This window comes from Roseisolibacter agri (assembly GCF_030159095.1).
GTDB classification, from domain to species: Bacteria; Gemmatimonadota; Gemmatimonadetes; order Gemmatimonadales; family Gemmatimonadaceae; genus Roseisolibacter; species Roseisolibacter agri.
Genome location: NZ_BRXS01000004.1, coordinates 632,645 through 689,675 on the forward strand (window position 1 = coordinate 632,645; position 57,031 = coordinate 689,675).

General features: G+C 73.9%; 53 protein-coding genes and 1 riboswitch (2 of these 54 cut by a window edge). Of the genes, 45 read left to right on the forward strand and 8 right to left on the reverse strand.

Going from position 1 to position 57,031, the window contains the following annotated elements:
* Positions 1-439 carry the end of an ATP-dependent DNA helicase RecG gene (recG, locus tag rosag_RS14945; protein ID WP_284350945.1) on the forward strand. 1,661 nt of this gene lie to the left of the window's left edge, so the window shows 439 of its 2,100 coding nt (coding positions 1,662-2,100); the start codon falls outside the window, past its left edge; the stop codon is at positions 437-439.
* Between the two features lie 210 nt (positions 440-649).
* On the opposite strand, the gene rosag_RS14950 is transcribed toward recG, so the two are convergent.
* From rosag_RS14950 to rosag_RS14960, 3 genes are read right to left on the reverse strand one after another with little or no spacing between them, the layout of a single operon-like run.
* Complete coding sequence (locus rosag_RS14950) at positions 650-1,573, reverse strand: diacylglycerol/lipid kinase family protein (RefSeq protein ID WP_284350946.1); 924 nt, start codon at positions 1,571-1,573, stop codon at positions 650-652.
* Positions 1,573-2,160, reverse strand: coding sequence for a hypothetical protein (locus rosag_RS14955; protein ID WP_284350947.1), 588 nt, complete (start codon positions 2,158-2,160; stop codon positions 1,573-1,575). Before rosag_RS14955 ends, rosag_RS14950 begins: the two co-directional genes overlap by 1 nt.
* Positions 2,157-3,704: a sensor histidine kinase gene (locus rosag_RS14960; RefSeq protein WP_284350948.1), complete on the reverse strand. Its 1,548-nt coding sequence runs from the start codon at positions 3,702-3,704 to the stop codon at positions 2,157-2,159. Before rosag_RS14960 ends, rosag_RS14955 begins: the two co-directional genes overlap by 4 nt.
* Positions 3,705-4,060: 356 nt before the next feature.
* On the opposite strand from rosag_RS14960, the gene asnS reads away from it, so the two are divergent.
* Positions 4,061-5,362 carry an asparagine--tRNA ligase gene (gene asnS / locus rosag_RS14965; protein WP_284350949.1) on the forward strand — a complete coding sequence of 434 codons (1,302 nt, stop codon included), beginning with the start codon at positions 4,061-4,063 and terminating at the stop codon, positions 5,360-5,362.
* Positions 5,363-5,525: 163 nt separating this feature from the next.
* Here the strand turns inward: asnS and mazG are convergent, their stop codons facing one another.
* Positions 5,526-6,365, reverse strand: a complete 840-nt coding sequence (mazG, locus tag rosag_RS14970; protein WP_284350950.1) for a nucleoside triphosphate pyrophosphohydrolase — start codon at positions 6,363-6,365, stop codon at positions 5,526-5,528.
* Positions 6,366-6,439: 74 nt separating this feature from the next.
* On the opposite strand from mazG, the gene alr reads away from it, so the two are divergent.
* Genes alr through rosag_RS15005 form a run of 7 tightly spaced genes read left to right on the forward strand, consistent with a single transcriptional unit; the run spans position 6,440 to position 14,160 of the window.
* Positions 6,440-7,588 carry an alanine racemase gene (gene alr, locus rosag_RS14975; RefSeq protein WP_284350951.1) on the forward strand — a complete coding sequence of 383 codons (1,149 nt, stop codon included), beginning with the start codon at positions 6,440-6,442 and terminating at the stop codon, positions 7,586-7,588.
* Complete coding sequence (locus rosag_RS14980; RefSeq protein ID WP_284350952.1) at positions 7,585-8,778, forward strand: phosphopentomutase; 1,194 nt, start codon at positions 7,585-7,587, stop codon at positions 8,776-8,778. The genes alr and rosag_RS14980 overlap by 4 nt, the downstream gene beginning before the upstream one ends.
* Complete coding sequence (gene cdd / locus rosag_RS14985; RefSeq protein ID WP_284350953.1) at positions 8,775-9,197, forward strand: cytidine deaminase; 423 nt, start codon at positions 8,775-8,777, stop codon at positions 9,195-9,197. The genes rosag_RS14980 and cdd overlap by 4 nt, the downstream gene beginning before the upstream one ends.
* Positions 9,198-9,246: 49 nt before the next feature.
* Positions 9,247-10,539: a hypothetical protein gene (locus rosag_RS14990; RefSeq protein WP_284350954.1), complete on the forward strand. Its 1,293-nt coding sequence runs from the start codon at positions 9,247-9,249 to the stop codon at positions 10,537-10,539.
* Positions 10,539-11,714: a hypothetical protein gene (locus rosag_RS14995; RefSeq protein WP_284350955.1), complete on the forward strand. Its 1,176-nt coding sequence runs from the start codon at positions 10,539-10,541 to the stop codon at positions 11,712-11,714. Before rosag_RS14990 ends, rosag_RS14995 begins: the two co-directional genes overlap by 1 nt.
* A gap of 16 nt (positions 11,715-11,730) precedes the next feature.
* Positions 11,731-12,897, forward strand: coding sequence for an ATP-binding response regulator (locus rosag_RS15000; RefSeq protein WP_284350956.1), 1,167 nt, complete (start codon positions 11,731-11,733; stop codon positions 12,895-12,897).
* A gap of 12 nt (positions 12,898-12,909) precedes the next feature.
* Positions 12,910-14,160: a MiaB/RimO family radical SAM methylthiotransferase gene (locus rosag_RS15005; RefSeq protein WP_284350957.1), complete on the forward strand. Its 1,251-nt coding sequence runs from the start codon at positions 12,910-12,912 to the stop codon at positions 14,158-14,160.
* A gap of 3 nt (positions 14,161-14,163) precedes the next feature.
* On the opposite strand, the gene rosag_RS15010 is transcribed toward rosag_RS15005, so the two are convergent.
* A complete protein-coding gene (locus rosag_RS15010) occupies positions 14,164-14,712 on the reverse strand; it encodes a cysteine peptidase family C39 domain-containing protein (protein ID WP_284350958.1) in 549 nt (182 codons plus the stop codon).
* Between the two features lie 87 nt (positions 14,713-14,799).
* The gene (locus rosag_RS15015; RefSeq protein ID WP_284350959.1) at positions 14,800-16,302 is read right to left on the reverse strand and encodes a S41 family peptidase; all 1,503 of its coding nucleotides are present in this window, start codon (positions 16,300-16,302) and stop codon (positions 14,800-14,802) included.
* A 182-nt stretch (positions 16,303-16,484) separates the two neighbouring features.
* Here rosag_RS15015 and miaB point away from each other — a divergent pair, with 182 nt between their 5' ends.
* Both miaB and rosag_RS15025 read left to right on the forward strand, forming a co-directional pair.
* Complete coding sequence (gene miaB / locus rosag_RS15020) at positions 16,485-17,849, forward strand: tRNA (N6-isopentenyl adenosine(37)-C2)-methylthiotransferase MiaB (protein ID WP_284350960.1); 1,365 nt, start codon at positions 16,485-16,487, stop codon at positions 17,847-17,849.
* Positions 17,788-19,590: a glutamine--tRNA ligase/YqeY domain fusion protein gene (locus rosag_RS15025; RefSeq protein WP_425607508.1), complete on the forward strand. Its 1,803-nt coding sequence runs from the start codon at positions 17,788-17,790 to the stop codon at positions 19,588-19,590. The genes miaB and rosag_RS15025 overlap by 62 nt, the downstream gene beginning before the upstream one ends.
* A gap of 79 nt (positions 19,591-19,669) precedes the next feature.
* On the opposite strand, the gene rosag_RS15030 is transcribed toward rosag_RS15025, so the two are convergent.
* Positions 19,670-19,936, reverse strand: a complete 267-nt coding sequence (locus rosag_RS15030; protein WP_284350962.1) for a hypothetical protein — start codon at positions 19,934-19,936, stop codon at positions 19,670-19,672.
* A 143-nt stretch (positions 19,937-20,079) separates the two neighbouring features.
* Here rosag_RS15030 and rosag_RS15035 point away from each other — a divergent pair, with 143 nt between their 5' ends.
* The 24 genes from rosag_RS15035 (at position 20,080) to ptsP (ending at position 43,972) form a co-directional block, all read left to right on the forward strand.
* Complete coding sequence (locus rosag_RS15035) at positions 20,080-22,401, forward strand: DNA internalization-related competence protein ComEC/Rec2 (RefSeq protein WP_284350963.1); 2,322 nt, start codon at positions 20,080-20,082, stop codon at positions 22,399-22,401.
* 7 nt (positions 22,402-22,408) lie between these two features.
* Complete coding sequence (locus rosag_RS15040) at positions 22,409-22,837, forward strand: hypothetical protein (RefSeq protein ID WP_284350964.1); 429 nt, start codon at positions 22,409-22,411, stop codon at positions 22,835-22,837.
* Between the two features lie 9 nt (positions 22,838-22,846).
* Positions 22,847-23,875 (forward strand): class 1 fructose-bisphosphatase, encoded by a 1,029-nt coding sequence (fbp, locus tag rosag_RS15045; RefSeq protein WP_284350965.1) that lies wholly within the window; start codon positions 22,847-22,849, stop codon positions 23,873-23,875.
* Between the two features lie 100 nt (positions 23,876-23,975).
* Positions 23,976-25,595, forward strand: coding sequence for an acyl-CoA mutase large subunit family protein (locus tag rosag_RS15050; protein ID WP_284350966.1), 1,620 nt, complete (start codon positions 23,976-23,978; stop codon positions 25,593-25,595).
* Positions 25,592-27,337, forward strand: coding sequence for an Ig-like domain-containing protein (locus rosag_RS15055; RefSeq protein WP_284350967.1), 1,746 nt, complete (start codon positions 25,592-25,594; stop codon positions 27,335-27,337). The genes rosag_RS15050 and rosag_RS15055 overlap by 4 nt, the downstream gene beginning before the upstream one ends.
* A gap of 75 nt (positions 27,338-27,412) precedes the next feature.
* A complete protein-coding gene (locus tag rosag_RS15060) occupies positions 27,413-27,760 on the forward strand; it encodes an FmdB family zinc ribbon protein (protein WP_284350968.1) in 348 nt (115 codons plus the stop codon).
* Positions 27,757-29,511: an arginine--tRNA ligase gene (gene argS, locus rosag_RS15065; protein ID WP_284350969.1), complete on the forward strand. Its 1,755-nt coding sequence runs from the start codon at positions 27,757-27,759 to the stop codon at positions 29,509-29,511. Before rosag_RS15060 ends, argS begins: the two co-directional genes overlap by 4 nt.
* A gap of 189 nt (positions 29,512-29,700) precedes the next feature.
* A complete protein-coding gene (locus tag rosag_RS15070; protein WP_284350970.1) occupies positions 29,701-30,657 on the forward strand; it encodes a PfkB family carbohydrate kinase in 957 nt (318 codons plus the stop codon).
* Positions 30,654-31,682, forward strand: a complete 1,029-nt coding sequence (gene purM / locus rosag_RS15075; protein ID WP_284350971.1) for a phosphoribosylformylglycinamidine cyclo-ligase — start codon at positions 30,654-30,656, stop codon at positions 31,680-31,682. The genes rosag_RS15070 and purM overlap by 4 nt, the downstream gene beginning before the upstream one ends.
* A gap of 16 nt (positions 31,683-31,698) precedes the next feature.
* Entirely contained in the window at positions 31,699-32,751 is a 1,053-nt protein-coding gene (locus rosag_RS15080) for a hypothetical protein (RefSeq protein WP_284350972.1), read from the forward strand.
* A 30-nt stretch (positions 32,752-32,781) separates the two neighbouring features.
* A complete protein-coding gene (ribD, locus tag rosag_RS15085; protein WP_284350973.1) occupies positions 32,782-33,933 on the forward strand; it encodes a bifunctional diaminohydroxyphosphoribosylaminopyrimidine deaminase/5-amino-6-(5-phosphoribosylamino)uracil reductase RibD in 1,152 nt (383 codons plus the stop codon).
* Positions 33,934-33,949: 16 nt separating this feature from the next.
* On the forward strand, positions 33,950-34,570 hold the full coding sequence (locus rosag_RS15090) for a riboflavin synthase (RefSeq protein ID WP_284350974.1): 621 nt from the start codon (positions 33,950-33,952) through the stop codon (positions 34,568-34,570).
* 11 nt (positions 34,571-34,581) lie between these two features.
* Entirely contained in the window at positions 34,582-35,784 is a 1,203-nt protein-coding gene (locus rosag_RS15095) for a bifunctional 3,4-dihydroxy-2-butanone-4-phosphate synthase/GTP cyclohydrolase II (protein ID WP_284350975.1), read from the forward strand.
* A gap of 50 nt (positions 35,785-35,834) precedes the next feature.
* On the forward strand, positions 35,835-36,350 hold the full coding sequence (gene ribH / locus rosag_RS15100; RefSeq protein WP_284350976.1) for a 6,7-dimethyl-8-ribityllumazine synthase: 516 nt from the start codon (positions 35,835-35,837) through the stop codon (positions 36,348-36,350).
* Positions 36,350-36,763: a transcription antitermination factor NusB gene (gene nusB, locus rosag_RS15105; protein WP_284350977.1), complete on the forward strand. Its 414-nt coding sequence runs from the start codon at positions 36,350-36,352 to the stop codon at positions 36,761-36,763. The genes ribH and nusB overlap by 1 nt, the downstream gene beginning before the upstream one ends.
* Positions 36,760-37,860 (forward strand): glycosyltransferase family 4 protein, encoded by a 1,101-nt coding sequence (locus tag rosag_RS15110; protein WP_284350978.1) that lies wholly within the window; start codon positions 36,760-36,762, stop codon positions 37,858-37,860. The genes nusB and rosag_RS15110 overlap by 4 nt, the downstream gene beginning before the upstream one ends.
* Entirely contained in the window at positions 37,857-38,351 is a 495-nt protein-coding gene (locus tag rosag_RS15115) for an HPF/RaiA family ribosome-associated protein (protein ID WP_284350979.1), read from the forward strand. Before rosag_RS15110 ends, rosag_RS15115 begins: the two co-directional genes overlap by 4 nt.
* A gap of 2 nt (positions 38,352-38,353) precedes the next feature.
* Complete coding sequence (gene hprK / locus rosag_RS15120) at positions 38,354-39,379, forward strand: HPr(Ser) kinase/phosphatase (RefSeq protein ID WP_284350980.1); 1,026 nt, start codon at positions 38,354-38,356, stop codon at positions 39,377-39,379.
* Positions 39,369-39,917, forward strand: a complete 549-nt coding sequence (locus rosag_RS15125; RefSeq protein WP_284350981.1) for a PTS sugar transporter subunit IIA — start codon at positions 39,369-39,371, stop codon at positions 39,915-39,917. The genes hprK and rosag_RS15125 overlap by 11 nt, the downstream gene beginning before the upstream one ends.
* Positions 39,907-40,416 carry a PTS sugar transporter subunit IIB gene (locus tag rosag_RS15130; RefSeq protein ID WP_284350982.1) on the forward strand — a complete coding sequence of 170 codons (510 nt, stop codon included), beginning with the start codon at positions 39,907-39,909 and terminating at the stop codon, positions 40,414-40,416. The genes rosag_RS15125 and rosag_RS15130 overlap by 11 nt, the downstream gene beginning before the upstream one ends.
* A 25-nt stretch (positions 40,417-40,441) precedes the next feature.
* A complete protein-coding gene (locus rosag_RS15135) occupies positions 40,442-41,128 on the forward strand; it encodes a PTS sugar transporter subunit IIC (RefSeq protein ID WP_284350983.1) in 687 nt (228 codons plus the stop codon).
* Complete coding sequence (locus rosag_RS15140; RefSeq protein ID WP_284350984.1) at positions 41,125-41,949, forward strand: PTS system mannose/fructose/sorbose family transporter subunit IID; 825 nt, start codon at positions 41,125-41,127, stop codon at positions 41,947-41,949. The genes rosag_RS15135 and rosag_RS15140 overlap by 4 nt, the downstream gene beginning before the upstream one ends.
* A complete protein-coding gene (locus rosag_RS15145; protein WP_284350985.1) occupies positions 41,946-42,233 on the forward strand; it encodes an HPr family phosphocarrier protein in 288 nt (95 codons plus the stop codon). The genes rosag_RS15140 and rosag_RS15145 overlap by 4 nt, the downstream gene beginning before the upstream one ends.
* Positions 42,233-43,972, forward strand: a complete 1,740-nt coding sequence (gene ptsP / locus rosag_RS15150) for a phosphoenolpyruvate--protein phosphotransferase (protein ID WP_284350986.1) — start codon at positions 42,233-42,235, stop codon at positions 43,970-43,972. The genes rosag_RS15145 and ptsP overlap by 1 nt, the downstream gene beginning before the upstream one ends.
* A gap of 21 nt (positions 43,973-43,993) precedes the next feature.
* On the opposite strand, the gene rosag_RS15155 is transcribed toward ptsP, so the two are convergent.
* The gene (locus rosag_RS15155) at positions 43,994-44,809 is read right to left on the reverse strand and encodes a carboxypeptidase-like regulatory domain-containing protein (protein ID WP_284350987.1); all 816 of its coding nucleotides are present in this window, start codon (positions 44,807-44,809) and stop codon (positions 43,994-43,996) included.
* 185 nt (positions 44,810-44,994) lie between these two features.
* Between rosag_RS15155 and rosag_RS15160 the strand changes: the two genes are divergently transcribed.
* The 10 genes from rosag_RS15160 to rosag_RS15205 form a co-directional block, all read left to right on the forward strand.
* The gene (locus rosag_RS15160; RefSeq protein WP_284350988.1) at positions 44,995-46,062 is read left to right on the forward strand and encodes an ArsR/SmtB family transcription factor; all 1,068 of its coding nucleotides are present in this window, start codon (positions 44,995-44,997) and stop codon (positions 46,060-46,062) included.
* A gap of 16 nt (positions 46,063-46,078) precedes the next feature.
* Complete coding sequence (ahcY, locus tag rosag_RS15165; RefSeq protein WP_284350989.1) at positions 46,079-47,560, forward strand: adenosylhomocysteinase; 1,482 nt, start codon at positions 46,079-46,081, stop codon at positions 47,558-47,560.
* Between the two features lie 52 nt (positions 47,561-47,612).
* A complete protein-coding gene (gene metK, locus rosag_RS15170) occupies positions 47,613-48,839 on the forward strand; it encodes a methionine adenosyltransferase (RefSeq protein ID WP_284350990.1) in 1,227 nt (408 codons plus the stop codon).
* A 115-nt stretch (positions 48,840-48,954) separates the two neighbouring features.
* A complete protein-coding gene (locus rosag_RS15175; protein WP_284350991.1) occupies positions 48,955-49,497 on the forward strand; it encodes a bifunctional nuclease family protein in 543 nt (180 codons plus the stop codon).
* A 26-nt stretch (positions 49,498-49,523) separates the two neighbouring features.
* The gene (locus tag rosag_RS15180) at positions 49,524-50,804 is read left to right on the forward strand and encodes a hypothetical protein (RefSeq protein ID WP_284350992.1); all 1,281 of its coding nucleotides are present in this window, start codon (positions 49,524-49,526) and stop codon (positions 50,802-50,804) included.
* Between the two features lie 42 nt (positions 50,805-50,846).
* Positions 50,847-51,034, forward strand: a riboswitch (cobalamin riboswitch).
* Positions 51,035-51,171: 137 nt separating this feature from the next.
* Positions 51,172-52,152, forward strand: coding sequence for an ABC transporter substrate-binding protein (locus rosag_RS15185; protein ID WP_284350993.1), 981 nt, complete (start codon positions 51,172-51,174; stop codon positions 52,150-52,152).
* Positions 52,152-53,129 carry a FecCD family ABC transporter permease gene (locus rosag_RS15190; protein ID WP_284350994.1) on the forward strand — a complete coding sequence of 326 codons (978 nt, stop codon included), beginning with the start codon at positions 52,152-52,154 and terminating at the stop codon, positions 53,127-53,129. The genes rosag_RS15185 and rosag_RS15190 overlap by 1 nt, the downstream gene beginning before the upstream one ends.
* Positions 53,126-53,929: an ABC transporter ATP-binding protein gene (locus rosag_RS15195; protein ID WP_284350995.1), complete on the forward strand. Its 804-nt coding sequence runs from the start codon at positions 53,126-53,128 to the stop codon at positions 53,927-53,929. The genes rosag_RS15190 and rosag_RS15195 overlap by 4 nt, the downstream gene beginning before the upstream one ends.
* A gap of 41 nt (positions 53,930-53,970) precedes the next feature.
* Entirely contained in the window at positions 53,971-55,998 is a 2,028-nt protein-coding gene (locus rosag_RS15200) for a TonB-dependent receptor plug domain-containing protein (protein WP_284350996.1), read from the forward strand.
* 146 nt (positions 55,999-56,144) lie between these two features.
* Positions 56,145-57,031, forward strand: the beginning of a protein-coding gene (locus rosag_RS15205; RefSeq protein WP_284350997.1) for a glycosyltransferase family 117 protein. Its footprint extends 1,465 nt past the window's final position; only the first 887 of its 2,352 coding nucleotides appear in the window; the start codon lies at positions 56,145-56,147; the stop codon falls past the right edge of the window.

A 57,031-nucleotide genomic window follows, 5' to 3' on the forward strand; every position in this document is an offset into this window, starting at 1 on the left:
GGTCGGCATCGACGTCGGCAACGCGACGATGATGCTGATCGAACATCCCGAGCGCTTCGGGCTGTCGCAGCTGCACCAGCTCCGCGGCCGCGTCGGCCGCGGCGGCGAGCAGTCGTACTGCATCCTGCTCGGCGACGTCGGGCAGGAGGCGGCGGAGCGGCTGCAGACCTTCGTCGGCACGGAGGACGGCTTCGAGATCGCGCGGGCGGACCTGCGGCTGCGCGGGATGGGCGACCTGTTCGGCGAGCGGCAGAGCGGGGAGCCCACGTTCCGCGTCGCCGACCCGCTGCGCGACGAGGAGCTGAACCTGCGCGCCCGCGAGGCGGCCGACCGCCTGCTCACGCGCGATCCGGAGCTCACGGCGCCGGAGTCGCAGGGGCTCAGGAACGTGCTGTCGACGCGTTATGCGCGCGCTCTCGATCTCTTCCGGGTTGGGTGAGCGCGCAACGGCGGAGGACGGAACGGCGGAGGACGGAGGGGCGGAGAACGGTGAAGCGGAGGACGAAAGGGCGTGAAACGATGGGGCGGACCGCTCGGCCTGACGCTTCGAGCTCGAAGGGTCCGCTCTGCCGTCTCACGGTTTTCCGTCCTCCGCCGTTCCGTTCTCCGCCGTTCCGTTCTCCGCCGTATCGTCCTCCGCTTTCCGCGTTCACACGATGACACGGAGCGCACGCTGTCGTGCGCGCAGCGTGAACAGCCGCCCGCTCGCCAAGCACTCGCCATCACCGAGCAGCGCGTCCTCGTCGCCGAGCGCGAGGTGCGCTTCCGTCGCGGGAATCACGCGCAGCACGCCGTCCGGGATCGGGAGGCCGAGCGAGAGGCGCGTGAAGGCGTCGAGCAGGCGCGGGCGCGACGTCGCGGGGACGAGGAGCAGCTCGAACACGCCGTCGTCGTCCGCCCCGACGTGCGGCAGCGAGAGCCCGCCGCCCAGGTAGCGCTGCGTGGCGACGAACGCGCCGTGGATGCGCAGCGTCTCGTCGTGGCGGACGCCCTGCGGCGTGAGCCAGCTGGCCTGCAGCGTGCGCGTGTCGCCGCCGTGCCGCAGCAGCGCCGCGCTCGCCGTCAGCTTGTAGATCGCGCTCCCCGCGGCCGATGCCGCCGCGCGCACGGTGCCGCCGCGCGCCTTGAGCGCGTTGACCATGAACGCGCTGTGCGCGACGATCCCGAGCCCGCCCACCGTGCAGAACACCGCGCCGCCCGCCTCGACGACGTCGATGGCGCGCGCGTCACCCGTCGTCGCCCGCGCGGCCGCCGCGACCACGTTCCGCGGCAGGCCGAGCGCGCGCGCGAGGTCGTTGGCCGTGCCCGCGGGCAGCAGCGCGAGCGGCACGCCGGTGCCGACGAGGCCCTGCGCGACCGCGCGCGCGGTTCCATCGCCCCCGGCCGCCACGACGAGCGATGCCCCGTCGCGTGCCGCACTCGCCGCCGCGCAGGTGACGCCGGCCGCGTCGTCGGGCGTGACGACGGTGACGTCGTAGCGCGCGCCGAGCGTGCGGAGCACGTCGGGGTGGAGGGCGTCGGCGGCGCGGCGCGCGCGCGGGTTGCGTACGACGACTGCCGGCGGCAGGGCCACTACGGGCGGCGGCGCGGCGCGAGGCGGCGGCGCACGCGATCCAGCTCGGCGCGCGTCTGCTCCAGCTCCGCGCGCAGCTTCACGACCTCATCGTCGCGCGGCTTCAGGCTGTCGCGCGGCACCAGCACCGCCGCCGAGATCCGCTCGGCCGCGATGGCGACGCGCAGCGAGTCGTTCTGCAGCAGCAGGCGACGGATGACGCCCGACGCCGCGTGGTGCGGCTGCAGCTCGCCACCCGCCTCGTAGGCGTCGAGGTCGGAGACCGCCGCGCGTGGCGCGCTCGCGCGGCTCGTCGGGTCGGCGCGCAGCAGCGCGCGCTGGAACAGCGCCTCGGTGGCGGCGGGGGTGCCCGGGAAGCGCGTGCGGAACTCCGTCAGCAGGCTGTCCGCCTGCGCGGGCTCGCCGCGGCGCTGCAGCTCGGCCGCGGCCTCGCGCGTCGTGCTCCACGTACGCGCGGCGATCGCCGGGAACGGCTCGACCACCGCGGGCACGGCGGCGGGAGCGGGCGGCCGGCAGGCCTGCGCCGCCAGCACGAGTGCCGCGATGCGGATCCGCCGGCCGCCGCCGGCGCGCGCGGCGGCGATCACGCGCGCCCCGCGCCCACGGGCAGTGCGCGTCCTCCCGACGGTCCGCCGTCGCGGATGGCGACGGCGGGCTCGATCGCGGGCGTCGGCTGGCCCGACACCAGCGGCAGCACGAGCCAGAACACCGTGCCGACGCCGCGCGTGCTCTCGACGCCGATGCTGCCGCCGTGCGCCTCGACGATCTCGCGCGCGATCGCGAGTCCGAGCCCGCTCCCCTTGTGCGCCGAGGCGCTCTGGTTGTCGGCCTGGAAGAACTTGTCGAAGATGTGCGGGAGCTGCTCGGCCGGGATGCCGGCGCCCGAGTCGCGCACGGTGATGCGCACCACGTCGCCGCCCGCGGCCGGCGCGGCGGTCAGCTCGACGCGGCCGCCGGCGTCCGTGAACTTGAAGGCGTTCGACAGCAGGTTGGCGAGCACCTCGTTCATCCGGTCGCGGTCCCACGTCACGACCTCGGGCAGGTCGCGCGCGGCGCTGACCGTGAACGTGACGCGGCCCTGCATCGCGAGCACGTCGAACGTCTGCTCCAGCTCCGTGAGGAAGCCGCGCAGCGACATCGGCCGCGGCTCCAGCCGCGCGGCGCCCGCCTGGAAGCGGCTCACGTCCAGCAGGTGCTGCACGAGGCGCGACAGCGTCTGCGCCTGGTTCTCCACCGTGGCGAGCACCTCGAGCTGCTTGTCGGTCACGGGGCCGTAGAGGCGGTCCTCGAGCAGCGTGAGGTAGCCGAGGATCACGTTGATGGGCGTCTTGAGCTCGTGCGACGCGACCGACACGAACTCCGCCTTCAGCTTGTCGAGCTCCGCGAGCTGCGACGCCATCGACTGGAAGCTGGCCGCCAGCCGTCCGAACTCGTCCTCCCGCGACGGCGCGATGCGCAGCTCGTGCTCGAAGTCGCCATTGGCGACGGCGCTCATGCCCAGCTCCAGGTCGCGCACCGGACGGCTGATGGTCCGCGTGATCCAGATCGCCACGATGAGGGCGCCCGCCAGCGCGGCGGCCAGCAGCGTCGCGGCGAGCTGCAACGCCTCGCGCGACTGCCCGCTCGTCCGCACCACGCGCTCCTGCGCGCGCACGGCGAGCGAGTTCTCCGCCTCCGCCGCCGATCGCTCCACGGCCTCGATGGCGGGGAGGATGTGCTGCGTGGAGACGCGGTCGGCGAGCGCGGGATTGCTGTCGGACGCCGCCGCCCACTCGATCTGCCCGTAGGTCTGGATGGTGTGGCCCGAGTGCCGCAGCCGCGCCGCGAGCGTGTGCAGGCCGTACGGCCGCACCGAGTCGGCGAGCGTGGTGAGGCGCTGCGCACTCTCCAGCATCCAGCGCTCGCTCTCGCCGGAGTCCGGGACGAAGAGCACCGCCTTGTCGGCGTCGCGCAGCTCCATCGCCGTCGCGCGCACCTGCCCGATCAGCCGCGAGGCGGCCATCTCCTGGGTCCGCAGGTCGTCGACGGCCAGCGCAGACGTCTGCAGCGCGCGGAGCGCCAGCACGAGCGGCACCCCGAGCAGCAGAGCGATGAGCGAGAAGCCGAGGGCGAGGCGAGAGCGGAGCGTCATGCCGCGGATCGGACGGATGGGTGCGGTGTCACGAAGTTAGCCGAACGCGGATTGGGGCGCGAACGGCCGTGCGTCTCCTCACGTGCCCGTCGCGTGCCCCGGCGTGCACGGCGTCCCGAATAGGACGCAAGCTCGTCGCCGCCCGCCACCGCGCGTGCGGCCGCGCTCGTGACGGCGGTCACGTGCAGGACGCTACGGCGGTGCGAGGGCGCCACAGGGCGCGCCTCGGGCCGCGCGGCGCACGGCGTGACGACGCGCGCCCGACCGATGCCCGCGCACCGTTCCGTTGACGTCGGCCGAAGGGCTCGGTTAGGTTGCCGGGCCACGCGAAAGCGCGCGTAACTGCCGATCCGACAATGACATTCCCGTTCGCTCGCATCTCCGAACTGGGCCGCCACGCCGGCCAGACCGTCACCGTGCGCGGCTGGGTCACGCACCTGCGCTCCTCCGGCAAGGTCGCGTTCGTGGTGATGCGCGACGGCAGCGGCCAGCTGCAGGGCGTGGTGGTGAAGAACGCCGTGGCGCCGGAGACGTGGGAGACCTTCGGCCAGCTGACGCACGAGGCGTCGCTCGCGGTGACGGGCGAGGTGCGCGCCGACGCCCGCGCGCCCGGCGGCTACGAGCTCGGGATCAGCGCGATCACGCTCGTCGGCGCGAGCCCGCTCGACTACCCGATCCAGCCGAAGGAGCACGGCGTCGACTTCCTGCTCGACCGCCGCCACTTCTGGCTGCGCTCCCCGCGCCAGGTCGCGATCCTGCGCATCCGCCACGAGGTGGAGCAGGCGATCCACGACTTCTTCTACGAGCGCGACTTCGTGCGCGCCGACACGCCGATCCTGACGGCGGCCATCGGCGAGCGCGCGGGCCTCTTCTCGACCGAGTACTTCGACGAGGGGACGGCGTACCTCGCGCAGACGGGCCAGCTCTACGGCGAGGCGCTCGCGGCGTCGCTCGGCCGCATCTACACGTTCGGCCCGACCTTCCGCGCCGAGAAGTCGAAGACGCGCCGCCATCTCACCGAGTTCTGGATGATCGAGCCGGAGATGGCGTGGTACGACCAGACGGACAACATGGACCTGCAGGAGGAGTTCGTCCGCTTCCTCGTGCAGCGCGTGCTGGAGCGCCGGCAGGACGAGCTCAAGGTGCTGGAGCGCGACACGTCCAAGCTGGCGTGCGTGATGGAGCCGTTCGTGCGCCTGGACTACGGCGACGCGGTGAAGCTCTGCCAGTCGAAGGGGAGCGACATCCAGTGGGGCGAGGACCTCGGCGCGCCGGACGAGGCGCTGATCGTCGCGGAGTACGAGCGCCCCGTGTTCGTGATGAACTACCCGAAGGAGGCGAAGGCCTTCTACATGAAGGAGAACCCGGCCGATCCGCGCACGGTGCTCTGCGCCGACCTGCTGGCGCCGGAGGGCCGCGGGGAGATCATCGGTGGGTCGCAGCGCGAGGACGACCACGACAAGCTGCTGCACCGCCTGCGCGAGGAAGGGCTGCCGGAGGAGGCGTACGACTGGTACCTCGACCTGCGCCGCTACGGCACCTTCGTGCACTCGGGCTTCGGGCTCGGGCTGGAGCGGACCGTCGCGTGGATCGCCGGCGTGGAGCACATTCGCGAGGTCATTCCGTTTCCGCGGCTGATGGACCGGCTTCGCCCGTAAACGGCGGAGGACGGAGAAGCGGAGGACGGAACGGCGGAAGACGGTAAGGCGTGAGACGATGAGGCGGACCCTTTGGCTCGAAGCTTCGAGCCTGAAAGGTCCGCCTTTCCGTCTCACGCGTCATCGTCTTCCGCCGTTCCGTCCTTCGCCGTTCCGTCCTCCGCTACTTCTTTCCCTTTACTTCGTCCCAGAGCCGGTCCAGCGTCTCGAGTCCGGCGGAGTTCACATCGATCCCGCGCTCCGCCGCCAACCGCTCGATCGCACCGAAGCGCGCGGCGAACTTCGCGTTCGCCTTGTCGAGCGCGAGCGAGGCATGCACGCCCGCCTTGCGGCACAGGTTCACGACGGAGAACAGCAGGTCGCCCAGCTCCGCCTCCAGCGCGGCGTGGCGGTGGTCCGAGACGAGCAGGCCGTGCGCGAGCTCCGGCGGCGGCGCGTGCGCGAGCTCGTGGCGCACCTCGCGCAGCTCCTCCTCGACCTTCTCCAGCGGTCCCTGCACGTCCGGCCAGTCGAAGCCGACGCCGGCCGCCCGGTCCTGCAGCCGGTGCGCGCGGTGCAGCGCCGGCAGCGCCTCGGGCAGCCCCTCGTCGATCGCGCGCCGCTTCTTCGCCTTCAGCGCCTCCCAGCCCGGACGCTCGGTCGGCGCCGCCTCGCCCGGCGGCGGATAGAGGTGCGGATGCCGCGCGCGCATCTTCGTCACGAGCGCGTGCGCCACGTCGTGCAGCCCGAACGCGCCGCGCTCCTCGGCCACCACGGAGTGGAAGAGCACCTGCAGCAGCAGGTCGCCCAGCTCGTCGCGCAGCGTGGCGTCGGCCTTCGGCGTGCCGTCGCGCACCGCGTGCTGGATCGCCTCGTCGACCTCGTACGCCTCCTCGATCAGGTAGGGGCGCAGCGACTCGTGCGTCTGCGCGCGGTCCCAGTCGCAGCGGGCCCGCAGGTCGCGCATGAGCGCGAGCGTATCTTCAAGCGTGACGGGCGCTTGCCCCGTGTGGTCGTCTTGCATCGCTCCCGCGCCGTCCCTTAGGTTTCGCGGCTCTCCGACCTCCACCGCCGCGCGCCGCGCGCGCCGTTCCCGGCATGCCCGCAGAATCTAACCCCGCCGTCCTCGCGCCGACCGGCGTCGTGCGCCCCGACGCGGGGGCGGACGCGGACCTCTGCGCGGACCGCCAGCGCGCGTGGGTCGACGTCGACCTCGCCGCGCTGGTGCGCAACGCACGACGCGTGCAGGCGCACGCGCGCGTGCCGCTGCTGCCGATGGTGAAGGCCGACGCGTACGGGCTCGGCGCGATCCCGGTGGCGCGCGCGCTGCGGGCGCTGTCGCCGTGGGCGTTCGGCGTCGCGGCGGTGCACGAGGGTGAGGCGTTGCGCGATGCCGGCATCACCGATCGCATCGTCGTCTTCACGCCGCTGCTGGCGAGCGAGCTGCCGCGCGCGCACGCGGCCGGGCTCACGCCGTCGCTGCATCGCGGCGATGACGTGCGCGCGTGGGCCGCGATCGGCGGCGACGCCTGGCACCTGTCGATCGACACGGGCATGAGCCGGGCGGGCGTGCGCTGGGACGCCGTCGACGCGCTGCACGACGCCATCCGCGCGCATCCGCCCGAGGGCGCGTACACGCACTTCCATTCCGCCGACACGGACGACGCGTCGCGTGCGGAGCAGGAGGCGCGCTTCGACGCCGCGGTGCGTGCCCTCCCCGCGCGACCGCAGGTGGTGCACGCCGAGAACAGCCCGGGCGCGGAGCGCGCGCAGGGCGGCTCGCGATGGGACGTCGTGCGGCCGGGGGTGTTCCTCTACGGCGTGTCGGCCGGCGCGGTCCTGGAGGCCGAGCCGGTGGCGCACCTGCGCGCGCGCGTCGTGGACGTGCGCGACCTGCGCGACGGCGAGACGGTGAGCTACGGCGCGACGTGGACGGCGCGCGGGCCGGCACGGATCGCGACGGTGGCGGCGGGGTACGCGGACGGCTATCGGCGGGCGCTGTCCAACCGCGGGGTGGCGCTGCTGCACGGGCGCGAGGTCCCGGTGGCGGGGCGCGTCACGATGGACATGACGATGCTCGACGTCACCGGCGTGCCCTGCGCCGTGGGCGACGTGGCTACGCTGATCGGCCGGGACGGCGACGCGCTGCTGACCGTGAGCGACGTCGCGGACCGCGCCGAGATGTCGCCGTACGAGCTGCTGACCGGGCTGCGCCAGCGCGTCCCGCACCTCCACCACGACGCATGACCCAGGGCCAGGCAGGTTCCACGACGCGGCGCGCGGTGATCCTCGTCCTCGACGGGGTGGGCTGCGGCGAGGCGCCCGACGCGGCGGACTACGGCGACGTCGGCAGCGACACGCTGGGCCACGTCTGCGCGGCGATGGGCGGGCTGCCGCTCCCCAACCTCGAGCGCCTGGGCCTCGGCCTCGTGGCGCCGCTGGCCGGAATCGCCGCCGTCGCGGAGCCGGCCGGCGCCTGGGGCCGGATGCTCCCGCGGTCGGCTGGGAAGGACAGCACCACCGGCCACTGGGAGATCGCGGGCGTGCAGCTGGAGCGGCCGTTCCCGACCTACCCGGCCGGCTTCCCGCCGGAGCTGGTGGCGGAGTTCGCCGCGGCGACCGGGCGCGGGGTGATCGGCAACGTCGTCGGCAGTGGGACCGCCATCCTCGACGACCACGGCGCGGAGCACGTCCGGACCGGGGACTGGATCCTCTACACGTCCGCGGACTCGGTCTTCCAGATCGCGGCCCACGAGGAGGTCGTCCCGCTGGAGGAGCTGTACGCGGCCTGCGAGACCGCCCGCGCGCTCCTGGTGGCCCCGCACGACGTGTCCCGCGTGATCGCCCGGCCCTTCGTGGGAACCATCGGCGCCTGGCAGCGGACAAAGAACAGGCGGGACTACTCCATCGCCCCGCCGGCCGAGACGCTGCTGGACGCCCTCGAGGCGGCCGGGGTGCCGCGGGCCGGGGTGGGGAAGGTGGACGACCTGTTCGCCGGCCGGGGGCTGTCCAGCCGTCACGTGGCCGCCAACGCGGAGGGCATCCAGGCCATCGACGCGTGGCTCCGGACGGGCTCGGGTGGGTTGCTCTTCGCCAACCTGGTAGATTTCGACACCCAGTACGGGCACCGGAACGACGTGCCCGGCTTCGCGGGAGCGCTGCGCGAGTTCGACGCGGCGCTCCCGATGCTCCAGTCGCACCTGCGCGAGGACGATCTGCTGTTCATCACCGCCGACCACGGCAACGACCCGACGACCCCCACCACCGACCACGCGCGCGAGCGGGTGCCGCTGCTGGTGGCGGGCGCGCGCGTCCGTCCCGGCTTCGTCGGCGAGCGCGCGACGTTCGCGGACCTGGGCGCCACGGTGGCCGAGTGGCTCGGCGTCGCGTTCCGCGGCAGCGGCACCTCGTTCCTCGCGACCGTCGTGGGCTCGTGACGGCGCCGGCGCTCGCGCACCCGCGGCTGGCCGAGCTGACCGCGCGCGCCCGAGAGGCGATGACGCGCGCGTACGCCCCGTACTCGCGCTTCCGCGTGGGCGCCGCGCTGCTGACGCGCGACGGCGCCGTGATCGCGGGGTGCAACGTCGAGAACGCGGCCTACCCGTCCGGCATCTGCGCGGAGCGTGGCGCGGTGGTCGCCGCGGTGGAGCAGGGGCGTCGCGACTTCGAGCTGCTCGTCATCGCGACCGAGGCGGAGGAGCCCGCGCCCCCGTGCGGCATGTGCCGCCAGGTGCTCGTCGAGTTCGCGCCGTCGCTGCCGATCGTGAGCGTCGTGGCCGACGGCCGCGCGCAGGCGTGGACGATGGCCGAGCTGCTCCCGCGCCCGTTCCTCCCCGACTCGCTCGCCGGCGGCTGACGCCGTGCTCGCCCGTTCCGGTCCTTCCGCCCGTCCCTCGCTCTCTCTCGTGACGTCCGTCATCCTCCAGGCGCCCCGCCGCCTCGCCGCGCTGCTCGCGCTCGTCGCCGTCGTGGCGGCGGCCTGCAGCGAGCGCCTCGACGGGGGCGCCGCCTGCCCGTCGCTCTGTCCGATCGCCAACACCGCGGTCCTCGACACGGTGCTCGACGCCGTGGCGCTCGACAGCACGGTGGCGGGCTTCCCGAACACCGGCGAGACCACGTCGCTGCTGCTCGCGCTGCGCCCCGGGCCGGACTCGGTGGACGTGCGCGCGGTGATCCGCTTCGACACGATCCCGAACCGGTACTTCCCGCCCTCGGGCGGCGACTCGGTGACGATCACGACCGCCGACAGCACGACGCTCAGCCTGCGCATCGACACGGCGGGCACGCGCTTCACGCAGCCGGTGACCATCGAGGCGTTCGAGGTCGACTCGGCCACGCCCGCGGACACCTCGGCGGCGCTGCTGACGGCGCTGATGCGGCCGGCCCGCCGGCTGGGCGGCCTGACGCTGCAGCCCGGGACGATCCCCGACTCGGTCCGCGTGCGGATCTCCGACAGCGCGTTCGTCAACCGCACGCGGACCACGCGGCGGCTGCGTATCGGCCTGCGCCTCGTCAGCACCGCCGCCGCGCAGGTGCGCTTCCAGAGCGCGGCGGGCGGCCTGAACACGCTCGGCGCGCGGCTGACCTTCGACCCGGTGCGCGACACGACGTACCAGCCGGTCGTCGTCCTCCCGTCGTCGGTGACGCCGGCGGTGCCGGGCGTCGCGGCGAGCTTCCAGGACTTCTCGTTCGTCGCGCGCTCCGCACGCGCCGCGATCGGCACCGATCTGGTGGTGGGCGGCGTGCCCGCGCAGCGCGTGTTCGTGCGCTTCAACGTCCCGCGCTTCCTCTCCGACTCGACGACGATCGTGCGTGCGACGCTGGAGCTGGTGCAGCGGCCCGCGCGCGGCATCGCGGCCACCGACTCGGTCACGCTGACGCCGCAGGGCGTCGTCGCGACGGACACGGTGCGCGACGTGCGCCGCGCGGCCGGCCTGGTCGCCAGCTCGGCGGTGCTCGCGCTCGACTCGCTGCGCCTGGCGCCGAGCGACAGCGGACGCAAGTCGGTGTCGCTGGTCGCGCTCGTGCGCGCCTGGCGCGCGCTGCCGGCCGGCACGCAGCGCGCGCTCGTGCTGCGCTCGTCGCAGGAAGGCGTGCAGGTCGGTGAGGTGCGCTTCTTCTCGACCGAGGCTGCGAGCGGGCTGCGTCCACGCCTGCGCCTGAGCTACATCCCCCGCACCGACTTCGGGATCCCCTGATGCCCACGCCTTCCTTCCGCCGCGGCGTCGTCCGCGCGGCCGTCATCCTCGCCGGCACGGCGATGCCCGCCGCTCTCACGGCGCAGGGCAGCCTGGGCGCGCAGGGGTTCGGCTACCCGACGGGCCAGCTCAGCACCCGCGCGCTCGGCACGGGCGGCGGCATCGGCGAGTTCGATCAGACGTCGCCGCTCAATCCCGCGGCGATCTCGTACTTCCGCCGCGCGTCGCTGACCGCGCAGTACGATCCCGAGTTCCGCCGCGTGAGCGCGGCGGGCGGCAGCCAGAACGCGACGATCGCACGCTTCCCGGTGATCTCCGTCGGCCTGCCGGTGCGCGACCGCCTCGCGGTGGGGATCAGCGCGTCGACGTACCTCGATCGCACGTTCACGACGACGTACCAGACGACGACGCGCATCGGCGACGAGACCGTGACCGCGACCGAGTCCGTGGAGTCGCGCGGGTCGGTGGCCGACCTCCGGCTCGGCCTGGGCTACATCGCCGCGCGCTGGCTGCGCGTGGGCGTCGCGGGCCACGTGCTGACGGGTGAGAACCGGCTCGTGTCGGGCCGCCTGTTCGCGGACACGAGCCGCTTCGGCTCCGTCTCCGATTCGTCCACGCTCACGTACAGCGGCGCCGCGGTGTCGGGCGGCATCGAGCTGACGCCGGTGCGCGGGCTCTCGATCGCGGGCTCGGCGCGCCGCGGGCTCGACATGCACGTCGAGCGCGGCGACAGCACGCTCCGCACGGGCAAGGCGCCGGACCGCCTGGGCGTCGCCGTCCGCTTCGACCGCATCACCGGCGCGAGCTTCTCCGCCGGCTACGCGCGGACGACGTGGACGCGCATGCGTGAGCTCGGGAGCGCGGCGCTCGAGGTGCGCGACGCGCCCGAGTTCATGGCCGGCGTCGAGGCCGTGGGCCCGCGCCTGGGCGACGTGCCGCTGCTGCTGCGCCTGGGCGGTCGCGAGCGCACGCTGCCGTTCGGCCTCGGCGGCGCGGAGGTGAAGGAGCGCGCCTTCGCGGGCGGGCTCGGGCTGCCGTTCGCCGGCGGGCGCGCGCTGGGCGACCTCGCGCTGCAGCACGCGTCGCGCACGCTGAACGGCACGGTCGCGCCGTCGGTGGGCGCCGCGAGCGAGCGCGCCTGGACCGTCAGCATCGGCTTCACCGTGCGGCCCTGACCGTCCACCGTCGCGCATGACCGCTCCCACCGCGGACGAGCCCCTCATCCTGGTCGCTGACGACGTCGCCGCGAACGTCGAGCTGCTGGCCGATCAGCTGCAGATCCTCGGCTTCCGGACCGTCGCGGCGTCCGACGGCCCGAGCGCGCTCGCGGCGTGCTTCGACCACCGCCCGGACCTCTGCCTGCTCGACGTGTCGATGCCGGCGGGCGATCTGGGCGTGCCCGACCGGCAGACGGGCTTCGAGGTGTGCCGGCGCATCAAGCGCGATCCGCGCACGGCGCGCATCCCGGTCATCTTCGTCACGGCGCTGAACGACACCGCCGACCGCGTGAAGGCGATCGAGGCCGGCGGCGACGACTTCCTCACCAAGCCGCACAACCGGCTGGTGCTCGGCGCGCGCGTGCGCAGCCTGCTCAAGCTCAAGGGCGCGACCGACGCGCTCGAGGACTCGCTGCGCAAGCTGCGCGAGCTGGAGAAGGTCCGCGACGATCTGATGAACATGATCGTGCACGACCTGAAGTCGCCGCTGACCTCCGTGCTCGCGACGCTGGAGATGGTGATCGACGGCGACTTCGGCGGCGTGACCGAGCAGCAGAAGGGCGCGCTCACCGACGCGCAGGACAAGTCGCAGGAGCTGCTGGCGCTGATCGACGACCTGCTGCAGATCGCGCGCATCGAGCAGAACGCGATCACGCTCAAGCCGCAGCCGGTGGCGCCGGGCGAGTTCCTCGCCGAGCTGCTGCACGACTGGCACATGCGGCTCGAGGCGGCGGGCGCGCGCGCGTCGGTGGAGGTGGCGCCCGACGCGCCGGGCTTCGTCGCCGACCGCGCGCTGCTGCGCCGCGTCTTCAGCAACCTGCTGCAGAACGCGCTGGTGCACGGCTCGGGCGCGGTGACGCTGCGGCTGACCGCGCGGCGCGATCCCGACGGCGTGCTGATGACGGTCGCCGACGACGGCCCGGGCATCCCGCCCGAGTACCACGAGCTGATCTTCCGCAAGTTCGAGACGGTGAAGCTGCAGACCGCGCCGCGCGTCCGCGGCTCGGGGCTCGGGCTCGCGTTCTGCAAGCTCGCGGTCGACGCGCACGGCGGCCGCATCTGGGTGCAGAGCGTCGAGGGGCAGGGCAGCCAGTTCCACATCCTCCTGCCGCTGGAGCCGGTGCCGCCGTCGCGCGGCTGACCGCGGAGAGGGATGAACGTCCACCTGCGCACCTTCGGGTGCCGCGCCAACCAGTACGACAGCGAGACGGTGCGCGCGATGCTCGCCGCGGCCGGCGCGTCGGTCGTGGACGAGGCGGCCGACGCGGACGTCGCGGTGTTCAACAGCTGCGCGGTGACCGCGGAGGCGGAGGCCGACCTGCGCAAGGCGGTCCGGCGCGCCGCGCGGGAGCGGCCGGCGCTCCGCACCGTGATCATGGGCTGCGCGTCGGCGCTGCCGCGCGCGGCCACCGATCCCGCGCGCCTGGACGCGCTGCCCGGTGTCGAGGCGCTGGTGCCGGGCGCCGACATGCTCGCGCTGGCGCGTGCGCTCGACCTGCCGCCGGACGCCGCAGCGGCCGTCGCGGCGGTGCAGAGGGGCGCCCGCGCGCTGCTGCGCGTGCAGGACGGCTGCGACGAGCACTGCACCTTCTGCGCGACGACCATCGCGCGCGGCGCGAACCGCTCGCGGCCCATGGCGACGCTGCTCGACGAGGCGGAGCGGCTGGCGGAGCGCCACGCGGAGCTCGTGCTCACGGGCGTCCACATCGGCACCTACGGCCGCGACGCGGGCACCTCGCTCGGCGCGCTGCTGGAGGCGCTCGTGCACAGAGTTCCGCACGCGCGCTTCCGCCTCTCGAGCGTCGAGGCGACCGAGGTGGACGCGCGACTCGCGGCGCTGCTGCGCGATGCAGCGGGCCACGTCTGCCCGTACCTGCACGCGCCGCTGCAGTCGGGGAGCGACCGCCTCCTGCGCCGGATGGGCCGGCACTGGTACACGGCCGACGCCTATGCCGCGTCCGTCGAGCGGCTGGTCGACGGCCGCGCGGTGTTCGGACTCGGCGCCGACGTGATCGCCGGCTTCCCGGGCGAGACCGAGGACGACCACGCGGCGACGCTGGCGCTGGTGGAGCGGCTGCCGTTCGCGGCGCTGCACGTCTTCCCGTACTCGCCGCGGCCCGGCACCGCGGCGACGCGACTGCCCGATCCCGTGGCGCCCGCGGTCGCGCAGCGGCGCGCCGGCGAGCTGCGCGCGCTGGCGCGCGCGAAGGGCGACGCGTACGCGGCATCGCGCGTCGGCGGCGCGGCCGACGTCGTCGTGATCGGCGAGGGCGCACGCCGGAGCGGGATGACGGAGGACTACCTGACCGTCACGCTGGCCGATGCGTCGCGGCCGCGCGGCGCACGCGCGCCGGCGCGCCTCGCGCTGCTGGACGGGCGGCTCACCGCGGTCGCCGTCGCTTAGGCGCTACGCCGACGCCGCCAGCATGCAGTCGGGCACCCAGGCCAGGAACCGGTTGAACTCGTCGAGCGTGTAGGTGAGGTTCTGCCCGCGCCACGGGTCGTGGATGAAGACGTGCCCCTCGTGGATGCCCGTGAGCAGCACGAAGTGCATCGAGCCCTGGCAGATGATGGGGCCGGACTTCTGGAGGAACGCCGCGAGCAGCTGCGGCGTCCAGCGCCGGTCGTGCGGCAGCGGCAGCGAGTAGACCCGCACCCCGGCCTCGGCCAGCCACTCCGACAGCTCGTCCGTGTTCGAGCCCTCCACGATGCCGCGCGGGTTCTTGCGCAGCTTGGCGCGGTAGGGGCGCCCCTTGAACGCGAGCAGCATCTCGACGCACGCGTCGCCGCACAGGTTCACGTGCCCCTGATGGACGAACGGCACCGTGAAGCGCGCGTACGGATGCACGTGGCTCGGTGCGCCCGGTGGGATCGGGCCCGAGATGAACTGGCCAGGCCTCGCGTGGTCGCGCGAGGAGAAGCTGAACAGCTTCGCGATGGGGCCTTTCAAGCGCATGCGAGGCGTCGTCGAGTGCGGATGGCCTGCCGCTCGCCGCGTCGGGCGGGCCGGGAGCGCAATGATACGCGCACGCCCGACGCGGCGTCAGCGCCTCGTCGTGGGACGCGCGGGGCACGTCATCGCCCGCTCCAGCACCGGGTCGCGACCCGCGCGCAGGTCCGCCGCCGTGGGCCGCACCTCGATGTCCGGCACGACGCCGGCGCGCACGCTCGCGTCGCCGCTCGCGCGCACGAAGCGCGCGGACGAGACGCTGGCCGGCAGCTGGCTGTTGGCCAGCCGGAACGAGTACTGCTCGCCGAACGACGTCGGCACGCCGCCCGTCTCCTCGCCGATCAGCGTCGCCAGCCGGTAGTCCTGGATCGCGTTCGCGGTCATCATCGCGCTGCTGAACGTGCCCGGGCCGATGAGCACGCACACCGGTCCGTCGAAGCGGGGCTCCAGCCGCGGGCGCACGCGCGCGTTCGACTCCGAGACGATCAGGCGACCGTCGGGCCCCTCGAGCAGCCGCCGCAGCTCGGTCTCGCCGTTGGATGCCGCGAAGCGCACGGAGTCCTGGCGACGTGCCTGCTCCGCGCGCGCCCGGAGCATCGCGCGGTACTCGGCGCTCATCTTCCACTCCTTGCGCGCGGCCATGCGGAACGGCGCGCCGGTCAGGTGCTGCAGCAGCAGCTCGCCGAGCTGCGAGTTGCCGCCGCCGTTGCGCCGCAGGTCCACCACGAGCGCTCCGATCGAGTCGGCCACGGCCTGGCGCATGAGCGCCGCGATGCGCGGCGCGAAGTCGTCGGGCGCCGCGGTCATCGTGCGGAACTCCAGGTAGCCGACGCGCCCCGGCAGCGTGCGGTACTCGAGGTCGCGCGGCGCGCCCGCGCCACCGCGCGCGGTCGCCTGCGCGCGCGCGAGGGCATCCAGGCTGTCGAGGCGCAGGCCGTCCAGCCGGAAGGTCAGCGGCGCGGGCTCGCCGTCGCGACGCACCGTCACCTCGAACGGGCCGCGCACCCCGCGCATCCACAGATGGCGCGGAAGGAAGCCCGCCGCGTTCCGGCGTCGCCACGCGAGCAGCTCGCCGCCGAGCGACGCCATCGTGCGATCCAGCAGCTCGGCCACCGGCGTGCCGCCGATGGCGACCACCGCGTCCCCGGCGCGGATGGGCGCGTCCGGCGCCGCCAGCGACACGCGCAGCTGCCCGACCGGATCGACGGTCATGCGGAACGGGAGGATCGGCGCTCCGGCGCGGTTCGCCGCGGCCCACTCCTCGGACGGCGGGTTCAGGTTCGTGTGCCCGTCGCCGAGCATCGCGACCAGGGGCGCGAAGCGGAGGTACAGCTCGGGGCGCGTGACGGAGTCCGGCAGCGCGCGCAGCACCGCCTCGCGCTCGCGCGCGATCGCCGCCCGCGACGCCACCGTGTACGGGTCCGGGTGCACGCTCTCGATCGTGCGGAACAGCTGCTCGAGGTCCGCGGCGGCCGCCGCGCGCGTGACGAAGGGCGGCGGCGTGGGCGGCGTCGAGGCCTGGGCGGCGGCCGCCACGGGCGCGATCGCGGCCAGCGCGGCGGCCAGCACGCCACGACGGAACGGGAGAGGAGGCACGGGAGCGGGACGGTGAGGGCGGGCGAGCGGCGACGGGTTGCGCCCGCCCAACGTCCCGCCGGCGGCCCGCGCCGTCAAGACGGGCGGGCGCAGCATGCTAAGGGGTGCATCGGCAAGGCTTTACGCGATAAGTTGCGGGGCCGGCGCGGTCCGCCGGCCCCTTCCTCCCGCTGCGCCCCGCCATGTCCCGTCCGACCGTCTACATCGAGACCTACGGCTGCCAGATGAACGTGAGCGACTCGGAGCTCATGTACGGCAGCCTGGCCGCGCATGGGTACGAGGCGGTGGACGGGCCCGAGGGCGCGGACGTGATCCTCGTGAACACGTGCGCGATCCGCGACCACGCGGAGCAGCGCGTGATCGGGCGGCTGGGCGAGCTGCGCCGCCACATGAAGAAGGGCACCGTCATGGGCGTCGCCGGCTGCATGGCGCAGCGGCTCGGGCCCACGCTGCTGGAGAAGGCGCGCCACGTCTCGCTGGTGGTGGGGCCCGACGCGTACCGCGCGCTGCCGCAGCTGCTGGAGGGCGCGCGGCAGGGCGAGCGCGTGACCGCCACGAGCTTCGATCTCGAGGAGCACTACGAGGACTTCGCGCCGCGCCGCTTCGACAGGGTGAAGGCGTGGATCCCGGTGCAGCGCGGCTGCGACTACCGCTGCACGTACTGCATCGTGCCGTACACGCGCGGCGCGGAGCGGAGCCGTCGGCTGGACGACGTCGTGCGCGAGGTCGAGCAGGTCGTGCGCGACGGCATGAGCGAGGTCGTGCTGCTGGGGCAGACGGTCAACTCGTACAGCGACGGGACGCACGACTTCGCGGCGCTGCTGCGCGCGGTCGGCAGCGTCGACGGCATCCGCCGCATCCGCTTCACGAGCCCGCACCCGAACGACTTCTCGGACGCGGTGATCGCCGCGATGGCGGAGGTGCCGCAGGTGTGCGAGCACGTCCACCTGCCGATGCAGAGCGGGTCCGACCGCGTGCTGAAGCGGATGCTCCGCCGCTACACGCGCGAGGGCTACCGTGACTGCGTGGCGCGCCTGCGCGCCGCGATCCCGACGCTCAACCTGACGACCGACATCATCGTCGGCTTCCCGGGCGAGACGGACGAGGACTTCGAGGAGACGGTGTCGCTCGTGCAGGAGCTGGGCTACGAGGACGCGTACACCTTCAAGTTCTCGCCGCGCGACGGCACGCCCGCCACGCGCATGGATCCGGCGACGTTCGTGCCGGACGACGTCGCGAGCGCGCGGCTGGAGCGGCTGATCGCGGTCGTCCGCGCCGGGGCGCGCGAGCGCAACCTGCGCCTCCTCGGCACCCGCCACGAGGTGCTGGTGGAAAAGGCGGCGCGGCGCGGCGAGATGCTGCAGGCGCGCACGCGCGACTTCAAGACCGTGATGCTGCCGCCGGACGGCCTCGCGATCGGCGACTACCGGATCGTGGAGCTCACCGGCACGACCGGCTCGACGTTCACGGGCGTCGTGGTGCCCGATGCCGCGCCGCGGCGCCTCGCGCTGCCGATGGCCGCGACCGCCGCGGCGCCGGCCTGCTGACGGCTGCCGACGCGCGCGTCGTCCGCCCTTCCTCTCTTCCGCACGCTCTCTCGTGTCCCACGACGCTCCGCACCGCTCGAACTTCATCCGCGAGATGGTCGCCGAGGACGTCGCGACGGGCCGCTTCGGCCGCCCCGTCACGACGCGCTTCCCGCCCGAGCCGAACGGCTTCCCGCACATCGGCCACGTCAAGTCGATCTGCCTGAACTTCGGGCTCGCGCGCGAGTTCGGCGGGCGCGTGCACCTGCGCTTCGACGACACGAACCCGCTCACCGAGGACATGAAGTACGTCGAGGCCATGAAGGCCGACGTGCGCTGGCTCGGCTTCGAGTGGGACGCGGAGCTGTACGCCAGCGACTACTTCGAGCGGCTGTACGAGTTCGCCGAGCTGCTGGTGACGAAGGGGAAGGCGTACGTCGACTCGCAGAACGAGGAGCAGATCCGCGAGGGGCGCGGCACGGTCACGACGCCGGGCACGGACAGCCCGTTCCGCAACCGGTCCGTCGAGGAGAACCTGGACCTGCTGCGCCGCATGAAGGCGGGCGAGTTCCCGGACGGGTCGCACGTGCTGCGCGCCAAGATCGACATGGCGCACCCGAACATGATCATGCGCGACCCGCTGCTGCTGCGCATCCGCCACGCGGAGCACTACCGGCGCGGGACGGAGTGGTGCCTGTACCCGCTCTACGACTTCGCGCACGGGCTGTCGGACGCGATCGAGGGGATCACGCGCTCGCTCTGCACGCTGGAGTTCAAGGACAGCCGCGACATCTACGACTGGCTGGTGCGCGAGGTCGGCTTCGAGCAGAACCCGCCGACGCAGATCGAGTTCGCGCGCCTGGAGCTGGACTACACGGTGCTCAGCAAGCGGAAGCTGCTGCGCCTCGTGAACGAGGGGCACGTGTCGGGGTGGGACGACCCGCGCATGCCGACCATCGCCGGCATCCGCCGCCGTGGCGTGACGCCGGAGGCGCTGCGCAACTTCGCCGACGCGATCGGCGTCGCGCGCAAGCCGGCGCGCACCGAGCTGGCCACCTTCGAGCACTACGTGCGCGACGACCTGAACATGCGCGTGCCGCGCGTGATGGGTGTGCTCGACCCGCTCAAGGTCGTGCTCACGAACTATCCCGAGGGGCAGGTCGAGGAGCTGGAGGCGCCGTCGTATCCGCACGACGTGCCGCTCGAGGGCTCGCGCCTGGTGCCGTTCTCGCGCGAGCTGTGGATCGAGCGCGACGACTTCATGGAGGATCCACCGAAGAAGTTCTTCCGGCTCGCCCCCGGCCGCGAGGTGCGCCTGCGCTACGCGTACTTCATCACGTGCCAGGAGGTCGTGAAGGACGAGTCGGGCCGCGTGATCGAGCTGCGCTGCACGTATGATCCCGCGACGCGCGGCGGCGACGCGCCGGATGGCCGCAAGGTGCAGGGCACGATCCACTGGGTCTCGGCGGCGCGTGCGCTCGACGCCGAAGTGCGGCTGTACGACCGCCTCTTCTCGCAGCCCGATCCGGACGACGTGCCGGAGGGGCAGGACTTCACGGCGGCGCTCAACCCGCAGTCGCTCGTGGTCGTGAAGGGCGCGAAGGTGGAGCCGAGCGTGGCGAGCGATCCGCCGGGGACGCGCTACCAGTTCGAGCGCACGGGCTACTTCGTGAGCGACACGGTGGACTCGAAGCCGGGCGCGCCGGTGTTCAACCGGACGGTGACGCTGCGCGACACCTGGGCGAAGGTGAAGGACAGGTAGTCCTCGGCAGGCTGGAAGCGCGCGAGGCGCCGCGTCCCGATCGGGACGCGGCGCCTCGTCGTTGCGGGCATGCGTGCGCCTACTTCCGCTTGCCGAAGACGCGCGTGAACACGCCGTCGAGCATCAGCGCGACCACGACGCCGACGATCTGCCAGGTGCCCCAGCGGCCGTCGTACCAGTGCTGCACGACGGAGTACCAGAGCAGCGTCGTCGGCGCGAAGAGGAAGCCGAGGATCGGCCAGAGCGCGAAGTCGAACATCCCGCGGAACCACGACGTCAGGAACCAGAGCGCCAGGATGACCAGGCGCGGGGTCGCGAGGGCGAGGAGGGCGAGGAGGCAGGGCACGGGCGTCCGGGGCGAGAGGAGAGCGCGCGGTCTTCTCCGGAACGTACGGTCCGCGGCGGCCGGCGGTGTCAGATGCGTCGCGCGGACACCGCGCGCGTCTCGCGGGTGGGGGCGTCGGCCAGGGGCGGCGCCATCGTGTGCGCGTGCCGCTCGTGACCGCCGCCTTCCTCTGCCTGTGCGCGGGGCTCCTCGCGGGCTTCGCCGGTGCGGCGTGGCCGGTGGTCGCGCTAGTGGGCGCGGTGGCGGGCCTCGCGCTGTGGAAGCGCGACGCCCGCGCGGGTGCGCTCTCACTCGTGGTGGTGGCCGCCGCGATGACCGCGCGCGACGTGCGGCGACGCGACGCGGCCTGTCATGCGGCCGCCGCGAAGCGCGGCGTGTGGGCCGTCGTGCTGGACGAGCGGGCCGAGCCGCGGGCCGTGGCGCGCGGCGCCGTACGCGGTGGGGCCTGCCCGCTGCGCGCGACGCTGGTCGTCCGCCAGGGAACGGCGGACGCGGGAGAGGTGGTTGCGGTGCGTGGAGACGCCAGCGTTGCCGGCGGCCGCGTGCTCGTGCGCGACGCGCGCCTCGCGCGCACGGGCGAGCGCCACGTGCTCCCCGCGCTGCGCGCCCGTGCCGGCGTGCTGATCGACCGGCGCTTCGGTGACGACGCGCCGCTCGTGCGTGCCCTCGTGATCGCGGACGCGGGCGGCATCGATCCCGAGGTGCGCGACCGGTACGCGGCGTCGGGGCTCGTGCATGCGCTCTCGGTGTCCGGGCTCCACGTCGCGCTGGTGGCGGAGGCGCTCGTGCTGCTGCTGCGCGCCGCGCGCGCGTCGCCGCGTGTCGCGTCGCTGGGCGCCGTGGGTGCGGTCGCGCTGTACGTCGCGCTCATCGGGTGTCCCGCGCCCGCGGTGCGCGCGGGCGGGATGCTCGCGCTCGATGCGGCCGCGCGCGCGCTGCAGCGCCCCACGTCGCCCTGGGCCGTGTTCGCGGTCGCGGCGGCGCTGCCGCTGGTCGATCCGCGCGTCGTGCTCGAGCTGGGCTACCAGCTGAGCGTCGCGGGGATGGCGGCGCTCGTCGCGGGCCGTGTGGTGGCGCGGGAGCTCGTGCGGCGCGCCGCCGACGCCGACGGTCAGCCGCAGCGACCCGGCATGATCGCGAGGGCCGAGGCGTGGCTGCGCCGCGCGGGAGACGGGCCGCGGGTGACGCTGCTGCGCGAGCTGGTGGTGGGCACGCTCGCGACCGCGGTCACCGCGCCGCTCGTCGCGTGGCACTTCGGGCAGGTGAGCCTCGTCGGCCCGCTCGCGAACCTCGCGGCGGCGCCCGTGCTCGCGCTGCTGCAGCCCGCCCTGTTCCTCGCCGTCGTCGTGGCGCCGCTCGACGGGATCGGGCCGTTCGTCGCGGGAGCCGCGCGCGTGCCGCTCGCGGCGCTCGACGCGGTGGCGCGTGCCGGCGCGGGCACTCCGGGAGCCGTCTGGCACGTGGCGCCGAGTGGGGGCGAGTCGTGGCTCGCGGGGATGGGGGCGCTGGCCCTGCTGGTCGCCGGCGCCTCGGTGCGACATCGACGCCGTGCGCTGAGGCTCGCGGGCGGCGCGCTGGTCGCCGCGACGTGGGCGCCGCTGTGGCCTGGACGCGACAGGGGCGTGGCGGAGCTGCACGTGCTGGACGTGGGGCAGGGGGACGCCGTCGCGCTCCGCACGCGGCGCGGGCGGTGGCTGGTGGTGGACGCGGGGCGCGCGTGGCGGGGTGGCGATGCCGGCGCGCGCACCGTCGTGCCGTGGCTGCGCGCGCGCGGCGGCGTGGTGGCGGCGCTCGTGCTCACGCACCCGCACGCGGACCACGTGGGCGGCGCCGCGTCGGTGCTCGCGCGGCTGCATCCGGCGCGCGTCTGGGATCCCGGGTTCGTCCTCGGGAGTCCCGTCTACCAGGAGGTGCTGCGGGCGGCGCGCGGGGCGGGCGTGCCGTGGCGGCGCGTCGCGCCCGGGGACTCGCTCGTTCTCGACGGGATGGTGGTGACGGTGCTCGCGCCGGATTCCGCATGGACCGCGTCGCTCGACGATCCGAACCTCGCCAGCGTCGTCCTGTCGGTGCGCGTCGGGCGGGTGCGGTTCCTGCTCGTCGGCGACGCCGAGGCGCCCGAGGAGCGGTGGCTGCTGGCGCGCGCCGCGCACGATCCCGCGGTCGCGGCCGCGCTCCGGGCGGACGTGCTGAAGGTCGGGCATCACGGGAGCGCGACCAGCAGCACGCCCGAGTTCCTCGCGGCGGTGCGGCCGCGCCTCGCCCTCGTCAGCGTCGGGGCGGGGAACACGTACGGACATCCGAGCGCGCACGTCGTGCGCCGCCTGCAGGACATGGGCGCGCGCGTGCTGCGCACGGACCAGCTGGGGACCATCGTCGTGCGGGCGCGCGGCGACGCGATCACGGTGCAGGCGGGAGCCGAACGATGGGAGCTGCCGACGCGCGAATCCGAATCCGAGCTGCCGTGAGGTTTCGATGAGGGGGCTCGCGCGGTCGGCGTGGCGCGCGCTGCTCGGGCGTCCGATCGCGCTGCCAGACGCGCTGCTGGCGCGCTATCCGGAGCTGCGCGGCGCGCGCTGGCGCCACGGCGGGCTCCCGCTGCGCGTGGGCGGCTGGTGCCTCGGGCGGCGCACGGTCGCGGGCATCACGCTGGGGCGCACGATCTTCCTGGCCGATGCGGCCGCGCTCGCTCCGGCGTTACTCTTGCACGAGCTGGCGCACGTGGAGCAGTTTGCCCGGCAGCGCACCTTCCCGGTGCGCTACGCCTGGGAGTCGCTCCGTCGGGGTTACGCCCACAATCGATTCGAGCTCGAGGCCGACGCCTACGCGGCGCGGACGCTGGCCGAGCGGCCGCCTGCTGGCGGTTCGCGTCCGGCAGCGCTTCCGGTCGTTCCACCCTGCTGAGGACTTTCCGTGGTCAAGCACACGCCGACCTCCGTCGTCACCATCGAGCGCTTCATCATCGAGCAGGAGCGCCAGTTCCCCGAGGCCACGGGTGAGCTGTCGGGCGTCCTGTACGACGTCGCCCTCGCGGCGAAGATGATCGCCAACAAGGTGCGCTCGGCCGGCCTGGCGGACATCCTCGGCGCCGAGGGGACGGAGAACGTCCAGGGGGAGCAGCAGCAGAAGCTCGACGTCATCGCCAACGACATCATGGTCAAGGCGATGGACCACGGCGGGCGGCTGTGCGCGATGGCGTCGGAGGAGGAGCCCGACATCATCCAGATCCCCGACGGCTTCAAGTGCGGCAAGTACGTCCTGACGTTCGATCCGCTCGACGGCTCGTCGAACATCGACGTCAACGTGCCGGTCGGGACGATCTTCTCGGTGATGCGGAAGATCACGCGCGGCACGCGCGGCGAGATGGAGGACATGCTGCAGCCCGGACGCCGCCAGGTCGCGGCGGGCTACATCATCTACGGGTCGAGCACGATGCTCGTCTACACGACCGGCCAGGGCGCGCACGGCTTCACGCTCGACCCGTCGATCGGCGAGTTCCTGCTGTCGCACCCGAACATCGCGATCCCCGAGCGCGGCAAGTACCTGTCGGTGAACGACTCCTACGAGCAGGCGTGGGAGGACAACGTGAAGGGGCTGATGCGCCGCTATCGCGGGCTCGAGGGCGACCGCGCGCCGCTCAGCGTGCGCTACGTCGGCTCGCTGGTCGCGGACTTCCACCGCAACCTCCTCGGCGGCGGGATCTTCTGCTATCCGGCCAACACCAAGAGCCCGCGCGGCAAGCTGCGGCTGCTCTACGAGGCGAGCCCGCTCGCGTTCATCGCCGAGCAGGCCGGCGGGATGGCCACGGACGGGCACCAGCGCATCCTCGACATCCAGCCCACCGAGCTGCACCAGCGCACGCCGCTCTTCATCGGCAGCAAGGACGAGTGCGAGCTGGCGAACCAGATGCTGGGCACGGGCGCGCTGGTCGGCGCGGGCTGAGCATCCGGCGGGCACACGCCCGCTAGACGCCGCGCCCGGCGCGCGGCACACGGGCGGGATGGCGCTGCACCGCGCCATCCCGCCCGGCTAACTTCGGGGCATGTCCTCGCCTGCCGCCAAGCCGCCGATCGACGAGCGGCGCTCTCCCTCGGACCTGCCCGTGCCGGTCGTCGTGCGTCCCGAGGACGCGCCGATCGACTACGCGCGCGACCTCGCCGATCCCGGCCGCTTCCCGTTCACGCGCGGCGTTCAGCCGACGATGTACCGCGGGCGGCACTGGACCATGCGCCAGTACGCGGGGTTCGGCACCGCGTCCGAGACCAACGCGCGCTTCAAGCTGCTGCTGGCGGCGGGGCAGACGGGCCTCTCGACCGCGTTCGACCTGCCGACACAGATGGGCATCGACTCCGACTCGCCGCGCGCGCTGGGCGAGGTGGGGCGCGTGGGCGTGGCGATCGACACCGTCGAGGACATGCACGCGCTGCTGGCGGACCTGCCGCTGGACCGCGTGTCGACGTCGATGACGATCAACGCGACGGCGGCGATCCTGCTCGCGATGTACGTCGTGGTCGCGGAGGAGCGCGGCATCGACCGCGCGACGCTCTCCGGCACGACGCAGAACGACGTGCTGAAGGAGTACATCGCGCGCGGGACGTACATCTACCCGCCCGAGCCGTCGCTGTCGCTGATCGCGGAGATGTTCCGCTTCTGCGCGGCCGAGGTGCCGCAGTGGAACGCGATCTCGATCTCCGGCTACCACATCCGCGAGGCCGGCGCGACGGCGGTGCAGGAGGTCGCGTTCACCTTCGCCAACGCGATGGAGTACGTGCGCCGCGCGGTGGACGCGGGGCTGCCGGTGGACGCGTTCGCGCCGCGGCTGTCGTTCTTCTTCGCCGCGCACAACGACCTGTTCGAGGAGGTCGCGAAGTTCCGCGCCGCGCGCCGCCTGTACGCGCGGCTGATGCGCGATCGGTTCGGCGCCAGCGACGCGAGCGCGCGCCTGCGCTTCCACACGCAGACCGGCGGCGTGACGCTGCAGGCGCAGCAGCCGCTCAACAACGTCGTGCGCGTGACCGTGCAGGCGCTGGCCGCGGTGCTGGGCGGCACGCAGTCGCTGCACACGAACGGCTACGACGAGGCGCTCGCGCTGCCGACGGCCGAGGCGGCGACGCTGGCGCTGCGCACGCAGCAGGTGGTGGCGTACGAGAGCGGCGCCGCGCAGACCGTCGACCCGCTGGCGGGCAGCTACTACGTCGAGTCGCTGACGAACGAGCTGGAGGCGCGCGCGCTCGCGCTGCTGGAGGAGGTGGACGCGATGGGCGGCTCGCCCGAGGCGATCGCGCGCGGCTTCTTCCAGGAGGAGATCGCGCGCAGCGCGTACGAGCACCAGCTGCGCGTGGAGCGCGGCGAGACGGTGATCGTCGGCGTCAACAGGTTCGCCGACGGCGAGGAGCCGCCCGTGATCCCGGCGCCCGACTTCAGCGCGCTGGAGCGCTCGCAGGTCGCGCAGCTGGCCGAGGTGCGCCGCCGTCGCGACGGCGCGGCCGTCGAGCGGGCGCTGGCGGCGCTGCGCGAGGCCGCGGTGCCCTACGCGCAGCCCGGCGCCCAGCGGCCGCCGCTCATGCCGCTGATCATAGACGCGGTGCGCGCGCGGGCGTCGGTGGGCGAGATCTCGGACACGTTCGCGGACGTCTGGGGGCGGTACCGGCCGGTGGGGTGACGAGGCGGCTCCTCCGCGCGCTGCTGCTGGCCTCGAGCGTCGGCTGCGGCAGCGATCCGGTGGTCGAGACGCCCGGCGCTCCGGTGGCGCTGGAGCCCGTGTCGGCGCAGGACTTCACCTTCCAGGCCGGACCGGTAGCGACCGCGGAGCTGGCGGTGCGCGTGCGCGACGACGCGGGGCGGCCGGTGCCGGGCGTGACGGTGACGTGGGAGCCCGCGCAGCGCGTCGATCCCATCGTCACCAGCACCGACGCGCGCGGCGAGGCGCGGACGACCTGGCGCATCGGCACGCAGGCGACCGGCGTCGTGCCCGTCGAGGCGGTCGCCACGCTGACGACCGCGGCGGGCACGCGCACCGTGGGCTTCCGCGCGCGGGTGAACCCAGGGCCCGTCGTGCTCGCGACCGTGCTGCGCGCCGACACGCTGCCGCGCCGCACGGGGCTCGTGATCGAGGTCGGCCAGCGCGTCCGCTTCACCACGTTCGGCCGCGACTCGCTCGGCAACGCGGTGCAGGACGCGCCGGCCACCTGGTCGACGTCGAACCCGGCGCGCGCGACGATCGAGGCGACGACGGGGATCCTCACCGGCGTGGCGCAGGGCGCGGTGCGCGTCCTCGGCGCGATCCCTACGGCGAGCCCGGTGCCCAATGCGACCGCGCTGATCGTCGACGCGCTGCGCTCGCGCGAGGTCGCGGCGGGCGCGAACTGGTCGTGCGCGCTCGACGCCGCGGGCGCCGCATCGTGCTGGGGCGCGCGCTTCACGGGTGCGTTCGCGCCCGCGGACTCGGTCGTCGCGCCGCGCGCGGTGCTGCCGGGCGTGCGCCTGTCGGCGCTGACGGGCGCGGGCGCGGCGGTCTGCGCGCTCGACGGGGGCGCCGACGTCGCGTGGTGCTGGCGCGGGCGCGAGACGGGCGTCGCGGCACCCGTGCCGCTCGATCCGCAGCGGGCGATCGCCGGCGGCGGGCTGCGTGCGCTGGCGGTCGGCGACCGACAGGTCTGCGCGGCGGACGCCGTGGGAGCGGTGCGCTGCGCCGCGTTCGTCGTCCGCACGGCGACCGAGGGCGGGGATCTCGACGTCCGCGCACCGGCGGCGATCGTGCTGCCGGGCGCGGCGCGCCGGCTGGCCGCGTCGGACTCGCTCACCTGCGCGGCGCTCGACGAAGGCGTGCACTGCTGGCCGACGTCCGCGGCGCTCATGTTCGGCGCCGCGGCGCGCGTCGAGGGCAGCGGGCCGGCGACCCTGCTCGACCTCTCGCCGACGCGGCTCTGCACGGGCGACGCCGAGGGGCGCGTGCGCTGCGCGCCGCGCGTCGGCACCGGCTTCGGCGCGTGGGCCGACGCGCTGCCGGCGCCCGTGCGCCAGCTCGCGGTGGGCGCCTACGTGACCTGCGGCATCGCGGGCGACGGGCGGCTGCTGTGCGCCGGCACCAACGCCGCCGGGCTGCTGCAGCGCCGCGACTTCGACCCGCCCACCACGCAGCTCGACGCGCCGTCGCCGGACGGGACGGGCTGGTCCGCGGTCGCGGTGAGCGACGAGCTGATGCCCCCCGACCAGGTGGGGCTCGTGCCCTTCGCGCCGCACGCCTGCGCGATCACCGGCGCCGGCCGGACCTACTGCTGGGGCGCCAACGTCCGCGCGCAGCTCGGCGTCCCGAACGAGTTCCCGTGCGGCAACCGGCCGTCGGTGCCGTGCAGCCCGACGCCGCTGCCAGTCCCGTCGCGCCCCACCGCGGCCGCGCGCTGACGGCCGCGCCTTGAAGGGCGCTCCGGGCCCGGGTATTCTTCGGGGCTTCGCACACCCACGATAAGTCCCGACGTCATGCCGACTTACGAGTTCCGCTGCCCCAACGGGCACAACTTCGAGCAGTTCCATCGCATCAGCGACGCGCCGAGCACCGCCGAGTGCCCGACCTGTGGCGCGGTGGCGGAGCGCGCGATCTCGGGCGGTGCGGGCCTCGTCTTCAAGGGGAGCGGCTTCTACCTCACCGACTACGGCAAGAACGCGCACCGCACGAGCGGCCCCGCGAACAAGTCGTCGGCCGAGTCCTCGTCGTCCAGCTCGTCCGGGAACGGCGCGTCGGGCGGCGAGTCGAAGCCGGCGTCCCCGAAGTCGGACGGGTCGGCCACCTCGTCGTCGGGCGGCTCCGCGAGCAAGGCGTCCGAATGAACGGCGCCGACCGGATCCGGGACGAGCTGCGGCGCGCGGCGAGCGCGATCGGGGCCGGCGACGACGTCGACGTGGTGCTGGAGCGGCCGCGCGACCCGTCGTTCGGCGACTGGACGACGAACCTCGCGATGACGCTCGCGCGCACGCTCAAGCGCAAGCCGCGCGACATCGCCGACGCGCTGATCGCCGAGATGCAGCTCGGCGACGCGGGCGTGCGGGCGGCCGAGGTGGCGGGCGCGGGCTTCATCAACTTCCGGCTCGATCCCGCGTTCGTCGCCCGTGGCATCGCGCCCATCCTCGAGCGCGACCAGCAGTTCGGCCGCGACGGCACCTGGGCGGGCGAGCCGGTGGTCGTCGAGTTCGTGAGCGCCAACCCGACCGGCCCGCTCCACGTCGGCCACGGGCGCCAGGCCGCGCTCGGCGACGCGATCGCGACGCTGCTCGAGTGGACGGGCTGGAAGGTCTCGCGCGAGTTCTACTACAACGACGCGGGCGCGCAGATCGAGAACCTGGCGAAGAGCACGTGGGTGCGCACCGCGCAGCTCGCGGGGATCGACGCGCCCATTCCGGAAGGCGGCTACAACGGCGAGTACATCCGCGAGATCGCGGAGACGTACGTGCGCGAGCACGACATGCCGCCGGTGGACGTGCTGCGCGAGGGCGTGGACGCGATCAACGCCGGCCGCCGCCCGCACGACCTCGCGCTGCTGGAGGCGATGCGCAAGCACGCCGTCGCCGCGCTGCGTGCGGAGCAGAACCTCGACCTGCAGGCGTTCGGCGTGGCGTTCGACACGTACTACCTCGAGTCGTCGCTGTACGCGCCGGGATCGGCCGCGCAGATCGCGCCCGACCTGCACGTGGACGGCGACGCGAGCGCGGTGGACGCCACCGTGCAGGCGATCGTCCGCAACGGCGCGACGTACGAGGAGGACGGCGCGCTCTTCCTGCGCACGACGCAGTGGGGCGACGACAAGGACCGCGTGATGCGCAAGAGCGCGGCGAAGGGCGGCGACTTCACCTACTTCGTGCCCGACGTCGCGTACCACGTGACGAAGTGGGAGCGCGGCTTCCGGCGCGCGATCAACGTGCAGGGGAGCGACCACCACGGCACCACCGCGCGCGTGCGCGCGGGGCTGCAGGCGCTCGGCGTCGGCGTGCCGCCGGGCTATCCCGAGTACGTGCTGCACCAGATGGTGACGGTGACCCGCGGCGGCGAGGAGGTGAAGATCTCCAAGCGTGCGGGCAGCTACGTCACCGTGCGCGACCTGATCGACTGGGTGGGCCGCGACGGCGTGCGCTACTTCTACCTGCAGCGGAAGGGCGACTCGCACCTCGTGTTCGACGTCGACCTCGCGCGCTCGCAGAGCGAGGAGAACCCGATCTACCGCATCCAGATGGCGCACGCGCGGATGAGCGGGATCTTCCGCCAGGGCGGCCTCGACGCGGCGACGTTCGACTTCTCGGGCGTCGACTTCGCGCAGCTCGCCGAGCCGGCCGAGCAGGAGCTGGTGAACGCGCTCGTCGACTTCCCGCGCATCGTGTCGCAGTCGGCCGAGAACCTGGAGCCGCACCGGCTCGCGGGCTACCTGCTGGAGACGGCGGGCCTCGTGCACGGCTGGTACCACAAGCACCACGTGCTCGGGCAGGAGGCGCCGCTGATGACCGCGCGCCTCGCGCTCGCCCGCGCCGCGCAGATCGTGCTCAGGAACGGCCTCTCGATTCTGGGCATCTCCGCGCCTGACCGGATGTAAGGCGCGAGACGACGGAGGACGGCGAAGCGGAGCACGATGAGGCGGAGGACGGAAGGGCGTGAGACGATGAGGCGGAATCGCGCCTGAAGCTTCGCGCTGGTAGGGTCCGCCCGATCGTCTCACGCTCCATCGTCCTCCGTCGTATCGTTCTCCGCCGTTCCGTCCTCCGCCCTCTCAGCTCTCTCTCTCATGTCGGTTCTGGTTGTAGGTTCCGTCGCCCTCGACTCCGTCGAGACGCCGTTCGGCAAGGCCGAAGAGGTCCTCGGCGGCTCGGCGACCATGTTCGCGTCGTCGGCCTGCCACTTCGGGCCCGTGCAGCTGGTCGGCGTCGTCGGCAGCGACTACCCGATGGCGAAGCTGGAGCCGCTGCGCGCGCGCGGCGTGGACCTCGCGGGGCTGGAGCAGGCCGAGGGCGAGAGCTTCCGCTGGCGCGCGCGCTACCGCCACGACCTCAACTCGGCGGAGACGCTCGAGACGCGGCTCGGCGTGTTCTCGCACTTCCGGCCGCAGATCCCCGAGGCGTTCCGCAACGCGCCGTACGTGTTCCTCGGGAACATCGACCCGCGGCTGCAGCGCGACGTGCTGCGCCAGGTCGCGCGCCCCAAGCTGGTGGCGTGCGACACGATGAACTTCTGGATCGAGAGCCGGCGCGCCGACCTGCTCGACCTGCTCGGCCACGTCGACCTGATCACGCTCAACGACGCTGAGGCGCGGCAGCTCACCGAGGAGGCGAACCTCGTGAAGGCGGCGCGCTGGATCATGGCGCGCGGGCCCAAGCACGTCGTGATCAAGAAGGGCGAGCACGGCGCGTTCCTCTTCTCGGGCGAGTCGATCTTCTTCGCGCCCGCCTATCCGCTCGAGTCGATCTTCGATCCGACCGGTGCAGGCGACTCGTTCGCGGGCGGCTTCATCGGCTGGCTGGCCGCGACGGACGACCTGAGCGAGGCGAACATGCGGCGTGCCGTCGTCTACGGCTCGGCGATGGGCTCGTTCGCGGTCGAGGCATTCTCGAACGAGCGCACGATCGCGCTCACGCTGCCCGAGATCGACCGCCGCGTGGCCGAGTTCCGCCAGCTCGTCGCGTTCGAGACGGTGCTCGACGCGGTGCCCACGAATGGCGGGGGCGCGGTCGGAGCACGGACATGAGCGAGACGCCGTTGACGTACGGCGCGGCGGGCGTCGACCTCGAGGCCGCGGAGGCGTCGAAGAACCGCCTCAAGGCGCTCGTCGAGAGCACGATGACCGCGGGCACGCGCGGCCGGTTCGGCGGCTTCGGCGGCATGTTCCGCATGCCGGCCGGTGCGCGCGCGCCGCTGCTCGTCTCGAGCGCCGACGGCGTGGGGACCAAGGTCAAGGTCGCGGTCGAGGCGGGGAGGCTCGACACCGTGGGCCACGACCTCGTGAACCACTGCGTCAACGACATTCTCGTGCAGGGCGCGACGCCGCTCTTCTTCCTCGACTACGTCGCGTTCGGCAAGCTGGAGCCGGCGAACGTCGAGGCCGTGGTCGCGGGTGTCGCGACGGGCTGCCGCGAGAACGGCTGCGCGCTCGTCGGCGGCGAGACCGCCGAGATGCCCGGCGTCTACACGCCGCCCGACTTCGACCTCGCGGGCTTCATCGTCGGCTGGGTCGAGGAGGACGCCGTGCTCGGCTCCGAGCGCGTGCGCGAGGGCGATGTGCTCATCGGCTTCGCGAGCTCGGGGCTGCACACCAACGGTTACTCGCTCGCGCGGCGGATCGTCTCCGAGCGTCTGCGTCTCGGCGCGCACGACCGCTTCCCGGAGAGCGACGGCACGGTGGCCGACGCCTTGCTCTCCGTGCACCGGTCGTATCTGCCGGCGCTCAAGCCGGTGCTCGATCGCGTGCACGCGATGGCGCACATCACCGGCGGCGGGCTGCCCGGCAATCTCAATCGCGCGCTGCCCGAGCATCTCGACGCGGTGGTCGACACCTCGTCGTGGGAGGTGCCGTCGCTCTTCCGCGTGCTCGGTGATGCAGGACACGTCCCACGGGACGAGCTGTTCCGAACGTTCAACATGGGCGTCGGGCTGGTGGCGCTCGTGGCGCCGGAACATGCCGACGCCGTGCTCGCCGCCGCGTCGGCGGCCTCGGTGCCCGCGTGGCGCCTGGGACACGTGACGTCGGGCGGCGGGCACGTCATCCTGACGTAGCCGAGGAGAGTCCGTCGTGTCGTCTCGCCGCACCCGCACCCGCCGTTCCCGCATCGCCGTCCTCGCCGCCGCGAGCGCCGCGCTCACGTTCACCGCGCCCTCCGCGCACGCGCAGGCGAACAGCTGCCCCGGCGGCTCGTCGACCTCGCCCGACCAGATCCGCCAGGACGCCTGCCAGAAGGCGATCGACCTGTTCGCGTTCATGGCGCCGCAGCTCGGCGCGTCCATCACGGGCGGCAACACGATCCTCGGCAGCGGCGGCGCGCTCGGTGGGCTCGGGCACTTCAGCATCGGGCTGCGCGCGAACGTCATCAGCGGGCAGCTCCCGCAGACGGAGAACGTCACGCTCAGCCTGCAGGGACGGACGGCGAGCGACTTCAATCCGAAGAAGCAGGTCCTCGGACTGCCGAGCGCGGAGGCCGCGATCGGGATCTTCAAGGGGATCCCGGTCGGGCTGACGAACGTCGGCGGCATCGACGTGCTGCTGAGCGCCTTCTACGTCCCCGACGTCGACGAGGACGGCGTCTCGCTCTCGACGACGGACGGTTCGGTGAAGCTCGGCTACGGCGCGCGCCTCGGCATCCTGCAGGAGACGGCGATCGTGCCGGGCGTCGCGGTGTCGATCCTGAAGCGCGACCTGCCGACGTCGAACCTCACCGCGCGCGTCGGCAGCGCCGACTCGGTGCGCGTCGAGGACTTCAAGGCGAGCACCACGTCGTGGCGCCTGGTCGCGAGCAAGCGCTTCATGCTGCTCGGCTTCTCGGCGGGCGCGGGGCAGGACAAGTACGACGCGTCGGCGCGCGCGTCGGCGTACATCGCGCCGCGGCCCGTGGGCGGCGGCATCCCGCTCGCGGTCGGCTTCGACGGCGACGTCGCCTCGGCGAAGCAGGAGCTGACGCGCACCAACGTGTTCGGCGGGCTGTCGCTGAACTTCCCGTTCGTGCGCCTCGCCGGCGAGATCGGCCGCGCGTCCGGCGGCAGCGTGCCCGCGACCTTCAACACGTTCGGCGACCGCAAGCCGGACGACGCGTACACCTACGGCTCCGTGGGCGTGCGCGTGCAGTTCTGATGGCGGCGGCGCCGCGCCGGTGACGGCCTGGTGACGACGGCCCTCCCGACGGAGACGTCGTCCGCCGACGCGCGCTTCATGCGCCGCGCGCTGCAGCTCGCGCGGCGCGGCCGGGGATGGACGGCGCCGAACCCGATGGTCGGCGCCGTCGTCGTTCGCGATGGCGTCGTCGTGGGCGAAGGCTGGCACGAGCGCTACGGCGGCCCGCACGCCGAGGTGCACGCGCTGCGCGCCGCGGGCGCGGCGGCGCAGGGCGCGACCGTCTACGTCACGCTCGAGCCCTGCAACCACCACGGCAAGACGCCGCCGTGCACCGACGCGCTGCTGGCCGCGGGCGTGGCGCGCGTGGTGATCGCCGTCGCCGACCCGATGCCGCTCGCCGCGGGCGGCGCCGATCGCCTGCGCGCCGCGGGCGTGCGGGTGGACGTCGGCGTGCTGGCGTCCGAGGCGCGCGAGCTCAACGCGTCGTTCCTGCACGCCGCGATCGGCGCCGAGCGGCCCTGGGTGACGCTCAAGCTCGCGCTGTCGCTGGACGGCGCGCTGGCCGACCACACGCGCGGACCCGGCTGGCTCACGGGGCCCACCGCGCGCCGCGCCGTCCACCGCATGCGCGCGGACCGCGACGCGGTCGCCGTCGGGATCGGCACCGCGCTCGCCGACGACCCCGGCCTCACCGTGCGCCACGCGACGCCGCCGCGCGTGCCGCCGCTGCGCGTCGTCTTCGACCGGACGCTGCGGCTGCCGCTGGACGGCCAGCTCGTGCGCACCGCCCGCGAGGTGCCCGTGGCGGTCGTCTGCGGCCCGACGGCCGATCCCGCGCGCGCCGCCGCGCTCGCGGCGGCCGGGGTGACGGTGCTCCCCGCGCGCGACGCCCGCGACGGGCTCCGGCTGCTGCGCCGCGATCACGACGTCCGCGACCTGATGGTCGAGGGTGGGGCCGGGCTCGCCGGCGCGCTCTGGAGGCAGGGGCTGGTGGACCGGCTGGTTATCTTCCAGGCGCCGGTCGTGCTGGGCGACGACACCGTTCGACCGTTCGCCGGCGTGACGGGCCTGCGCGCGGCGACCGCGCCGCGCCTGCCCGTGGTCGCCCGCCGCGCCGTCGGCGACGACCTGATGACCGTGTACGCCGTCCACCCCGCGCCGGGCGCGGGTCCGGAGAGCCGGACGGGGCACGCCACCTAGAAGCCGCCGAGGGCGCGTGTTCACCGGACTGGTCGACGACGTCGGACTGATCGAGCGGGTGGAGGAGACGGAGGCGGGGCGCGAGTTCCGCATCCGCAGCCGCTACACGGGGCTCGTGGAGGGAGAGAGCATCGCCTGCGACGGCGTCTGCCTCACGGTGCGCGGGTTCGGCGCGACGGAGGACGGCAGCTGGTTCACCGTCGCCGCCGTCGTCCCCACGCTCGGCCGCACGGCGCTGGGGCGCTGGACCGAGGGGCGCCGCGTCAACCTCGAGCGCGCCATGCGTGCGGGCGACCGCCTCGGCGGCCACCTGGTCCAGGGGCACGTCGACGGCGTCGGCATCGTTCGCGCGGTGGAGCGGCAGGGCGACGCGTGGCTCATCGACGTCGACGTGCCGGCCGAGATCGACCCGCTGCTGGTGCCGCACGGCTCCATCACGATCGACGGCGTCAGCCTGACCGTGAACGCGCTGCCCGCGCCGGGCGTGCTGCAGCTCTCCATCATCGAGTACACGCACCGCCACACCACGCTGGGGCTGCGGCAGCCGGGCGATCCGGTGCACGTCGAGGCCGACATGATCGGCAAGCACGTGCAGCGGCTGCTCGCGCCGTACCTCGCGTCTCTTTCCAGGGTTTGAGGTCCAGCATCATGCCATTCGGCACCATCGAGCAGGCCATCGACGACATCCGCGCCGGGAAGTTCGTCGTGGTGGCCGACGACGAGGATCGCGAGAACGAGGGGGACCTCATCTGCGCGGCGGAGCACGTCACGCCGGAGATGGTCAACTTCCTCCTCGGCGCGAAGGGCATGATCTGCCTCGCGCTCACGACGGAGCGCTGCGCGCAGCTCGACCTGCCGCTGATGAGCGAGAACAACACCGAGGCGATGCGCACCGCGTTCACGGTGAGCATCGACGCGGCGCCGCGCTTCGGCGTGACGACCGGCATCAGCGCCGCCGATCGCGCGGCGACGATCCGCGTCGCGGTCGACCCGGACAGCGGGCCGCGCGACCTCGTGCGCCCGGGCCACATCCACCCGCTCCGCGCGCGCGACGGCGGCGTGCTGACGCGCGTCGGACACACGGAGGCCGCGGTCGATCTCGCGCGGCTCGCGGGCTGCGCGCCGGCCGGCGTGATCTGCGAGATCCTCAACGAGGACGGCACCACCGCGCGCCGCCCGCAGCTGGAAGCGTTCGCGGAGAAGCACGGGCTGACGTTCGTGACCGTCGCGCAGCTCGTCGCGCACCGGCTCAAGACGGAGCGCTTGGTGCATCGCGTCGCCGAGGCGCGGCTGCCCACCGATCAGGGCGAGTGGCGCATCATCGGCTACCGCAACCAGGTGGACGAGCACGAGCACGTGGCGCTCGTGCACGGCGACCTGGGCGACGGCGAGGGCGTGCTGGTGCGCATGCACTCGAAGTGCCTCACGGGCGACGTCTTCCACTCGCAGCGCTGCGACTGCGGCTGGCAGCTGCACCGCGCGATGGAGCTGATCACCGAGGCGGGGCGCGGCGTGATCGTCTACCTCGACCAGGAAGGGCGGGGCATCGGCCTGCTGAACAAGATCAAGGCGTACGAGCTGCAGGACCGCGGCGCCGACACGGTCGAGGCCAACGAGCGCCTCGGCTTCAAGCCGGACCTGCGCAACTACGGCATCGGCTCGCAGATCCTGCTCGACCTGGGGCTCAAGTCCATCCGCGTGATGACGAACAACCCGCGGAAGCTGGTGGGCGTCGAGGGCTACGGGCTGGAGCTGCAGGAGAGCGTGCGCCTGCAGGCGCCGACGAACGAGGAGAACGCCAGCTATCTCGCGACCAAGCGCGCCAAGCTTGGACACCTGCTGGCGTCGTGAACCGCCGCGCCCTGCCGGTTATACTTCCGGCCGACCCTGATCCTGGATCCATGCCCGAGTTCGTCGGCACCCCCAGCGGCGAAGGCCGCCGCTTCGCGGTGGTCGCCAGCCGCTTCAACGAGACCATCACGCAGAAGCTCGCCGAAGGCGCGGTGGACGCGTTCACGCGCCACGGCGCCGCCTTCGACGACGTCGACGTGATCTGGGTGCCCGGCGCGTGGGAGCTGCCGGCCGCGGTGCGCCACGTGCTCGCGAGCGGCCGCTACGACGCCGCCGTCGCGATCGGCGCGGTGGTCCGCGGCGAGACGCCGCACTTCGACATCGTCGCCGGAGAGGCAGCGCGCGGCGTGGCCGACGCGGGCGCGGAGTACGACGTCCCGGTCACGCTCGGCCTGCTCACGACGGACGACATGGCGCAGGCCGAGGCGCGCGCGGGTGGCGCGCACGGCAACAAGGGATGGGACGCGGCGATGGCGGCGATGGAGATGGCCGACCTGTTCGCGATGCTCGACTCCGCGGCCGAGGCCGAGGGCGAGCTGGCCGGCGGCGACGAGGACGCGGGCTGATGGCCCGCATCGAGAGCCGCGCGCGCGGCCGCGCGCTGCAGGCGCTGTACGCCTGGGACGTGCGCGGCCAGGAAGGGCTGGAGCGCGTGGCGACGACGGTGTGGGACGACCTCGCGATCGGGCCCGAGGAGCGCAAGTTCGCGTCGCAGATCGTCGGTGTCGTGATGCGGCAGGGCGCGGACATCGACGCCGCGCTGACCGAGGTCACCGCCAACTGGCGGCTGGAGCGCTTGGGCGCGATCGAGCGGTGCGTGCTGCGCCTGGCGGCCGCGGAGCTCATTCGCGGCGAGACGCCGCCGAAGGTCGTGATCCAGGAGGCCGTGCGCCTCGCGGAGCGCTACGGCAGCGCGCAGAGCGCGCGCTTCGTGAACGGCGTGGTGGACGCGCTGGCGCGTCGCATGGGACGGCTTTGAGGATCCTGCTCGTCAACTGGCAGGACCGCGAGAACCCGCAGGCGGGCGGCGCCGAGATCCACCTGCACGAGGTGTACGGCCGCGTCGCGGCCCTCGGTCACGAGGTGTCGCTGGTGTGCGGCGGCTGGCCGGGCTGCCCGGCGCGCGCACGTCTCGACGGCATCGACGTGTACCGCGTGGGCACGCGGCAGACCTTCCCGTTCCTGGCCCGGCGCTTCGCGCGCCGCGTGGTGCGCCCGGAGCGCTTCGACGTGCTGGTCGAGGACATCAACAAGGTCCCCGTGTACGCGGGCACGTGGGGCGCGCCGCGGACGGTGGGGCTGGTGCCGCACCTGTTCGGCGACACGGTGTTCCAGGAGGCGCCGCTGCCGCTGGCCGCCGCCGTCTGGCTGGCCGAGCGGCCACTCCCGTGGGCGTACCGCGGCATGCCCTTCCAGGCCATCAGCGAGAGCACCGCGGAGGACCTGGCCGCGCGCGGCATCCCGCGCGAGCTGGTCCGCGTGATCTACTGCGGGATCGACGCGCGGGCGTTCACGCCCGACGCCTCGCGCCGGTCGCCGACGCCGCTCTTCGCGTATCTGGGCCGGCTGCGGCGCTACAAGGGCGTGGACCTGGTGATCCGGGCGTTCGCGCGGGTGCAGGACCCCGCGGCGCGGCTCGTCATCGCCGGCAGCGGGGACTACCGGCCCGAGCTCGAGCGGCTCGTGGACTCGCTTGCGCTCTCCGGGCGCGTCGAGTTTCTTGGGTTCATCGGCGAGGCCGAGAAGCTGGACCTGTTGCGCCGTGCCTGGGCGCTCGCGTTCGCGTCGCCGAAGGAGGGGTGGGGGATCACGAACCTCGAAGCCGCCGCGTGCGCCACGCCGGTCGTCGCCTCCAATTCGCCAGGGCTCCGCGAGAGCGTCCGCGACGGCGAGACCGGCTTCCTCGTCCCCCACGGGGACGTCGCCGCGATGGCCGCCCGCTTCGAGGAGCTGGCCGCCTCCCCCTCGCTGGTCGCGACGCTCGGCGCGCAGGGCCGACGGTTCGCCGAGACGTTCACGTGGGAGCGCGCCGCGCAGGAGACGGCCGCGCATCTCGCCGAGGTGGTCGACGCATGAGCGCGCCCGCTGGCGTGTCGCAGCGGGGCGCGGAGGAGGGTAGCCCATTGCACATCGTCTTCCAGATCCATCACGCGGACGCGAGCGAGACCCTGCAGCAGAAGGCGGCGCGGGCCATCGAGAAGCTCGCGACGAGGCTGCGCGGCGCGGTGGACGCGACGGTGCGCATCGCCGGCGACGGCGCGATGCAGCGGGTGGACATCACGCTGCGCCGGCCCCGCCGCAAGGCGCTGGTGGCGGCGGGCTCCGACCGCCAGGTGGATGGGGCGCTCGCGCAGGCGCTGGCCGCGCTGGAGTCGCAGATCGCGCACGTGCGCGCGGCCGGGCTGCGCCGCGTGCGCCGGCTGATGGACGGCGGCCGGCCCGACGCGCGGCCGGCGCGCGCCCGCCGCATCGCGGCCGGCAACGCGGCCGACGCGGCGGCGGCCGCCGCCGTGCCCATGGTCCTGCTGACGGTCGAGGGTGGGGCCGAGGGGGCGCTCGAAGCGTGAACGTGAAGCTGACGGTACGCCAGCTGCTCGACCGGCTGGGCACGACGCTGCCGCTCGAGCAGATCGGCGATCCCGTCGGCCTCGAACGCCAGATCACGAGCCCCGAGGCGGCCAGCCCGGGGCTCGTCCTGTCGGGCTACTTCAACCGCTTCCCGCACGAGCGCATCCAGGTCTTCGGCGAGACGGAGGTCACGTACCTCAACTCGCGCGACGCCGCGTCGCGTCGCGCCGCGCTGGAGACGTTCTTCTCGTTCCCGATCCCCTGCGTGTTCATCACGAAGGGGCAGGAGGCACCCGAGGGCTTCCTGGAGCTCGCGGGCCGCAGCGGCGTCGCGGTGCTGCGCACGGCGTGCAAGACGGCGGAGTTCTACCGCCTCATCAAGCCGCTGCTCACCGAGGAGTTCGCGCCGACGGTGACGCTGCACGGATCGCTCGCGGACGTCTTCGGCGTCGGCCTGTTCTTCACCGGGCAGAGCGGCATCGGCAAGAGCGAGTGCGTGCTCGATCTCGTGGAGCGCGGGCATCGGCTCGTGGCCGACGACCTGGTGATCGTGAAGCGGCGCGGCAACGACGTGCTGATCGGCCGTGGGCACGAGCTGCAGCGGCACTTCATGGAGATCCGCGGCATCGGGCTGATCGACATCCCGGCGATCTTCGGCATCCGCGCGGTGCGTCAGCAGAAGCGCCTCGAGGTCGTCGTGCACCTCGAGGAGTGGAACCAGGAGGCGGTGGTCGATCGCACGGGGCTCGACGGCGAGACGCACACGATCCTCGACGTCGAGCTGCCGCAGATCCGCGTGCCGCTCAATCCCGGCAAGAACATCACGGTGATCGCCGAGGTGATCGCCATGAACCACCTGCTGCGCTACAGCGGCGTGAACCCGGCGGAGGCGTTCAACCAGCGCCTGATCACGCGCATGCGCGCCGCGTCGGGCGACGGCGACGGCCAGGCGCCGCGCGCACCGGCCGGCATCGCGCACGCGCACGAGGCGGACCTCCGCCGCTATCTCCAGGAAGATGACGAGTAGCGCCACGGACGCCGCCTCGGACGCGCCCACGCCGGGTGCGCCCACGGCGGCCGCGCTGGCGGTCGTCGCCGGCCACGGCGACTTCGCGGCGGGGCTCATCTCCGCCGTCGCGCAGATCACCGGGCGCGGCGACCTGCTGCTGCCGGTCACGAACCGCGGGCTCGGCCCCGCGGAGATCGACGCCGCGCTGCGCGAGGCGGTGCAGCATGCGTCGGTGCGCGTGATCTTCACCGACCTGCCGGCCGGCAGCTGCACCATCGCGTCGCGCCGGCTGCTGCGCGAGCGACCGGACCTGCGCCTCGTCACCGGCGCGAACCTGCCGGCCGTCCTCGACTTCGTGATGGCGAGCGATCCAGCGCCGTCCGACGCCGCGGTCGAAGCGCCGGCAGCCACGGAGGCGCAGGCGCAGGCGCTCGCGCGCGCGGTGGAGCGCGGGCGCGGCGCGCTCGTCGTCGTCGCGCCGCCCGCGGCACCGGCATCGCCCCCGCTGGCCACGTCCACCGCTGCACCCGGCCCGGAGGTCGGCGGTGCCCGTTGAGATCTACCGGATCGACGACCGCCTGATCCACGGACAGGTGGTGGTGGGGTGGGGACGACCGCTCGACATCGGCTTCATCGTCCTCGTGGACGACGAGGTCGCGGCCAGCGAGTGGGAGCAGGAGCTCTACCGCATGGGCGTGCCGCCGGAGATGGAGGTCTTCTTCCACGACGTGGACGACGCGGCGCGCGTGCACGCGCGCTATCGCACCGATCCGCGCCACGGCATCGTGCTCACCGGCGACGTCGACACGATGCGGCGCCTCGTGCAGGCGGTCGCCGTCGCCGATCCCGCGGGGGCGATCCGCGACGTGAACGTCGGCGGCATCCACCACCGCCCGGGGCGCGCGCAGCGGCTGCGCTTCGTCTTCGTCACGCCGGACGAGGAGCGCGAGCTGCGCGCGCTCGCTGCGGGGGGCGTGAACGTCAGCGCGCAGGACGTGCCGAGCGGGCGTCCCGTGCCGCTCGACGACGTGCTGTCGGGGCGCGGGATCGACTGATGCGGGCACCCCGGATGGTCCGCGCGTGAGCCCCGACGGCGACCTGCTCCGGCTGGCGTTCCTCGGCGCGCTGCTGGGCCTCGACGTGGTCAGCTTCCCGCAGGCCCAGGTCTCGCGGCCGCTCGTCGCGGCGACCCTGGCCGGCGCGCTCGTCGGCGACTCGATGGCGGGGCTGCTGGTCGGCGCGGTGCTGGAGCTGTTCGCGCTCGAGACGCTCCCCGTGGGCGCGTCGCGCTATCCGGAGTGGGGCTCGGCCGCGGTGGTGGGCGGCGGGCTGTTCGCGCAGCAGGCGAGCAGCTCGGCGGGCGCGCTCTGCCTCAGCGTGCTCGCGGGGCTCGCGACCGCCTGGGTCAGCGGCGAGTCGATGGTGCTGCTGCGCCGCCTCAACGGCCAGCTCGCGCGCGCGCACCTCGACCGGCTGGCCGCGGGCTCGGCGCGCAGCGTCGTCGGGCTGCAGATGGCGGGGCTCGGTGGGGATCTCGTGCGCGGCTTCGCGCTCACGGTCGCGGCGCTCGGCATCGCGCAGCCGCTGGTGCGGCTCGCGATCGGCACGTGGGGCGTGGACCAGCGCTGGTCGCAGGCGTTCGTCGTCACGCTGGCCGCGATCGTCGCCGGCGGCGCGGTCTGGAAGCTCGTGCACGCCGTGCCGCGCGCCCGCTGGCTCTTCCTGGGCGGGCTGGTGGTCGGACTCGTGGCGATGTGGCTGTGGTGAGCGCCGCGACGCCCCGCGATCCCGGGCCGTCCGCGGCGCCGGTGCCGCCGTCGCCGCCCCCGCGCGCGACGCCGGTCGCCCTGCCGTTCGGTACCCGGGCCTCTATCTTCCTGCGGCTGCTCGCCATCCAGGCCTCGTGGAACTACGAGATCCTGCTCGGCACGGGCATCGGCTTCTGCACGGAGCCGGCGCTGCGTCTGCTGCCGGGCGGGAAGGGCGGACCGGCGTACCGCGCCGCGCTGGCGCGGCACAGCCAGTACTTCAACGCCCATCCGTACCTGGCGGCGGTCGCGGTGGGCGCGCTGATCCGCGCGGAGCTCGACGGAACGCCGCCCGCGCGCATCGAGCGGTTCCGCACGGCGCTGTGCGGACCGCTCGGCAGCGTGGGAGACCGGCTCGTCTGGGCGGCGTGGCTTCCGTTCTGCTCGCTCGTGGGGCTGCTGCTGTTCGGGCTCGGCGCGGGACCGGGGTGGGTGGTGGGGGGCTTCCTCGTGCTCTACAACGTCGGCCACTTCGCGCTGCGCGCGTGGGGGCTGCGCGTGGGGCTCGAGCGCGGGATGCAGGTGGCGGGCGCGCTCGGCAACCCGGTGCTGCGCTACGGCCCGCAGTGGCTTAGCCAGGCCGCCGCGTTCACGGGCGGTGCGGCGCTGCCGCTCGCGCTCTCGCGCGCGGTCGGCTCGGGCCGCGTGCTCCTCGGTGGCGTCGTCGCGACGGTCGTGATCGGCGCCGTGCTCATCACACGCCTGCACGGCCGGGTCGAGGGATGGCGCGTCGCCATCGGCGCGCTCGCGGCCTTCGTCCTCTACTCGCTCCTCCGATGATGGTCGAACCCCCGATGACGATCGAACGCTCGGTCCAGATCATCAACAAGCTGGGCGTGCACGCGCGCCCGGCGGCGGAGATCGTGAAGGCCGCCGCCCGGTTCAAGAGCGACATCACCATCTCGCGCGACGACATGGAGGTCAACGGCAAGAGCATCATGGGCGTCATGATGCTCGCCGCCGAGTGCGGGTCGACCATCACGCTGCGCGCGAGCGGGCCCGACGCCTCCGAGGCGGTCGCCGCCATCGAATCGCTGGTCCACGCCAAGTTCGGGGAGACGTAGTGAGCGTCCGCTTCTCCGGCATCCCCGCGTCGCCCGGCATCGTCGTCGGGCCGGTGCATCTCCTGCGCTGGGAGGTGCCCGACGTCCCGCACCGCATCGTCGGCGACGACCACGTCGACGAGGAGCTGGCGCGCCTGCACGACGCCTTCGCGCGCGCGCGCGAGCGTCTGCAGCTGGTGCGCGCGCGCGCCGAGCGCCACGCGGGCCCGGAGGAGGCGGCGATCTTCGACGTCCAGCTCTCCATCCTGCAGGACGTCTCGCTGGTCGAGCACGTGGACTCGCTGATCCGCCAGAACCTGGGCGCCGAGAAGGCGTTCGACCTGGCGATGCTGGAGTGGCGGCAGAACTTCGCGCGGCATCCGCACGCCATGCTGCGCGAGCGCGTGGGCGACCTGGTGGACGTGCACATCCGCGTGCTCTCCATCCTGCTGGGCCTCGGCGACCACGACCCGGTGGACGTGCCCAAGGGCGCGTGCGCGATCCTCGTCACCCACGACCTCACGCCGTCGCTGACGGTGCAGCTGGACCGCGAGGCGATCGCCGCGATCGCGACCGACGCCGGCACCAACACCTCGCACATCGCCATCCTGGCGCGCTCGCTCGGCCTGCCCGCGGTGGTGGGGCTGCGCGAGGCGACGGCGCGCCTGCGCGGCGGCGAGCGCGCGGTGCTCGACGGCAACGCCGGCACGCTCACCATCGCGCCCGACGCGCGCGAGGTCGAGGAGTTCCGCTCGCGCGCGCTGCTGGAGGAGCAGGAGGCCGCGGAGCTGCGGCAGCTGGCCGAGCTGGAGTCGGTGACGCTGGACGGCGTGCGCGTGACGCTGCGCGCCAACGTCGACCTGCCCGAGGAGGCGGACCTGGCCGCCACCAGCGGCGCCGAGGGCGTGGGGCTGATGCGCACCGAGTTCCTCGTCGTCGGGCGCGCGACGATGCCGGACGAGGAGGAGCAGTACCGCGCCTACGCGCGCGTCGTGAACGCGTTCGGCGGACGCCCGGTCGTCATCCGCACGTACGACGTGGGCGGCGACAAGCTGCCCGTCGGCGGCCATCCCACGGAGGCCAACCCGTTCCTCGGGTGGCGCGCGATCCGGATGTGCCTCGACGAGCCGGAGCTGTTCCGCGCCCAGCTGCGCGCGCTGCTGCGCGCCGCGCTGCACGGCGACGTGCGCATCATGCTGCCGCTGATCGTGGGGCTGCAGGAGGTGCGCGACGCGCGCGCGCTGATGGCGCAGGCGGCCGACGAGCTGCGCGCGCGCGGCGTCCCGTTCCGCGACGACGTGCCCCTGGGCATGATGGTCGAGACGCCGGCGGCGGCGCTCGCGGCGGACACGTTCCGCGGCGCCGTGGACTTCTTCAGCATCGGCACCAACGACCTGGTGCAGTACACGCTGGCGGTCGACCGTGGCAACGCGCAGCTCGCGCCGCGCTTCACGCCGCTGCATCCGGCGGTGCTGCGCCTGATCGCGCACGTCGTGCGCACGGGCGGCGAGATGGGCATCGACGTCGCGGTGTGCGGCGAGATGGCCTCGCAGCCGATCATGGCGTACGCGCTCGTCGGCCTGGGGCTCCGCCAGCTCAGCGTCGGCCCGCGCAGCGTGCTCGCGGTGAAGCGCATCGTGCGCGGCGTCGACGCGTCGGAGGCGGCGCAGGCGGCGCAGGCGGCGATGGCCGCGTCCACCGCGCACGACGCCGAGCGCATCCTCCACGAGGCGCTCGACCGCGCCTTCGGACGGGCCTGAGGGCGGCGCCCGCCGGCGCGCTCAGCGCGCGACCCGCGTGCGCGACCAGAAGAGGATCGTGCCGCACGGCGCACCCGTCCCGCCATACTGGCTGGGCGTCTGCGCGGCGCCGCGGTACACCTCGATGGCCTCGTAGTCGGCGACCTTGAACTCATCGACGTCCGGCGGGGGCTCGATGTTGGCCGACGTCGGCGCGAAGTAGCGCTGCCCGTCCACGTAGATCTGGTAGAAGCAGTACTTGCTGCCCCGCAGGCTCTGCCGGCCACGCGAGGAGCCGAGCGCGTTGTAGCCGCCGCTGTTGCTGGGGACGCGCACGATGGTCGCGCCGGGAATGCGGCGCAGCACGTTGCTCATCGGCGAGTGCTGGTTCTTCGCGAGCAGGCTGTCGCTGATGAAGGCGCCGCCGTTCGCGATGGCACGCTCGCGTTCGAAGGCGCGAACTGCCGGCGCCGCTGCCCGGTCGCGCACGTCGACCTGCGCCAGCGCCTGCACGCGCACCGGGAGCGCCAGCACGAGCGTGACGGTGTCGCCCGCGGCCAGGGTGACGCGGCGGGTCACCGGCTCGAACCCCAGCTTGCGTGCGACGACCTCGTGCGTGCCTGCGGGCACCGAGTCGACCTGGAAGGCCCCGTCCTCGCCGGACCGCACGGTGCGCTCCAGTCCAGGCAGGACGACCTCGGCCGCTCCGACGGGCCGGCCGGTGGCGTCGGGCGTCACGACCCTGCCGCGGATCACCCCCTGCTGGGCCCGGGCGGCGGACGGCGCGAGCAGCAGCGTCGCCAGCATCGCCAGCGTCGCCATCGTGGCGGACAGCGTCGGGAGGAGTCGGCGGGGCATGGAGGGAAGCGCGCGGGTTCGCATGGTGTTCGGGCCCGACCGGGGCCGGCCGGGTGCGTTCGGCGATATACGACGCGCGCGCGGGGCGGGGTAGAGCGCCGGCGGTGAGGCGGCGCCCGCTTGACGAGGTCGGAACACGCGGAGACATTTATCCGCTTATCCGGATGAACGGTTCATCTCTCCCCGTGAACGTCCTCGACGCTCTCGCCGCCCTCGCCGATCCGATCCGCGGACGGATCCTGCTCGCCCTCGAGCGCCACGAGCTGGCGGTCGGGGAGCTGGCGGCGGCGCTGCAACTCCCCCAGTCCACCGTGAGCCGGCATCTCAAGACGCTGGTCGACGCGGGGTGGGTGGACGCGCGGGCCGAGGGCGCGAGCCGTCGCTACCGCCTGCTCGCCGGCTCGCGCTCGGCGCCGACCGGGCGGCTCTGGGGCGCGGTGCGCGAGGGGATCGCCGCGCTGCCCGGCGCCGCGCACGACGCCGAGCGGCTGCGCGCGGTGCTCGCGGAGCGCCGGTCGGCGACGCGGACGTTCTTCTCGTCGTCCGCGGACGCCTGGGACCGCCTGCGGGTCGAGCTGTTCGGCGCGCGCGCCGATCTGCTGGCGCTGCTCGCGCTGCTCGACGACGCGCTCGTGATCGGCGACCTGGGGTGCGGCACCGGCGCCGCGGCCGAGGCGCTCGCGCCGTTCGTGCGTCGCGTCATCGCCGTCGATCACTCGCGCGAGATGCTCGCGCTGGCGCGGGCGCGCCTCGCGAGTCGGGGCAACGTCGAGCTGCGCGAGGGCGACCTCGAGGCGTTGCCCGTGGACGACGGGGAGCTCGACGCCGCGCTGCTCGCGCTGGTGCTGCACCACATCCCCGATCCGGGCGCCGTGCTCGCGGAGGCGGCGCGCGCCGTGCGCCCCGGGGGGCGGCTGCTCGTGGTGGACATGCTCCCGCACGACCGCGAGGTCTACCGCGTCGAGATGGGCCACGCCTGGCTCGGCTTCGACCGCGCGACGCTCGATGCGTGGGTCACGGGGGCGGGGTTCGAGCAGCTGCGCTTCGTGCCCGTGCCACCCGATCCCGCGGGCAAGGGGCCGCCGCTGTTCGCCGCCTCCGCACGCCGTCGCGTGGCGGTGTCCGCGCCCGCGCGTCCCGTGGGTGCGCCGGCCACCGACGTCGCGCCGCCGACTTCCGATTTGCCGTCGTCCGCAGAATCGTCCGATCCGTCTCTTCCCGCGCACGCCGTCGCGAACGGCGTCGCGCACTGACCCTTCAGGAGCCCGCATGAGCACTCTGCTCGAGCCCACCGCGGCCGGCGTGTCGGCCGACCGTCCCGCCTTCAAGGTCGCCGACCTCTCGCTCGCCGCGTGGGGCCGCAACGAGATCCGCCTCGCCGAGCAGGAGATGCCCGGCCTCATGGCGCTGCGCGCGCGCTACGCGGCGTCGCAGCCGCTGAAGGGCGCGAAGATCATGGGCTCGCTGCACATGACCGTGCAGACGGCCGTCCTCATCGAGACGCTGGTGGCCCTCGGCGCCGACGTGCGCTGGGTGAGCTGCAACATCTTCAGCACGCAGGACCACGCCGCCGCCGCCGTGGCGGTGGGCCCGAACGGCACCGTGGACGCGCCGAACGGCACGCCCGTGTTCGCGTGGAAGGGCGAGACGCTCGAGGAGTACTGGTGGTGCACCGAGCAGGCGCTGATGTGGCCCGACGGCACCGGCCCGAACCTCCTGCTGGATGACGGCGGCGACGCGACGCTGCTCGTGCACAAGGGCGCGGAGTACGAGAAGGCGGGCGCGATCCCGTCGTTCGACGCCGACAACGAGCCCGAGGAGTGGGGCGTCATCCTCGACCTGCTGCGCGCCGAGGCGGCGAGGAACCCGGGCCGCTGGACGAAGGTGCTGGCCGGCATCCGCGGCGTGTCCGAGGAGACGACGACGGGCGTGCACCGCCTGTACGAGATGCAGAAGGCCGGCACGCTCGCGTTCCCGGCGATCAACGTCAACGACTCGGTCACGAAGTCGAAGTTCGACAACCTGTACGGCTGCCGCCACTCGATCGTCGACGGGCTCAATCGCGCGACGGACGTGATGCTCGCCGGCAAGGTCGCGGTGGTGTTCGGCTACGGCGACGTGGGCAAGGGCTGCGCGCACGCGCTGCGCGGCCAGGGCGCGCGCGTCGTCGTCGTCGAGATCGATCCGATCTGCGCGCTGCAGGCGGCGATGGAGGGCTACCAGGTCGCGCGCCTGGAGGACGTGGTCGAGACGGCGGACATCTTCATCACGGCGACGGGGAACAAGAACATCATCACCGTCGAGCACATGGGCCGGATGAAGGACAAGGCCATCATCGGCAACATCGGCCACTTCGACAACGAGATCGACATGGCCGGCCTGAAGAAGGTCGAGGGCGCGCGCCGCATCAACATCAAGCCGCAGTACGACGAGTTCGTGCTGCCGAGCGGCCGCTCGATCCTGATCCTGGCCGAGGGGCGCCTGCTCAACCTCGGCTGCGCGACCGGCCACCCGAGCTTCGTGATGTCGGCCAGCTTCACCAACCAGGTGCTCGCGCAGCTGGAGCTGCACCAGAACGGCGGCTCGTACGAGCGGAAGGTGTACACGCTCCCCAAGAAGCTCGACGAGGAGGTCGCGCGCCTGCACCTCGAGAAGCTCGGCGTGCGCCTCACCGAGCTGACCCCCGACCAGGCGGCCTACATCGGCGTGCCGGTCGAGGGCCCGTACAAGCCCGACCACTACCGCTATTGAGCCGCGTGCTCGCCACGACCACGTCCTTCCTCACCCCGAGCCTCTCCCAACCGTGAGCACGCGCCTCTTCACCTCGGAGTCCGTCACCGAGGGTCATCCGGACAAGATCGCCGACCAGATCTCCGACGCCGTCCTCGACGCGCTCCTCTCCAAGGAGCCGACGGCCCGCGTCGCCTGCGAGACGCTGGTCACCACCGGCGTCGCCGTCATCGCCGGCGAGATCACGACCAACCAGTGGGTGGACCTGCAGGAGCTCGTGCGCAGCACGATCAAGGAGATCGGCTACAACGACGCGACGTTCGGCTTCGACAGCCACACGTGCGGCGTGATCAACATGATCGGCAAGCAGTCGCTCGACATCTCGCAGGGCGTGGACACCGGCGGCGCCGGCGACCAGGGCATGATGTTCGGCTACGCCACGGACGAGACGCCCGAGCTGATGCCGCTCCCGATCGTGCTGGCGCACGCGCTCACGCGTCGCCTCTCGGAGCTGCGCAAGAACGGCACGCTCGCGTGGCTGCGCCCGGACGGCAAGGCGCAGGTCAGCGTGCGCTACGAGCACGACCGCCCGGTCGCGGTCGAGACGGTCGTCGTCTCGACGCAGCACTCGGCCGACGTCGACAACGACACGATCCACCGCGAGATCAAGGCGCAGGTCATCAACCCGGTGATCGCGCAGTACGGGCTGCCGGTCGAGGGCATCACGTACCACATCAACCCGACGGGCCGCTTCGTGGTCGGCGGGCCGATGGGCGACGCGGGGCTGACGGGCCGCAAGATCATCGTCGACACCTACGGCGGCATGGGCCGTCACGGCGGCGGCGCGTTCTCGGGCAAGGATCCGTCGAAGGTCGACCGCTCGGCCGCCTACGCGGCGCGCTGGGTGGCCAAGAACGTCGTGAAGGCCGGCCTCGCGAAGCGCTGCGAGGTGCAGCTGGCGTACGCCATCGGCGTCGCGGAGCCGGTGTCGATCCTCGTCGACACGTTCGGCACGGGCCGCCTGCCCGACGCGGCGATCGAGCAGGCCGTGAAGGACACGTTCAAGCTGACGCCGAAGGCGATCATCGAGGCGCTCGAGCTGCGCACGCCGATCTTCGGCGAGACGGCGAAGTACGGGCACTTCGGCCGCACGCCGGGCAAGGTGACGGTGGCGGGCCGGACGTACGACACCTTCACGTGGGAGCGCACCGACAAGGCCGACGCGCTGCGCGAGGCGGCCGAGAAGGCCGCCGGCGAGACGGCGTCGTCGGGCGCGAAGGTGCTGGCCGGCGCGGCCTGAGCGACTGGCACTCCGCCACGCCCTTCGGGTACGTTCCAGAGGCGCCCGGGTCCCAGCTCAGCGGGATCCGGGCGCCGTCCGCATCGCGCCCGCACCCCGCCCTGGAGTCCTCCCGATGGTCGAAGTGGTCGTGTCCCGACTCGGCCTCGACAGCACGACGAACACCTACGTCGTCATCCTGCAGGAGAAGGGTGGCGCGCGCCTGCTGCCGATCTGGATCGGGCAGCCCGAGGCGGAGGCGATCGTCATGCAGATGAACAACGTCAAGCGCGAGCGGCCGCTCACGCACGACCTCTGCAAGTCGCTCATCCTCGGGCTGGGCGGGACGCTGCGTCGCGTGCAGATCACGAAGGTGCAGCAGCGCACGTACTTCGCCGAGCTGCACCTGGCGGGTCCCGGCGGTGCGGTGCAGGTGGACGCGCGGCCGTCGGACTCGATCGCGATCGCGCTCCGGCTGCAGGCGCCGATCTTCGCGCAGGAGTCGCTGCTGACGACGATGGAGGTCGACGAGGACGAGACGCCGGGCACGTACGCGTCGCCGCCCGCGACGCCGCCGGCCGCCTCCACCACGCCGGACCGCGACGAGCTGAGCGCCGAGCAGCTGAAGGCGTACCTCGAGAATCTGCGGCCCGAGGACTTCGGGAAGTTCAACCTCTGAGGCCCGCGATCCTGTCGTCCTCGATCGTGCGCGCGGCCGCCACGCTGGTCGCGCCGCTGCTCGTCGCGCTCGCGCCGCCGGTGCTGCGCGCGCAGGACGCGCCGCGCGCGGCCGTGCGCGACAGTGCGCGCGAGAGCGGCGTCTCGTCCGGCGAGGGGCTGGTGGACCGCCCCGTCACGCTCCCCGACGGCTCGCGGCGCGTGCTCGGCCGGGTGCTGCTCGTGCGCGACACGACGGAGCGGCCGGTGCCCGGCGCGTGGGTCACGCTGCACCGCGTCGGCTCCGATGGCGCAGGGCCGCTCGACTCCACGCGCACGCAGGGCGACGGCGGCTTCACCTTCCGCTACCGGCCCACGGGCGCGCCGGACGCGCTCTACTTCGCGTCCACGTCGTACGGCGGCATCGCGTACTTCACGTCGCCGCTGCGCGACGCGGAGTCGCGCGGCGAGGCGGCGGAGATCAGCGTCTTCGACACGACGTCGCGCGCGATCCCCATCACGGTGCGCGGCCGGCATCTGATCGTCTCCGCGCCCGTCGCCGACGGCTCGCGGAACGTGATCGAGGTGTTCGAGCTGACGAACGACACGAGCTTCACGGCCGTGCCGCCCACCGACGGCGCGCGCGGCACCTGGTCGGTCGCGCTGCCGCGCGGCGCCGCGGACTTCGCGGTGCGCCGCGGCGAGGTGCCGGACGACGGCATGAGCGCGGTCGGCGGGCGCGCCGTGCTGCTCACGCCGTTCGGGCCGGGGATCAAGCAGGTCGCGTTCACCTACAGGCTGCCGTCGGACGCGTTCCCGCTGCGGCTCGCGCTGGAGCGGCCGGTGACGGTGCTCGAGGTGCTGCTGGAGGATCCGCGCGGCTCGGCCACGGGCGCGGGCATCGTCCCCGTCGATCCGGTCGCGCTGGAGGGACGCACCTTCCGGCGCTTCCTCGCGCAGGACGTGAAGGAGGGCGCGACGGTCGACGTGGCGATGCCGGTGACGGCGCGTCGCTGGGACCGCGTCGTGCTGCCCGTGCTGCTGGTGACGATGGGTGGCGCGATGGTCCTGCTGCTCCTGCGCGCGACGCGACGGCAGCCGACGGGGGCGCATGTTCCACTCGCTGCCGCGAGCGTCGCGCCGCCCCGCGCCCCCGCGACCGACGACGACGAGCGCGAGCGGCTGCTGGCCGCGCTCGCGGCGCTCGACGACGACTTCGCCGCCCGCGGCGATGCGACCGCGGAGCAGCGCGCGGCCTACGACGTCGAGCGCGCCGCGCTCAAGGCGCGGCTCGCGGCCCGGCTTGCTGCCGCTCCGGCCGCCCGCTAGCTTCGCACCACGTCGCGCACCGTCGTGCGCGCCGGACAATCGAAGGGCAATCGCGCATTCGGGACACGGAAGCCGGTGAGACGCCGGCGCGGCCCCGCCACTGTAACGGGCAACAACGCGCGCTCGCGCGGCCTCCGAATGGAGGTCGCACCCACTGACCGGCGCGGCCGGTCGGGAAGGGGAGCGCCGCGGCCCGGAGCCAGGAGACGACCCACGTGCGCGCCACCATTCCAGGATCCTCGGGGGAGGGTCGGTGGCGATGTGACGACGTGTGGCGGTGGGGTCGGGACGTACGGCGCGAGCGTGGCGCCGTCCGACGTGCACGTTGTCGTGTTGCGGCCGTCCGCTCCCCAGCCGGACGGCCGTCGTGCATCCATCCCACCCATTCCTCGCGCGCGCGCTCGTCGCCGCGTCGCTCCTCGCGGCCTGCGACCGTGCGGCCACGCCGCGCGCGGCGGGCGACACCGCGATGGCCGTCGCCGCGACGGCCGTCGCGGCGACGGCCGCCGACTCGATCGTCCGCGACGACTACGGCGACACGGTCCGCGTGGGCGCGCGCCCACGGCGCATCGTCTCGCTGAACCCCGCGACGACCGAGATTCTGTTCGCGATCGGCGCCGGCGACCGCCTCGTCGGGCGCTCGCGCTGGGACGGCTGGCCGGCCGAGGCCCAGCGCGTGCCGGCCGTGGGCGACGGCATCCGCCCGAACCTCGAGGCGACGCTCGCCGCGCGCCCCGATCTCGTGCTCCTGTACGCGGGCGCGGAGAACCGCGACGCGGCGCGCGCGCTGCGCGCGGCGGGCATCGCGACGGCGGCCATCAAGGTCGATCGCCTCGACGACTTCCGGCGCGCGACGCGGCTGCTCGGCCGCTTGACGGGCGACACGGCGCGCGCGCGCACCGTCGTCGACTCGGTCGATGCGACGCTCGAGCGCGTGCGGCGCGTCGTCGCGGGGCGTCCGCGTCCGCGCGTGGTCTGGCCGATGTTCGGACGCCCGCTACTCGCCGTCGGCGGCGGCAGCTTCCAGCACGAGGTGCTCACCATCGCCGGCGGCGACAACGTCTTCGGCGACGATCCGAAGCCGGCCGTGCAGGTCTCGCGCGAGGAGGTGCTGCGCCGCGGCGCGGACGCGATGCTCGTCGGTCCCACGCGCGACGCCGAGGTGCGCGCCGACCCGGCGTGGCGTTCGCTGGCCGCGGTGCGCGACGGCCGCGTGCTCGTCGTCGACACGGCGGTCGTGTATCGCCCGGCGGTGCGACTCGGCGAGGCGGCGGTGAACCTTGCGCGCCTGCTGCATCCCGAGGTCGCGGACTCGCTCGCGCCGGTCGGCGCCGCGCCGCGCCCCTGATGCCGCGTTCGCGCTGGGCGCTCGCCGGGGTCGCGCTGCTGGTGGTCGCGTTCGTGGGCATCCTCGTCGGCTCGGTCGCCCTCACGCCCGCTGCCGTCTGGCAGGCGGTGCGCGGCACCGGCGACCCGATGGCCGTCACGATCGTGCGCGACCTGCGCGTGCCGCGCGTGGCGCTCGCCGCGCTCGTGGGCGCGGCGCTCGGCACCTCGGGCGGCGCGCTGCAGGGCGCGCTCCGCAACGCGCTCGCGGAGCCCTACCTGCTCGGCGTCTCGGGCGGTGCGGCGGTGGGCGCGGTGCTCACGTTCGCGTTCGGCGTCACCGATCCGATCCTCGTCCCCCTCGGCGCTTTCGTGGGCGCGGGAGCGGCCAGCGCCCTCGTGCTGGGCATCGCGCGCGTCAGCGGCGGGCGTGCGGATCCGCGGCTGCTCGTGATGGGCGGCGTCGTCGTCGGCGCGTTCGCGAACGCGATCGTCATGGTCGCGCTGGCCAACGCCTCCGCCGACACCATCCGCGACGCGCTCTGGTGGATGATGGGCTCCGTCGCCGATGCGCGTTGGCGGCAGGTCGCGGTGCTCGCGCTCTACGTGGTGCTCGCGGGCGGCGCGCTGCTGCGCTGGGCGCGCGACCTGGACGCGCTGGCGCTGGGGGAGGAGGCGGCCGCCGCCCTCGGCGTGGAGGTCGATCGCGTGGGGCCGCGCGTCTTCCTCGCCGCGTCGCTGCTGGCCGCGGCCAGCGTGGCGTCCGCGGGCCTCGTGGGCTTCGTCGGGCTCGTCGTCCCGCACCTCGCGCGCGCGCTCGGCGCCCGCGCGCACCGGCCGCTGCTGGCCGCGTCGGCGCTGTTCGGCGCGACGCTGGTGGTCGCCGCCGACGTGGCCGCGCGCACCGCGCGCCCGCCGTCCGAGCTTCCGCTCGGCGCCGTGACGGCGCTCGTGGGCGTGCCCTTCTTCCTCTGGCGGCTCGCGAGGTCCGCGTCGTGAGCGCGCCCGCGCTGCGCTTCGAGGACGTGCGCGTGCGCTATCCGCGCACGGAGCGGCCCGCGCTCGATGGCGTGTCGCTCGACGCGCCGGCCGGACGCGTCACGGCCGTCGTCGGTCCGAACGGCAGCGGCAAGAGCACGCTCGTGCGCGCGCTGCTCGGACGGGCGCCACTGACGGGTGGGCGCGTGCTCGTCGGAGGCGTCGACGCGCGCTCGCTCTCCGCGCGCGACCGGGCGCGCGCCGTGGCCGTGGTGCCGCAGCGCGAGGAGCCGGCGTTCCCGCTGGAGGTGCGCGAGTACGTCGCGCTCGGTCGCATGCCGCACGGCAGCCGCTGGGGTGGCCCGTCGCGCCGCGACGCGGAGGCGGTGGAGCGCGCGCTCCACGATGCCGGCATCGAGGCCTTCGCCGCTCGGATGACCGACGCGCTCTCCGGCGGCGAGTGGCAGCGCGTGCGGCTCGCGCGTGCGCTGGCGCAGGACGCCGGCACCCTCGTCCTCGACGAGCCCACCACCTTTCTCGATGTCGCGCACGAGATGGCGCTATTCGAGCTCGCCGACCGCGCCGCGCGCGATGGCCGGGCGGTGCTGCTCGTGAGCCACACGCTGAACCTCGTCGCGCGCTTCGCTGCGCACGTCGTGCTGCTGCACCACGGGCGCGTCGCCGCGGCCGGCACGCCGGACGCCGTCATGGACGGCCCGACGCTCGAGCGCGTGTACGAGTGGCCGCTCGTCGTCACGCGCGACCCGGCGGTCGGCGCGCCGGCCCTCGTCCCGCTGCGCGGCTGGCGCCGCGCGCGATGATCACGAACGATTTCTCATTCTCTCGATCCTCAGGCCTCGTCATGTCCCGCCTCGCACGCCTCTCCGTCGCCGCCGCCCTCGCGCCGTTCGCGACGCCAGCACTCGCCCAGCAGACCGCCGCGCCAGGCACGGCGCGTGACACGGCGGGCATGCGCCCCGTCGTCGTGACGGCGACGCGCGTCGCGGTCCCCACCGCCGCACCCACCGCCAGCACCACCGTGCTGCAGGGCGCCGAGCTGCGTGCGCGTGGCGTGCTGACGGTGACCGACGCGCTGCGCGAGGTGCCGGGCGCCGCGGTCGTGCAGCAGGGCTCGTGGGGCGGGCTGACGTCGCTCTTCGTGCGCGGCGGGGAGAGCCGCTACACGAAGGTGCTGATCGACGGCGTGCCGGCCAACCAGCCCGGCGGGCAGCTCGATCTCGCCTTCCTGAGCCTCGACGACGTCGAGCGCATCGAGGTGGTGCGCGGACCGACGAGCGTCCTGTACGGCTCCGACGCGATCTCCGGCGTCGTGCAGATCTTCACCCGCCAGGGGCGCGGTCCCGCGGCCGTGCGCGGCAGCGTGCGCGGCGGCTCGTTCGGCAGCGCCGACGCGGACGTCGGCGCGAGCGGTGGCTGGAGCCGCGGCTCGTACGCGATCGGCGCGGCGCACCACCGGTCGAACGGCCTGTTGGGCGACACGTCGGTCACGGTCCGCGGCACGACCGCCGACGTCGAGAACGGCTTCCGCAACACCGTGCTCACGGCGAGCGCGCGCCTGGTGCCCGACGCGCGCTCGGACGTGCGGGCGTCGGTGCGCTGGAACGACGGCCGGTTCCACTATCCGACCGGCTTCGACGGCGCGATCGTCCCGCTGCAGGACGCCACGCGCGACGATCGCCGCCTGCTCGCGACCATCGACGCCGGCCGTCGCCTCACCGAGCGCCTCGAGACGCGCCTCGTGCTCGCGTCGCACACGATGCGCTTCCAGTCGTCGAACCTTCCGTCGGCGGCGATGGACACGCTGCGCTCCTACTTGCGCAGCACGAGCGACGTCTTCCGGCGCAGCGCCGAGGCGCGTGCGAACCTCTACGTTCGCCCGGGCGACGTGCTCACGGGCGGCGTGGAGCTGTCGTCGCAGGGCGAGGAGAGCCGCGGCTGGACGCGCTCGCGCACGGGACCGCAGGTGCCCGCGGTGCCCTTCGACCAGTCGCGGCGCAACGTGGGCTACTACGCGCAGTGGCTCGGCGACGTCGCGGACCGGTTCACGTACTCGCTGAGCGGCCGCGTGGACGACAACCAGCGCTTCGGGACGTTCACTACCGCGCGCGCGAGCGCGGCGTACGCGCTGCCCACCGCGACGCGGGTCCGCGCGGCGTTCGGCACCGCGTTCAAGGAGCCGCTGTTCAGCGAGAACTTCTCGACGGCATTCTCGCGTGGCAATCCGGACCTCGGGCCGGAGCGGTCGCGCTCCTGGGAGCTGGCGGCCGAGCAGTCCATCGGCGGCGTGGTGACGCTCGGCGCGACGTGGTTCGACCAGCGCTTCCGCGACATGATCCAGTATCGCCCCATCCCGCGCGGCGCGCCGGCGAGCGACTCGGTCAACTACTTCAACCTCGGCGCCGCGAACGCGAGCGGCGTGGAGCTGGAGGCGCGGCTCGCGGAGCGGCGCGGCGTCTCGCTGGTCGCCGCGTACACCTATCTGCGCACGCGCGTCGTCGATCCGGGCGCGAGCGGCCCGCCGTCGTTCGCGCGCGACAGCGCGCTCCTGCGCCGTCCCGCGCACGTCGCGACGGCCACGGCGACCTACCGCGTGCCCCGGCGCGGCGCGCTGGCGCTGACGTCGAGCTACGTGGGGACGCGCACCGACGCGGACTTCGCCGTGTTCCCGTCGCCGCGCGTCACGCTGGGCGGCTACGCCCGCTTCGACGCTGCGGCCGACGTGCAGGTCACGCAGCCGGCGGGGCGGCGTCCGGGCGTCGCCCTCACGCTCCGGGTCGACAACGCGCTCGACCGACCGTACGAGCCGGTGAAGCGCTACGAGGCGCCGGGCCGTGTCGTGCTCGTGGGCGCGCGCTTCGGCACGCCCTGATCGACCCGGACAGGCGCGCGAGGGCGGTTCAAACCCTCGCCGGGGGCGGTCTGTCCGACGGAGGCTGTGCCGTGCCGTCGACCGTCCGCCCTCACGTGCCTGCCATGTCCGCGACCCCGATCCCCGAGCGCGCCCGAGCGCGCGCCATGACCGCACCCGCTCTCGCCGCCGCGGGGTTGCTCGCCGTGCTGGCGGGATACGTGGACCTCTGGCGCGGCGGCGTCTCGCTCGCGGCGGTGCTGCTGGTCCTGGGCTACTGCGCGCTGCTGCCCGCGGCACTCTGGGCGTCGCGCGCGCGCGGTGAGCCGGTGCCGGGCCGCGAGCGGCCGCCGTACGGCATCGCGGCGCTGGTGGGCCTCGCCGTGCTGGCGCTCTACGTCGCCACGCTCGCGCCGACGACCGCGATGTGGGACGCGAGCGAGTACATCGCGGTGGCCAAGGTTCTCGGGCTGCCGCATCCGCCGGGCAACCCGCTCTTCGTGCTGCTGGCGCACGTCGCCGGCCTGGTGCCGATCCCGGTCTCGTACGCGGCGCGCATCAACCTGCTCGCGGCGGCCGCCAGCGCGGCGAGCGCCGCGCTCTGGTTCCTCTGCACGGAGCGCGCGCTGCGCTCGCCGCTCGCCGCGCGCGTGCCGCGCCTCGCCGCGGCGGCCGCCGGCTCGTTGCTCGGCGCCACGGCGTTCACGGTCTGGAACCAGAGCGTCGTCAACGAGAAGGTCTACACGGTCTCGCTGCTCGGCCTCGCGCTGACGTCGTGGCTCGTGCTGCGCTGGCTGGACGCGCAGGACGCGGTGGATGCCGCGACGCCGCAGGCTCGGCCCTCCGCCACGTCGCGCGGCGACCGGCTGCTCGTCGTGATGGCGTGGGTCGCGGGGCTCGGCTACGCGGTGCACCCGGCCGGCTTCCTCACCGGTCCCGCGGTCGCGGCCGCGGTGCTGATGCGGCGTCCCTCGGTGCTGCTGCGCTGGCGGCTGCTGCTCGTGCTGGGCGTCGCGGTCGTCGGCGCGCTCACGCTCTTCGCGGTCGAGCCCAT

Coding starts and splice junctions, on each gene's coding strand:
- ahcY (WP_284350989.1), top strand. CDS start 46,079: ATGAGCACTCTGCTCGAGCCCACCGCGGCCGGCGTGTCGGCCGACCGT.
- rosag_RS14960 (WP_284350948.1), bottom strand. CDS start 3,704: ATGACGCTCCGCTCTCGCCTCGCCCTCGGCTTCTCGCTCATCGCTCTG.
- rosag_RS15050 (WP_284350966.1), top strand. CDS start 23,976: ATGTCCTCGCCTGCCGCCAAGCCGCCGATCGACGAGCGGCGCTCTCCC.
- alr (WP_284350951.1), top strand. CDS start 6,440: ATGCCCGCAGAATCTAACCCCGCCGTCCTCGCGCCGACCGGCGTCGTG.
- rosag_RS15000 (WP_284350956.1), top strand. CDS start 11,731: ATGACCGCTCCCACCGCGGACGAGCCCCTCATCCTGGTCGCTGACGAC.
- rosag_RS15115 (WP_284350979.1), top strand. CDS start 37,857: ATGAGCGCGCCCGCTGGCGTGTCGCAGCGGGGCGCGGAGGAGGGTAGC.
- rosag_RS14980 (WP_284350952.1), top strand. CDS start 7,585: ATGACCCAGGGCCAGGCAGGTTCCACGACGCGGCGCGCGGTGATCCTC.
- rosag_RS15025 (WP_425607508.1), top strand. CDS start 17,788: ATGCCGCGCCGCGGCGCCTCGCGCTGCCGATGGCCGCGACCGCCGCGG.
- rosag_RS15060 (WP_284350968.1), top strand. CDS start 27,413: ATGCCGACTTACGAGTTCCGCTGCCCCAACGGGCACAACTTCGAGCAG.
- rosag_RS15145 (WP_284350985.1), top strand. CDS start 41,946: ATGATGGTCGAACCCCCGATGACGATCGAACGCTCGGTCCAGATCATC.
- rosag_RS15155 (WP_284350987.1), bottom strand. CDS start 44,809: ATGCCCCGCCGACTCCTCCCGACGCTGTCCGCCACGATGGCGACGCTG.
- argS (WP_284350969.1), top strand. CDS start 27,757: ATGAACGGCGCCGACCGGATCCGGGACGAGCTGCGGCGCGCGGCGAGC.
- rosag_RS15095 (WP_284350975.1), top strand. CDS start 34,582: ATGCCATTCGGCACCATCGAGCAGGCCATCGACGACATCCGCGCCGGG.
- rosag_RS15125 (WP_284350981.1), top strand. CDS start 39,369: ATGACGAGTAGCGCCACGGACGCCGCCTCGGACGCGCCCACGCCGGGT.
- rosag_RS15200 (WP_284350996.1), top strand. CDS start 53,971: ATGTCCCGCCTCGCACGCCTCTCCGTCGCCGCCGCCCTCGCGCCGTTC.
- rosag_RS15070 (WP_284350970.1), top strand. CDS start 29,701: ATGTCGGTTCTGGTTGTAGGTTCCGTCGCCCTCGACTCCGTCGAGACG.
- purM (WP_284350971.1), top strand. CDS start 30,654: ATGAGCGAGACGCCGTTGACGTACGGCGCGGCGGGCGTCGACCTCGAG.
- asnS (WP_284350949.1), top strand. CDS start 4,061: ATGACATTCCCGTTCGCTCGCATCTCCGAACTGGGCCGCCACGCCGGC.
- rosag_RS15010 (WP_284350958.1), bottom strand. CDS start 14,712: ATGCGCTTGAAAGGCCCCATCGCGAAGCTGTTCAGCTTCTCCTCGCGC.
- miaB (WP_284350960.1), top strand. CDS start 16,485: ATGTCCCGTCCGACCGTCTACATCGAGACCTACGGCTGCCAGATGAAC.
- rosag_RS14995 (WP_284350955.1), top strand. CDS start 10,539: ATGCCCACGCCTTCCTTCCGCCGCGGCGTCGTCCGCGCGGCCGTCATC.
- nusB (WP_284350977.1), top strand. CDS start 36,350: ATGGCCCGCATCGAGAGCCGCGCGCGCGGCCGCGCGCTGCAGGCGCTG.
- rosag_RS15005 (WP_284350957.1), top strand. CDS start 12,910: ATGAACGTCCACCTGCGCACCTTCGGGTGCCGCGCCAACCAGTACGAC.
- rosag_RS15190 (WP_284350994.1), top strand. CDS start 52,152: ATGCCGCGTTCGCGCTGGGCGCTCGCCGGGGTCGCGCTGCTGGTGGTC.
- rosag_RS15175 (WP_284350991.1), top strand. CDS start 48,955: ATGGTCGAAGTGGTCGTGTCCCGACTCGGCCTCGACAGCACGACGAAC.
- rosag_RS15040 (WP_284350964.1), top strand. CDS start 22,409: ATGAGGGGGCTCGCGCGGTCGGCGTGGCGCGCGCTGCTCGGGCGTCCG.
- mazG (WP_284350950.1), bottom strand. CDS start 6,365: ATGCAAGACGACCACACGGGGCAAGCGCCCGTCACGCTTGAAGATACG.
- ribH (WP_284350976.1), top strand. CDS start 35,835: ATGCCCGAGTTCGTCGGCACCCCCAGCGGCGAAGGCCGCCGCTTCGCG.